This window comes from Streptomyces sp. NPDC047043, assembly GCF_040644055.1.
Taxonomy (GTDB): domain Bacteria; phylum Actinomycetota; class Actinomycetes; order Streptomycetales; family Streptomycetaceae; genus Streptomyces.
In genome coordinates this window covers 114,704-169,727 of sequence record NZ_JBEYVO010000029.1, presented here as the reverse complement: position 1 = coordinate 169,727, position 55,024 = coordinate 114,704, and the positions used below count along the sequence as shown (strand labels likewise).

The 55,024-nt window shown below is 71.7% G+C and carries 57 protein-coding genes and 3 pseudogenes (2 of these 60 cut by a window edge); 36 read left to right on the top strand and 24 right to left on the bottom strand.

What is annotated here, in order from left to right; translation table 11 throughout:
• A protein-coding gene (locus ABZ880_RS38325) for a DUF2470 domain-containing protein (RefSeq protein WP_361273067.1) crosses the window boundary here: on the top strand, positions 1–44 show its 3' end. The gene continues 682 nt to the left of window position 1, outside the view; the window shows 44 of its 726 coding nt (coding positions 683–726); the start codon falls outside the window, past its left edge; it ends in the stop codon at positions 42–44.
• Here the strand turns inward: ABZ880_RS38325 and ABZ880_RS38320 are convergent.
• From ABZ880_RS38320 to ABZ880_RS38310, 3 genes are all read right to left on the bottom strand, one after another.
• Entirely contained in the window at positions 12–1,256 is a 1,245-nt protein-coding gene (locus ABZ880_RS38320; RefSeq protein WP_361273065.1) for a lactonase family protein, read from the bottom strand. The two genes, ABZ880_RS38325 and ABZ880_RS38320, sit on opposite strands and share 33 nt — an antisense overlap.
• Positions 1,257–1,405: 149 nt before the next feature.
• Entirely contained in the window at positions 1,406–2,458 is a 1,053-nt protein-coding gene (locus tag ABZ880_RS38315) for a hypothetical protein (protein WP_361273062.1), read from the bottom strand.
• 52 nt (positions 2,459–2,510) lie between these two features.
• Entirely contained in the window at positions 2,511–3,782 is a 1,272-nt protein-coding gene (locus tag ABZ880_RS38310) for an FUSC family protein (protein WP_361273059.1), read from the bottom strand.
• 115 nt (positions 3,783–3,897) lie between these two features.
• Between ABZ880_RS38310 and ABZ880_RS38305 the strand changes: the two genes are divergently transcribed.
• On the top strand, positions 3,898–4,488 hold the full coding sequence (locus ABZ880_RS38305; protein ID WP_361273057.1) for a TIGR03086 family metal-binding protein: 591 nt from the start codon (positions 3,898–3,900) through the stop codon (positions 4,486–4,488).
• Here the strand turns inward: ABZ880_RS38305 and ABZ880_RS38300 are convergent.
• Positions 4,478–5,068 carry an ABATE domain-containing protein gene (locus ABZ880_RS38300; protein ID WP_361273054.1) on the bottom strand — a complete coding sequence of 197 codons (591 nt, stop codon included), beginning with the start codon at positions 5,066–5,068 and terminating at the stop codon, positions 4,478–4,480. The genes ABZ880_RS38305 and ABZ880_RS38300 overlap by 11 nt on opposite strands.
• A gap of 138 nt (positions 5,069–5,206) precedes the next feature.
• Between ABZ880_RS38300 and ABZ880_RS38295 the strand changes: the two genes are divergently transcribed.
• From ABZ880_RS38295 to ABZ880_RS38285, 3 genes and pseudogenes are all read left to right on the top strand, one after another.
• Positions 5,207–6,205: a zinc-binding alcohol dehydrogenase family protein gene (locus tag ABZ880_RS38295; protein WP_361273051.1), complete on the top strand. Its 999-nt coding sequence runs from the start codon at positions 5,207–5,209 to the stop codon at positions 6,203–6,205.
• A 36-nt stretch (positions 6,206–6,241) separates the two neighbouring features.
• Positions 6,242–6,646: pseudogene (locus ABZ880_RS38290) on the top strand (DUF3626 domain-containing protein); the annotation flags it as partial.
• A gap of 185 nt (positions 6,647–6,831) precedes the next feature.
• Positions 6,832–7,335 (top strand): annotated as a pseudogene (locus tag ABZ880_RS38285) (DUF3626 domain-containing protein); the annotation flags it as partial.
• Here ABZ880_RS38285 and ABZ880_RS38280 read toward each other — a convergent pair.
• The 5 genes from ABZ880_RS38280 to ABZ880_RS38260 all read right to left on the bottom strand — a co-directional run bounded on the left by ABZ880_RS38280 (position 7,287) and on the right by ABZ880_RS38260 (position 12,773).
• Positions 7,287–7,820: a diguanylate cyclase gene (locus tag ABZ880_RS38280; protein WP_361273126.1), complete on the bottom strand. Its 534-nt coding sequence runs from the start codon at positions 7,818–7,820 to the stop codon at positions 7,287–7,289. The pseudogene ABZ880_RS38285 and the gene ABZ880_RS38280 overlap by 49 nt on opposite strands.
• 120 nt (positions 7,821–7,940) lie before the next feature.
• Complete coding sequence (locus ABZ880_RS38275; protein ID WP_361273048.1) at positions 7,941–9,584, bottom strand: glycoside hydrolase family 13 protein; 1,644 nt, start codon at positions 9,582–9,584, stop codon at positions 7,941–7,943.
• A 50-nt stretch (positions 9,585–9,634) separates the two neighbouring features.
• A complete protein-coding gene (locus ABZ880_RS38270) occupies positions 9,635–10,477 on the bottom strand; it encodes a carbohydrate ABC transporter permease (RefSeq protein WP_361273045.1) in 843 nt (280 codons plus the stop codon).
• The gene (locus ABZ880_RS38265) at positions 10,474–11,472 is read right to left on the bottom strand and encodes a sugar ABC transporter permease (RefSeq protein WP_361273042.1); all 999 of its coding nucleotides are present in this window, start codon (positions 11,470–11,472) and stop codon (positions 10,474–10,476) included. Before ABZ880_RS38265 ends, ABZ880_RS38270 begins: the two co-directional genes overlap by 4 nt.
• Before the next feature lie 11 nt (positions 11,473–11,483).
• On the bottom strand, positions 11,484–12,773 hold the full coding sequence (locus ABZ880_RS38260) for an ABC transporter substrate-binding protein (RefSeq protein ID WP_361273039.1): 1,290 nt from the start codon (positions 12,771–12,773) through the stop codon (positions 11,484–11,486).
• 210 nt (positions 12,774–12,983) lie between these two features.
• Between ABZ880_RS38260 and ABZ880_RS38255 the strand changes: the two genes are divergently transcribed.
• The 8 genes and pseudogenes from ABZ880_RS38255 to nrfD all read left to right on the top strand — a co-directional run bounded on the left by ABZ880_RS38255 (position 12,984) and on the right by nrfD (position 22,229).
• Complete coding sequence (locus ABZ880_RS38255; RefSeq protein ID WP_361273036.1) at positions 12,984–14,036, top strand: LacI family DNA-binding transcriptional regulator; 1,053 nt, start codon at positions 12,984–12,986, stop codon at positions 14,034–14,036.
• A 125-nt stretch (positions 14,037–14,161) separates the two neighbouring features.
• Positions 14,162–14,365, top strand: a pseudogene (locus ABZ880_RS38250) (hypothetical protein); the annotation flags it as partial.
• Between the two features lie 24 nt (positions 14,366–14,389).
• Positions 14,390–15,361, top strand: coding sequence for an aminoglycoside phosphotransferase family protein (locus tag ABZ880_RS38245; protein ID WP_361273033.1), 972 nt, complete (start codon positions 14,390–14,392; stop codon positions 15,359–15,361).
• A 123-nt stretch (positions 15,362–15,484) separates the two neighbouring features.
• Positions 15,485–16,771 (top strand): ROK family protein, encoded by a 1,287-nt coding sequence (locus ABZ880_RS38240; RefSeq protein ID WP_361273030.1) that lies wholly within the window; start codon positions 15,485–15,487, stop codon positions 16,769–16,771.
• Between the two features lie 153 nt (positions 16,772–16,924).
• Positions 16,925–17,158 (top strand): hypothetical protein, encoded by a 234-nt coding sequence (locus ABZ880_RS38235; protein WP_361273027.1) that lies wholly within the window; start codon positions 16,925–16,927, stop codon positions 17,156–17,158.
• Between the two features lie 18 nt (positions 17,159–17,176).
• Complete coding sequence (gene fdh, locus ABZ880_RS38230) at positions 17,177–20,422, top strand: formate dehydrogenase (protein WP_361273023.1); 3,246 nt, start codon at positions 17,177–17,179, stop codon at positions 20,420–20,422.
• A complete protein-coding gene (locus ABZ880_RS38225; protein ID WP_361273021.1) occupies positions 20,419–21,276 on the top strand; it encodes a 4Fe-4S dicluster domain-containing protein in 858 nt (285 codons plus the stop codon). The genes fdh and ABZ880_RS38225 overlap by 4 nt, the downstream gene beginning before the upstream one ends.
• Positions 21,273–22,229, top strand: a complete 957-nt coding sequence (nrfD, locus tag ABZ880_RS38220) for an NrfD/PsrC family molybdoenzyme membrane anchor subunit (RefSeq protein ID WP_361273018.1) — start codon at positions 21,273–21,275, stop codon at positions 22,227–22,229. The genes ABZ880_RS38225 and nrfD overlap by 4 nt, the downstream gene beginning before the upstream one ends.
• Positions 22,230–22,235: 6 nt before the next feature.
• Here nrfD and ABZ880_RS38215 read toward each other — a convergent pair whose 3' ends face one another.
• Positions 22,236–23,264: an SDR family oxidoreductase gene (locus ABZ880_RS38215; RefSeq protein ID WP_361273015.1), complete on the bottom strand. Its 1,029-nt coding sequence runs from the start codon at positions 23,262–23,264 to the stop codon at positions 22,236–22,238.
• Positions 23,265–23,436: 172 nt separating this feature from the next.
• Between ABZ880_RS38215 and ABZ880_RS38210 the strand changes: the two genes are divergently transcribed.
• Positions 23,437–24,273, top strand: coding sequence for an alpha/beta hydrolase (locus ABZ880_RS38210; protein WP_361273012.1), 837 nt, complete (start codon positions 23,437–23,439; stop codon positions 24,271–24,273).
• Positions 24,274–24,315: 42 nt separating this feature from the next.
• Positions 24,316–24,972: a M15 family metallopeptidase gene (locus ABZ880_RS38205; protein ID WP_361273009.1), complete on the top strand. Its 657-nt coding sequence runs from the start codon at positions 24,316–24,318 to the stop codon at positions 24,970–24,972.
• A gap of 4 nt (positions 24,973–24,976) precedes the next feature.
• Here ABZ880_RS38205 and ABZ880_RS38200 read toward each other — a convergent pair whose 3' ends face one another.
• The 3 genes from ABZ880_RS38200 to ABZ880_RS38190 all read right to left on the bottom strand — a co-directional run bounded on the left by ABZ880_RS38200 (position 24,977) and on the right by ABZ880_RS38190 (position 27,989).
• Positions 24,977–25,942, bottom strand: a complete 966-nt coding sequence (locus ABZ880_RS38200) for an SDR family NAD(P)-dependent oxidoreductase (RefSeq protein ID WP_361273006.1) — start codon at positions 25,940–25,942, stop codon at positions 24,977–24,979.
• 304 nt (positions 25,943–26,246) lie between these two features.
• A complete protein-coding gene (locus ABZ880_RS38195; RefSeq protein ID WP_361273004.1) occupies positions 26,247–26,909 on the bottom strand; it encodes an HAD family hydrolase in 663 nt (220 codons plus the stop codon).
• A 39-nt stretch (positions 26,910–26,948) separates the two neighbouring features.
• Positions 26,949–27,989: a PHP domain-containing protein gene (locus tag ABZ880_RS38190; RefSeq protein WP_361273001.1), complete on the bottom strand. Its 1,041-nt coding sequence runs from the start codon at positions 27,987–27,989 to the stop codon at positions 26,949–26,951.
• A 69-nt stretch (positions 27,990–28,058) separates the two neighbouring features.
• Here ABZ880_RS38190 and ABZ880_RS38185 point away from each other — a divergent pair, with 69 nt between their 5' ends.
• Positions 28,059–28,295, top strand: coding sequence for a hypothetical protein (locus tag ABZ880_RS38185; protein WP_361272999.1), 237 nt, complete (start codon positions 28,059–28,061; stop codon positions 28,293–28,295).
• Between the two features lie 12 nt (positions 28,296–28,307).
• Here ABZ880_RS38185 and ABZ880_RS38180 read toward each other — a convergent pair whose 3' ends face one another.
• Together ABZ880_RS38180 and ABZ880_RS38175 are read right to left on the bottom strand one after the other, a co-directional pair.
• On the bottom strand, positions 28,308–29,537 hold the full coding sequence (locus ABZ880_RS38180; protein ID WP_361272997.1) for a family 16 glycosylhydrolase: 1,230 nt from the start codon (positions 29,535–29,537) through the stop codon (positions 28,308–28,310).
• Positions 29,538–29,689: 152 nt separating this feature from the next.
• Complete coding sequence (locus tag ABZ880_RS38175; protein ID WP_361272994.1) at positions 29,690–30,307, bottom strand: VanZ family protein; 618 nt, start codon at positions 30,305–30,307, stop codon at positions 29,690–29,692.
• Positions 30,308–30,553: 246 nt separating this feature from the next.
• Between ABZ880_RS38175 and ABZ880_RS38170 the strand changes: the two genes are divergently transcribed.
• Genes ABZ880_RS38170 through ABZ880_RS38145 form a run of 6 tightly spaced genes read left to right on the top strand, consistent with a single transcriptional unit; the run spans position 30,554 to position 34,294 of the window.
• A complete protein-coding gene (locus ABZ880_RS38170; RefSeq protein ID WP_361272992.1) occupies positions 30,554–30,736 on the top strand; it encodes a hypothetical protein in 183 nt (60 codons plus the stop codon).
• A complete protein-coding gene (locus ABZ880_RS38165) occupies positions 30,733–31,185 on the top strand; it encodes an MrpF/PhaF family protein (protein ID WP_361272989.1) in 453 nt (150 codons plus the stop codon). The genes ABZ880_RS38170 and ABZ880_RS38165 overlap by 4 nt, the downstream gene beginning before the upstream one ends.
• Positions 31,178–31,438: a DUF4040 domain-containing protein gene (locus ABZ880_RS38160; RefSeq protein WP_361272986.1), complete on the top strand. Its 261-nt coding sequence runs from the start codon at positions 31,178–31,180 to the stop codon at positions 31,436–31,438. The genes ABZ880_RS38165 and ABZ880_RS38160 overlap by 8 nt, the downstream gene beginning before the upstream one ends.
• Positions 31,435–32,175, top strand: a complete 741-nt coding sequence (locus tag ABZ880_RS38155; protein ID WP_361272983.1) for an MnhB domain-containing protein — start codon at positions 31,435–31,437, stop codon at positions 32,173–32,175. The genes ABZ880_RS38160 and ABZ880_RS38155 overlap by 4 nt, the downstream gene beginning before the upstream one ends.
• Positions 32,176–32,183: 8 nt before the next feature.
• On the top strand, positions 32,184–32,531 hold the full coding sequence (locus tag ABZ880_RS38150; RefSeq protein WP_361273123.1) for a sodium:proton antiporter: 348 nt from the start codon (positions 32,184–32,186) through the stop codon (positions 32,529–32,531).
• Positions 32,531–34,294: a complex I subunit 5 family protein gene (locus ABZ880_RS38145; protein WP_361272980.1), complete on the top strand. Its 1,764-nt coding sequence runs from the start codon at positions 32,531–32,533 to the stop codon at positions 34,292–34,294. The genes ABZ880_RS38150 and ABZ880_RS38145 overlap by 1 nt, the downstream gene beginning before the upstream one ends.
• Here the strand turns inward: ABZ880_RS38145 and ABZ880_RS38140 are convergent, their stop codons facing one another.
• Positions 34,295–34,957 carry a DUF4230 domain-containing protein gene (locus ABZ880_RS38140; RefSeq protein WP_361272978.1) on the bottom strand — a complete coding sequence of 221 codons (663 nt, stop codon included), beginning with the start codon at positions 34,955–34,957 and terminating at the stop codon, positions 34,295–34,297.
• Between the two features lie 144 nt (positions 34,958–35,101).
• On the opposite strand from ABZ880_RS38140, the gene ABZ880_RS38135 reads away from it, so the two are divergent.
• Entirely contained in the window at positions 35,102–36,292 is a 1,191-nt protein-coding gene (locus tag ABZ880_RS38135; RefSeq protein ID WP_361272976.1) for a cytochrome P450, read from the top strand.
• 12 nt (positions 36,293–36,304) lie between these two features.
• On the top strand, positions 36,305–36,547 hold the full coding sequence (locus ABZ880_RS38130; RefSeq protein ID WP_361272973.1) for a hypothetical protein: 243 nt from the start codon (positions 36,305–36,307) through the stop codon (positions 36,545–36,547).
• Here the strand turns inward: ABZ880_RS38130 and otr(A) are convergent.
• Positions 36,544–38,406 (bottom strand): tetracycline resistance ribosomal protection protein Otr(A), encoded by a 1,863-nt coding sequence (gene otr(A) / locus ABZ880_RS38125; RefSeq protein ID WP_361272971.1) that lies wholly within the window; start codon positions 38,404–38,406, stop codon positions 36,544–36,546. The two genes, ABZ880_RS38130 and otr(A), sit on opposite strands and share 4 nt — an antisense overlap.
• A gap of 198 nt (positions 38,407–38,604) precedes the next feature.
• On the opposite strand from otr(A), the gene ABZ880_RS38120 reads away from it, so the two are divergent.
• Together ABZ880_RS38120 and tuf are read left to right on the top strand one after the other, a co-directional pair.
• Entirely contained in the window at positions 38,605–39,558 is a 954-nt protein-coding gene (locus ABZ880_RS38120; protein WP_361272968.1) for a ribose-phosphate diphosphokinase, read from the top strand.
• A 55-nt stretch (positions 39,559–39,613) separates the two neighbouring features.
• Positions 39,614–40,807 carry an elongation factor Tu gene (gene tuf / locus ABZ880_RS38115; protein WP_361272966.1) on the top strand — a complete coding sequence of 398 codons (1,194 nt, stop codon included), beginning with the start codon at positions 39,614–39,616 and terminating at the stop codon, positions 40,805–40,807.
• A 6-nt stretch (positions 40,808–40,813) separates the two neighbouring features.
• Here the strand turns inward: tuf and ABZ880_RS38110 are convergent, their stop codons facing one another.
• The gene (locus ABZ880_RS38110) at positions 40,814–41,194 is read right to left on the bottom strand and encodes an anti-sigma factor antagonist (RefSeq protein WP_361272964.1); all 381 of its coding nucleotides are present in this window, start codon (positions 41,192–41,194) and stop codon (positions 40,814–40,816) included.
• A 245-nt stretch (positions 41,195–41,439) separates the two neighbouring features.
• Complete coding sequence (locus tag ABZ880_RS38105) at positions 41,440–41,877, bottom strand: MarR family transcriptional regulator (protein WP_361272961.1); 438 nt, start codon at positions 41,875–41,877, stop codon at positions 41,440–41,442.
• A 103-nt stretch (positions 41,878–41,980) separates the two neighbouring features.
• On the opposite strand from ABZ880_RS38105, the gene ABZ880_RS38100 reads away from it, so the two are divergent.
• Together ABZ880_RS38100 and ABZ880_RS38095 are read left to right on the top strand one after the other, a co-directional pair.
• Entirely contained in the window at positions 41,981–43,435 is a 1,455-nt protein-coding gene (locus tag ABZ880_RS38100) for an aldehyde dehydrogenase family protein (protein WP_361272959.1), read from the top strand.
• Between the two features lie 40 nt (positions 43,436–43,475).
• Entirely contained in the window at positions 43,476–44,582 is a 1,107-nt protein-coding gene (locus ABZ880_RS38095) for an NAD(P)-dependent alcohol dehydrogenase (protein ID WP_361272957.1), read from the top strand.
• A 6-nt stretch (positions 44,583–44,588) separates the two neighbouring features.
• Here the strand turns inward: ABZ880_RS38095 and ABZ880_RS38090 are convergent, their stop codons facing one another.
• Positions 44,589–45,539 carry an NADP-dependent oxidoreductase gene (locus ABZ880_RS38090; RefSeq protein WP_361272955.1) on the bottom strand — a complete coding sequence of 317 codons (951 nt, stop codon included), beginning with the start codon at positions 45,537–45,539 and terminating at the stop codon, positions 44,589–44,591.
• Positions 45,540–45,610: 71 nt separating this feature from the next.
• Here ABZ880_RS38090 and ABZ880_RS38085 point away from each other — a divergent pair, with 71 nt between their 5' ends.
• A complete protein-coding gene (locus ABZ880_RS38085; protein ID WP_361272952.1) occupies positions 45,611–46,591 on the top strand; it encodes a helix-turn-helix domain-containing protein in 981 nt (326 codons plus the stop codon).
• Between the two features lie 68 nt (positions 46,592–46,659).
• Positions 46,660–47,514 (top strand): hypothetical protein, encoded by an 855-nt coding sequence (locus tag ABZ880_RS38080; RefSeq protein WP_361272950.1) that lies wholly within the window; start codon positions 46,660–46,662, stop codon positions 47,512–47,514.
• 7 nt (positions 47,515–47,521) lie between these two features.
• On the opposite strand, the gene ABZ880_RS38075 is transcribed toward ABZ880_RS38080, so the two are convergent.
• Together ABZ880_RS38075 and ABZ880_RS38070 are read right to left on the bottom strand one after the other, a co-directional pair.
• Entirely contained in the window at positions 47,522–48,085 is a 564-nt protein-coding gene (locus tag ABZ880_RS38075) for a TetR/AcrR family transcriptional regulator (protein WP_361272947.1), read from the bottom strand.
• Positions 48,082–48,444: a DUF1304 domain-containing protein gene (locus ABZ880_RS38070; RefSeq protein WP_361272944.1), complete on the bottom strand. Its 363-nt coding sequence runs from the start codon at positions 48,442–48,444 to the stop codon at positions 48,082–48,084. Before ABZ880_RS38070 ends, ABZ880_RS38075 begins: the two co-directional genes overlap by 4 nt.
• A gap of 105 nt (positions 48,445–48,549) precedes the next feature.
• On the opposite strand from ABZ880_RS38070, the gene ABZ880_RS38065 reads away from it, so the two are divergent.
• Positions 48,550–49,026: a GNAT family N-acetyltransferase gene (locus tag ABZ880_RS38065; RefSeq protein WP_361272942.1), complete on the top strand. Its 477-nt coding sequence runs from the start codon at positions 48,550–48,552 to the stop codon at positions 49,024–49,026.
• Here ABZ880_RS38065 and ABZ880_RS38060 read toward each other — a convergent pair.
• Complete coding sequence (locus tag ABZ880_RS38060; protein ID WP_361272939.1) at positions 49,004–50,230, bottom strand: helix-turn-helix domain-containing protein; 1,227 nt, start codon at positions 50,228–50,230, stop codon at positions 49,004–49,006. The two genes, ABZ880_RS38065 and ABZ880_RS38060, sit on opposite strands and share 23 nt — an antisense overlap.
• A 318-nt stretch (positions 50,231–50,548) precedes the next feature.
• On the opposite strand from ABZ880_RS38060, the gene ABZ880_RS38055 reads away from it, so the two are divergent.
• From ABZ880_RS38055 to ABZ880_RS38035, 5 genes are read left to right on the top strand one after another with little or no spacing between them, the layout of a single operon-like run.
• Positions 50,549–52,282, top strand: coding sequence for an ATP-binding protein (locus ABZ880_RS38055; RefSeq protein ID WP_361272937.1), 1,734 nt, complete (start codon positions 50,549–50,551; stop codon positions 52,280–52,282).
• Between the two features lie 5 nt (positions 52,283–52,287).
• Positions 52,288–52,698, top strand: a complete 411-nt coding sequence (locus ABZ880_RS38050; protein WP_030043913.1) for a roadblock/LC7 domain-containing protein — start codon at positions 52,288–52,290, stop codon at positions 52,696–52,698.
• Positions 52,695–53,066, top strand: coding sequence for a DUF742 domain-containing protein (locus ABZ880_RS38045; protein ID WP_361272934.1), 372 nt, complete (start codon positions 52,695–52,697; stop codon positions 53,064–53,066). The genes ABZ880_RS38050 and ABZ880_RS38045 overlap by 4 nt, the downstream gene beginning before the upstream one ends.
• A complete protein-coding gene (locus ABZ880_RS38040; RefSeq protein WP_361272932.1) occupies positions 53,047–53,652 on the top strand; it encodes an ATP/GTP-binding protein in 606 nt (201 codons plus the stop codon). Before ABZ880_RS38045 ends, ABZ880_RS38040 begins: the two co-directional genes overlap by 20 nt.
• A complete protein-coding gene (locus ABZ880_RS38035) occupies positions 53,649–54,899 on the top strand; it encodes a cytochrome P450 (protein WP_361272930.1) in 1,251 nt (416 codons plus the stop codon). The genes ABZ880_RS38040 and ABZ880_RS38035 overlap by 4 nt, the downstream gene beginning before the upstream one ends.
• An 85-nt stretch (positions 54,900–54,984) precedes the next feature.
• On the opposite strand, the gene ABZ880_RS38030 is transcribed toward ABZ880_RS38035, so the two are convergent.
• Positions 54,985–55,024 carry the 3' end of a hypothetical protein gene (locus tag ABZ880_RS38030; RefSeq protein ID WP_361272928.1) on the bottom strand. 1,574 nt of this gene lie beyond the right edge of the window, so 40 of the gene's 1,614 nt are visible here — the last part of the coding sequence; the start codon falls outside the window, past its right edge; it ends in the stop codon at positions 54,985–54,987.

The following is a 55,024-nucleotide window of genomic DNA, read 5'->3' as shown; positions in this document are numbered from 1 at the left end:
GCCCGCGCGCCCTACAGCGGCAGCGCACAGACGGCGACCGGTGAGGCGAACGGCTTGCCCGCGAGCCGCAGTTCACCGTTCTTGTCGTTCACGTGGAAGACGCTGACGGTGCCGGACTTCTGGTTCGCCGCGAACAGCAGCGTCCCGTCCGGCGAGAAGGCGATCTGCCGCGGGAAGTCGCCGGACACCGGCACCGTGTCCAGCAGCCGCAGCCGGGCGCCGTCCGCTTCGACGGCGTAGCGAGCCAGGGTGTTGTCGCCGCGGTTGGCGAGATAGGCGTACCCGCCGCCCGCAGCCACCAGGATCTGCGCCGGGTAGTTGGTGCCGGAGCCGGATCCCGTGGACTGCGGTTCGCCGATCGTCAGACGGCCCGTGGCCGGCGCGTACGTGCAGACCGCGACCGTGTCGTCGACCTCGTTGGCCAGATAGGCGTGCCGGCCGCCGGGGTGGAAGGTGAGATGGCGCGGACCGGCGCCCGGCCGGGTCTGCGCCCGCGACACCTCGGTGAGAGTGCCGCGGCGCTCGTCGAGGCGGTACGTGTAGACGGTGTCCGTACCCAGGTCGACGGCGAGCACATGGCCGCCGTCGGGACTCGTCACGAACTGGTGGGCGTGCGGGCCCTCCTGGCCCGGACCGGCCGCCGGGGACGAGTGTTTGACCAGGTCGGTGCGCTCGCCCAGCGCGCCCGAGTCGCCGATCGGGTGCACGGCCACACTGCCCGACCCGTAGTTGGCGCTCAGCAGCCAGCGGCCGGTCGGATGCACGGCGAGATGGCAGGGGCCCGCCCCGCCGGTGCTGCGGCTGCCCAGGATCTTGCGGTCGGAGCGGCGTACGGCGGTCACGGCGCCGTCGTCCTGCTCGTTCACGGCGTACAGCGTGCCGCCGTCCGGGTGCAGCGCGAGGTAGGACGGGTTGGCGATGCCGGTGAGGGTTCCGGTGCCGGTGATGGCGCCGGTCTCGGGGTCGTAGGTGGCGAGGCCGATGCCCGTGCCGCCGCCCTCGACCGTGGTGTACGTGCCCAGGTAGAGCGGGCGGGGGCCGGACGGCTGGCTCGACGGCTGTGCGGAAGGCTTCGCGGACGGCTCGGGAGCGGCCGCGGCCGTCTCGGGCGTCGTAGGGGTGTGACCGGACGAGGGCGACGAGGACCTGGGTGGCGCGGGCGCCGGCAGTGCCGTCGCCGCGGCCGTCCCCGCGAGCGCGCCGACGAAACGGCGCCTGCTCCAGGCGCCGCCCGACGCTCCTGCCCCACTTCCCATGTCCGCACCTCAGGTGATCGTCCGTCCCGCTCGTGACAAACCACCTTGACGCGGACCACCCGGTCCGTGCAACAACGGCACCGGCCGTTGCGCATGCTGCAATGGCCGGTGACTGTCGTCAGTCGTCCACCGGTCGCCTTACCGGCCGTCTACCACTCGCCGTCCTCGACCGGCTTGCCAGGCGCGTCCTTCAGCGGCATCACCTGGTGCGGGGAGGGGTCCGTCCAGGGCTCGTGGTCGTCACCGAGCCAGTCGCCCACCGGCTTCACGCCCTCCAGCGTGTCCGTCGGAGCGAGGTCCTGCGCGTCCTGGTCGTAGTAGTCGTACCAGGGCAGACCCGCCCGGGTGTACGCCGCGCGGTCCACCGGCGACGGCGGGGGAGCCTCGCCGGTGATGCGGTGCCACTCCGGAGGCGTGACCAGGTGCACGAACACGCGCCCGGCGGGCTCCTTCGCCCAGTCCTCGAGCTGCCGGTCGTCGCGGTAGACCTCCTGCCGCATCGAACCGCCGACGCCGAGCCCCATGGCCGCCGCCGCCCGCGGCCGGCTCGCCGGAGCCGCGGCCGGTGCCGGCATCGCGCCCGGCGGGGGCGCCGCCATCGGCATCGCCGCGCCGTAACCCCCGGCCGAGAGCGTCGTGCGACTGCGCTCCACCCGGCGCCGCTCCTCCTCGCGCCACTCGGCCAGCCGGCCGGCGTTGAGCGGGAAGGACTGCAGCTGTACGCCGCCCCACGTCTCCTCGCCCGTGACCTGGGCCTCGACGGTCGCGCCGAGGCCCAGTGGCACCGCCACGAACTGGCGGACCGTGCCCTTGCCGGAGTTGATGCCGTCCAGCCACGGCTGGCGGGGCAGCACGACGTAGTTCTGCGGTTTGCGGGTCAGCCGGTCGCTCCACGGCTTGCCCGACACCGCGCACACCTTGCCGACCCCGACCTGCAGGGCGGCCGGTTCCGTGGTCCCCGAGAAGCTCAGCCACATCGCCTCGCGCAGATACACCGGCAGCATCACACCGCCCCGCGCCCGCCACTGCTCGGGCACCGTGTCCGGGAAGTCCGCCACCCGGCGGACCGGGAACTCGCCCAGGCCCGGCGGCAGCGGATGCGTGCCCGTCTCGGGCAGCCGCAGGGTGCGCACGAACCGCACCGCCACACCGCCCGGCAGCCGCAAGGTGTTCCCGTCGATCCGCACGGTCGTGTCCGTCATCCGCCCGCCCCCTAGGTCCCGGCCACCGGAAACGTGCGCCCCGGCGACTACGTCACCTAGAACGTCGCTCGGCCCCGCCATGGTTCCTGCGCAGCACCTCCGGAACCCGCAGCCGCTCGGAGTCGCGCAGGCTCTCGCGCAGCCGGGTCAGCCGCGGCATGCGCTCGCGCTGCTCCTGGGAGGTGCGGTCCAGCTCCTCCAGCAGCCGGCGCGAGCGGTGCTCGGTGTCCATCTCGTCGAGGATGCGGTTGACCTCGGTCAGCACGGCGCCGTACAGCTGCCAGGTGCGGGCGTCGCGCTGGACCTCCTCAAGGAGCAGCTGGGCCAGCTTGTCGCGGCTGGCCGAGGCCTGGCGCAGCTCGGCGGCCAGCCGGGACTCCGCGGACTCGGCGCTGACACTCACATGGGTGGTGACCAGCACCGCGAAGCTGACCACCGCGTCGGCGATCTCCGACAGCAGCCGCTCCACAGCGGCACCCGTCTCGGGCGTGAACAGCGGCTCGGGATCGCGTTCCTTGGCGAGGTCGGTGAAGGTGCGCGCGAGCACCCGCATCACGACCGTGCAGATCTCCAGCGTGTCCAGCCCCGTACGCAGTACCACCCGGTGCAGCAGCCCTTCACGCACGCGTGGGTTGAGCCGCAGGCTGTCCTCCGCCTGCCGCAGGGCGGCGTCCACCTCGACGATGTCGTGGTCGAGACGGCGCGCCTCGTGCAGCCGCTGCTCCGCGCGCTCGACCGGGGTGCGGCCCGCGGCCTCCTCGCCGATGCGCAGCATCAGCTGCCGCAGCCGGCGGGCCAGCCCGTCGATGGACTCGCCGGCCTCCTCCACCCACACGGGCGGCGCGAGCAGCAGATTGCAGCCGAGCCCGACGACCGCGCCGATCAGCGTCTCCACCACCCGCGCCCAGGCCGTGTCGGAGACGGTCGTGACGCCGAGCACCAGCATTGCGCTGATCGCCACCTCGGGCACGTACTCCTCGACCCGCACCAGCCGTCCGACCACCAGCGAGGCCACGATCAGCAGGGCCAGACTCCACCAGGTCAGACCCACCAGCAGGCTGAAGGCGACGGCGACCAGGACGCCCGCCACCACCGAGTTGACCCGGCGGATGCCGTTGGTGAGTGTGGCGTACAGGGTGACCTGGACGACCAGCAGCGCGGTCAGCGGGGCGGTGAGCGGCGCCGGCTCGGGGCTGAGGCGCAGTGCGACGACGTACGCGACCGTCGCCGCGACGGCCGACCGCAGCGTCTGTACGACGACGGGGTCCCGGCGCCGCTTCACGAACCGGACGGCCGACGCCGTCCACGCACGTACATCTCGCACCTCGGGTCGTTCCCCTTCCTCAGACACATTCGACGCTCATTGCGGACCGTAACTGTCCGCAAGCAGACCTACATTGTTGGCAACGGCCGACGGACGGCAAGAGGGGAGAACGGTGATGGCGGACACCCGGGACTTCGAGGTTCTCACACGAGCTCACGCCTATCTCGCGGAGGCGGTCGCCGGGGTTCCCGAGCCGGCGTGGGGAGCGCCGACGCCGTGCGCCGAATGGACGGTCCGGCAGGTCCTCAACCACGCCCGGATCGACCAGCAGGGCTACGGCCTCGCGATCACCGGCGGCCGCCCGGACTCCGACCCCTTCCACCCCGCCGACGCCCTCGACGGAGACCCGGCGGCCGAGCTCGACAAGGTGCTCCGGGCGGTGGCGGACGCATACGCCGGGCTACCCGCCGACGCCGAGCAGGTGCCCACACCGCTCGGTCCGCTGCCCCCGTCGCTCGCCGCGGCGGCGGCCGCCATGGACGCGGCCGTGCACGCCTGGGACATCGCGGCCGCGACGGGCCAGGACCGGCCGCTGAGCGTCGAACTGGCCGAGGGCATCTGGCCGGTGGCGGAGCGTCTCGTCGACCACCTCCGCGACGCGTACCAGGTGTTCGCTCCCGCACGGAAGGTCGGGCAGGACTACGACAGGGCCGAGGCGCTGCTCGCCTTCCTCGGCCGCGACCCGCACTGGACCGTCACCGAGTAGTGGCGGCCCGGCTCCGGGACCGGTACCCGGCGACCTTCGCGAGGTTGCCGCACCGCTCCATGGAGCACCAACGACGGCGGCGGGCCTGGGAGTCGTCCAGGAACAGCAGCGAACAGCCCGGGTTCTCACACTCCTTGACCCGCGCCAGCAAGGGACTGCTCACCAGGAGTACGGCGTCCCGGGCCACCGTCGCCAGGGCCGCCCGGGCGGGCTGCCGAGCCGTCCAGCGCACGGGACCCAGCTGGGGCGCGAGGTCGGGCCGGGCGGCCGCCTCGTTGATCAACTCCATGTCGGCCGGCTCCGGTTCCCGCCCGGCCATCGACGCGCGTACGAGGCGGTAGAGGGCCTCGCGCAGGACGCGGGCGTCCGCCAGCTCCCGGGCGGTGACCCGCACCGGCTCGCCGTCCGCGGCCAGCTCCGCCTCCGTGAACCAGCGGGCCAGCGCGGCCGCGTCCGGGATCCGCTCGGCCGGAGTGTCGGTGTGCCGCCGGCCGAGCGTCGCGACGAAGTTCAGGCACGGGCGGCCGCCGATGAACGGGAACGCGAGCGCCGGGTCGGCGGGGGCGGGGATGCCGGTCATGCGACGAGCGTACACCGGTTCATGAGGTGTCGTATGTGTGCCCCACCCTCTTGACACCGGTTGAAGTGGTGTTCGATGGTGACACCACTTCAACCGGTGTCAGCCGTCTGGGCGGCTGCGACAGGAAGCAGGTGCGGTATGCGTGCGGTACGGATCGACGAGTTCGGCGGCCCCGAGGTGCTGGTGCCGGTCGAGGCGCCCGACCCCGTGGCGGGGCCCGGCCAGGTGCTGGTGCGGGTCGCGGCGGCGGGCGTGAACCGTGCCGACGCGCTGATCAGGTCCGGCGTCTACCACCGTGCCGGACGGCCGCCGCTGATCCCGGGAGTGGAGGCGGCGGGCGTCGTCGCGGCCGTGGGGGAGGGGGTGACCGGTCTCGAGGTCGGGCAGCGGGTCATGGCCCTGGACGGGGTGAACGCCCCTGGCTTCTACGCCGAGTTGGCGGTCGTACCGGCCGCTCAGGTCACCGTCCTGCCGCACGGCGTGGGCCTGACCGAGGCGGCCACGCTGCCCGTCGCCTGGCTCTCCGCCTGGTACTGCCTGCGGCACCTCGCCCGCGTCACCAAGGAGGACACGGTGGTGGTGAAGGCGGCCGCGAGCGGAGTCGGCAGCGCGGCTGTGCAGATCGCCGCCGAGGCGGGTGCGCGGGTCATCGCCCTCGCCGGATCGGCCGAAAAGGCTGCCTGGGCAGGGGAGTTCGGGGCCCAGGCCGTCATCGACACCTCCGTCCATCCCGATGACGCGGAGGTCGACGAGGTCCTGCGGCTGACCGACGGGCGCGGCGCCGAGGTCGTCCTCGACACCGTCGGCGGCCGGGCGTTCGGCCGGAGTCTGCGCGAGGTCGGCCACGGCGGCCGGGTCGTAGCCCTCGCCAACGTCGCCCTGGAGCCGAGCACCGTCGACACCCGCGACTTCTACCCGAAGAACGTCGCGATCCTCGGCTTCCAGCTCACCAACCTCCAGATCCACGGCTACGACCCCCGCCCGGACCTGCGCGAGCTGGCCGAGCGGGTCGCCGCCGGGGCATACCGGGTGCCGGTCGAGACCGTAGTACCCCTCGAACAGGCCCGTACAGCCCACGAGTTGCTGGAGCGACGCAGCAACCGTGGCAAGATCGTCCTGGCGGTGGCCGATCTCTGAGTGATCTCATGGGGAGGCGCCGTGAGGTGCCTGGGGATGCCCGTGCAAGGAGAAGGGAAGCGAGTGGAGTTCGGAGACGTCGGCGCGGCGCGGGCGCGGCAGGCGCTGCGCCATGTCGCCTCCCGCTCGACGGGACCGGCTGTCAACCCCGAGCTGCGGATCACGCTGAACTTCCACCCCGACCGGCTCGTCGGCGGACTGCCCATCCTCCAGGCGCTGGCCCAGGACGGCGCCTACCACTCGCAGTTCGTCACCGGCACCGGCAACGGCGGGCTCACCGCGCACCCCGGCGGCGACCGGTGGCGCTGGGAGAGCCGGATCTTCGGCGGTGCCTACGACGACGCGGACCCGCACGAGCGGCCCGTGTACGGCGCGTTGAACTTCCGGCGCCAAGTGGTCGGCGCCGCACCGCGGTTCGGCTCCTCGCACTTCCGGCTCACCGCCGACGCCCTAAGCGGCCTCGGGGCAGTTCAGGCACGCCTCCACGCCGTTCGGCACGCACTCTCGCCGCACCGGCCAAAGGCCCAAGTAGCTCCGCTACGAGGACCTTCGTCCGGCACACCGAGAGCACGCACCGAACGACGCGGGAACGCACCCGCACTGCCCCGAGGCCGCTTACCCGCACCACCTTCTGCTACCCCGACAGCGCGGCCGAGCCGACCGACTTCGGGGTCGCCGCCGGCATGTCGCTGATCGCGCTCGCCGAGGCCGACGAGCAGGACGCCCTCAACGACTACATCGAGGCCCAGGTCCACGGCGGCGTCCTGCTCGCCGCGCACATGGAGGCGCTCGTCCTGGACGAGAGCTACCGCGGCACGCCCGTCGAGGCGGGCGCCCGTCTGTTGCCCTGCCCCGTCGAGTGGCACCCCGGCTACCGGCTCGGCGTGGCGCAGCTGCGGGAGCACGCGGACTACCGCGGGCCGCAGTACGCGGAGTTGGGCGCCCGGATCGCCCAGGACGGCCATGTCGACCCGCGGATCATCGGCGACGCCGCGCGCACCGGCCGCCACGAACTGCAGCACCTGAAGATGGTCTGGCACACCCTCGCCCGCTTCGGCGCACCCGAGGGCGCGGGCACGGCCTATGCGCCGGGCGGCCACACCCCGGGAGTGAGCACGCCGAGCGCGTAGGCGCGCGCCACCAGTTCGGTGCGGTTCGAGGCGTCCCAGCGTGCCGACAGCCGTCGTAGGTGATAGGTGACGCCGTCCGTGCTGAGGCCGGTCTCCTTCGCGGCCCTGGCGGTGGTGGCGCCCCCGGCCGGCAGGGCCAGGATGCGGGCCTCGACGGGGGCGACGCGGGCGGGCTGCCGGGCGGTCGGCTCGCGTGCGCCCAGCACCCGCAGCAACACCAGCAGCGCGGGCGTCTCCTCCACCGTGTCGCTGACCGGATCTGCGGTCAGCTCCCCGAACCGCTCGCCCCCGCCCGGCGCCTCCCAGCGCACCGACACCTGATACCGCGACCGGTGCCGCAGCCGAGGTGCCTGCGCGATCCGATCCACCTGCATGGCCTCCTGCGGCCGGAACAGCTCCAGCACGTCACGGCGGCGCAGCCGCCCCGGAGTCGTACCGCACTCGGCCGCCATCGCGGGGTTGGCCAGCACCAACACCTCCCGCATGCTCTTCACTTCCAGTTGCCTCGCACTGCGTGCACTACACAATCATGCGCGCGGGCGGAGGTGAAAGTGCAGGTGGGGAGGCCCGGCGGCAGCTCCTGCGGACCTCCCCGCGGTCGGCGGCTACACCGCGAGCCAGGCCGCCTGGTCCGGTGCCAGCAGCCCCTCCTGCAGCGTCCCGCCGGCCAGCAGCACCGAGGTGTGCTCGGGCAGCCGGTAGGACTCCGCCGAGAGGTTCACCACGCAGACGAACCCCGGGTCGCGGCTGAAGGCCAGCACCCCCGCGGGCGCGTCGAGCCAGGTCAGGCTGCCGTCGCCGAGGGCCGGGTGTGCGCGGCGCAGGCGCAGGGCGGCGCGGTACAGCTCCAGCATCGAGGTCTCGTCGCCGGTCTGCCCGGCCACGCCGAGGTCCGCCCAGCGGGCCGGCTGCGGCAGCCAGGGCTCGGCCGTCGTGCCCTCCGGGCTGAAGCCGTACGGCGCGCTCCGTCCCGACCAGGGGATCGGCACCCGGCAGCCGTCGCGCCCGCGGTCGGTGTGCCCGGAGCGTTCCCAGACCGGGTCCTGCAGCACCGCCTCGGGCAGGTCCTCGACCTCCGGCAGCCCCAGCTCCTCGCCCTGGTAGATGTAGGCACCGCCGGGCAGGGCGAGCATCAGCAGGGCGGCGGCGCGGGCCCGCCGCGTGCCCAGCTCGAGGTCCAGGGGACCTTCGGGGCGGTAGGGCTCGTTGGCCGTCCATCGCCTGACCACCTTGCGGCCGTAGCGGCTGGGGTGGCGCACGACGTCGTGGTTGGACAGCACCCAGGTGGCCGGGGCGCCCACCGCGCCGAGCATGGCGAGGGAGTCGTCGATGACGGCGCGCAGGTCCTTGGCGTCCCAACTGGACATCAGGAAGTCGAAGTTGAACGCCGTGTGCAGACCGTCCCGGCGGACGTAGGCGGCAAGCCGCTCCGGGGTGTCCGCCCACGCCTCCGCGACGAACGAGCGGTCACCGGGGAACTCGTCGGCCACCCGGCGCCACGCACGGTAGATGTCGTGCACCTCGTCCCGGTCCCAGTGCGGATGGTCGAGGTGCCGGCGCGGCCCCTCGGCCGCCGCTTCCGGACGGGGCGGCAGGTCGGGCAGTTCGGGGTGCTTGATCAGCCCGTGCGCCACGTCGATGCGGAAACCGTCCACACCGCGGCCGAACCAGAACCGCAGGATCGACTCGAACTCCGCCCGTACTTCCGGGTGTTCCCAGTTGAGGTCCGGCTGCTCCGGGGCGAACAGGTGCAGATACCACTCCCCGTCGGGCAGCCGGGTCCAGGCCGGGCCGCCGAAGGCGGACACCCAGTCGTTGGGCGGTTCGGCGCCTTCGGGCCCGCGGCCGGCCCGGAAGACGTAGCGCTCCCGCTCGGGGCTGCCCGGTCCGGCGGCCAACGCGGCCCGGAACCAGGCGTGTTGGTCGGAGGTGTGGTTGGGCACGATGTCGGGGATCACCCGGATCCCGTACCCGTGCGCCTCCTCGATGAGCTGCTCGGCCTCGGCGACCGTGCCGAACAGCGGATCGATCTGTCGGAAGTCGGCGACGTCGTAACCGTGGTCGGCCATCGGCGACTTGTACCAGGGGTTGATCCAGATCGCGTCCACGCCCAGCGACTTCAGATACGGCAGCCGGGAGCGGATTCCGGCGATGTCGCCGACGCCGTCGCCGTTCCCGTCGGCGAAACTGCGGATGTAGACCTGGTAGATGACGGCGTCGCGCCACCAAGGGGCGGTGCTGGTGGTCATGTCGGTGCGTACTCCTCGAGATCGGTTCAGTGGGGGGGGCAAGGACAGGGCTACTTCGCCGCGCCGGCCGTGAGGCCGGCCACGATCCGGCGCTGGAACAGCAGCACCACGACGACGAGCGGGACGGTGACCAGGACTCCGGCGGCCATCTGACTGCCGAACGGCGTCTCGAACTGGGTCGCCCCGGCGAACTTCGAGATCGCGACGGGCGCGGTCTGGATCTCGGGCTTGTTGGTCATCGACAACGCGATGAGGAACTCGTTCCAGGCCGCGATGAACGTGATGATGGCGGTGGTGAAGATGCCCGGCGCGGCCAGCGGGACGATGACCTTGCGGAACGCCTGGCCGCGGGTGCAGCCGTCGATCATGGCCGCGTGCTCCAGCTCGTCCGGCATCTGCCGGAAGAACGCCGTCAGGTTCCACACCGCGAGCGGCAGCGTGAACGACATGCTGGGCACGATCATCGCCTGATAGGTGTTGATCCAGCCGAAGCCGACGAACATCTTCAGCAGCGGAACCACGATCGACACCACCGGGAACATCGACGTCGCGATGATCAGTGTCAGCACGAACCGCTTGAAGCGGAACTCCAGGCGCGCCATCGCGTACGCCGTGAACGTCGCCAGCAGCAGCGCGCAGACGGTGGTGATCCCGGCCACCACAAGGCTGTTGAGCAGCGCCCGGCCGAACTCCTGGGACGGGTCCAGCACGGCCCGGTAGTTCTCGAGGGAGATCCGGGCAGGCAACAGGGAGTTGTCGAAGATGTCCGAGGTACGGCGCAGGCTGGAGACCAGCATCCAGTAGAAGGGCGCCAGACAGTAGGCGACGACCGCGGCGACCCCGAGCCAGAGAAGCGCTTTGCGCACGGCCGGATGCAGGGTGGTGGGGGTCATGCGGTCACTTCCTTACGACGACGCGGCACAAGGTCCGTACCCAGCAGGCGGACGAACGCCAGCGCGATGAGGAAGACGTAGACGAAGAGGATCACCGCGTAGGCGGCGGCCGGCCCGAACCGCACGTTCGCGGCCTGGTCCTGGGCCAGCATGGACAGCGTCTCCACGGATGTCTTCTGCGCGCCGATCAGGATGTACGGCAGGTCGAACATGCGCAGCGCGTCGAGGGTGCGGAACAGCACGGCCACCAGCAGCGCGGGTTTGACGAGCGGCAGCGTGATGCTCCAGAACTGGCGCAATACGCCCGCCCCGTCCATCCGGGCCGCCTCGTACACCTCCTTGGAGATCACCTGCAGGCCGGCCAGCACGAGCAGTCCGATGAAGGGAGCCGTCTTCCACACGTCGGCGATGATGACCGCGGCCTTGGCATGGAAGCCCTCGGTGGTCCACAGGATCTGACGGCCGATCAGGGCGTTGGCCACGCCGTCACTGTTGAAGATCCAGCGCCACAGCAGGGCGGTGACGGCGGTGGGAATGGCCCACGGCACGAGGATGGACGCGCGGACGACCGCCCGGCCGCGCAGCGCCCGGTGCATGATCAGCGCCATCGCGATGCCGAGCAGAGTCTCCAGGGTGACCGTGGTGACGGTGAGGAAGGTCGTGTTCCAGAAGGCGTTCCAGAAGCGGTCGCCCGCCGCTCCGTAGATCGCGGTGTAGTTGTCGGCGCCGACGAACGGGTCGTGGTCGCGGACGAAGCCGGTCGTCGGGTCGAGGCCCGGGGTGCCGTAGAACGAGTCCTTCAGCGCCACGATCGTCGGGTAGAGGACGACGATCGCCAGGACCAGCAGCGTCGGCGAGACCAGGAGGGCGGCCATCCTGCCCTCGCCGGAGGTGGCCTTGCGGCGGCGGCCCGGGAGGGTCCGACCGGTGGCGTTTCGGCGCGGCTTCGCTGCCGGCCGGTCGAGGCGGTCGGGCGGGTTGTGGGTGGTCACCATGTCGTGTCTCCTCACTTCCCGGCCGACTGCTGCCGCAGGTCCCGCTGGAGGTTGCGCAGTGCGCTCGCGCTGCTCTCGGCCCCGGTCACGGCGGCGAACGCCTCGCGCTGGATGGCGGCGGTGACATCGCCGTAGCCGAAGACACGCGGCCGCGGGACGGCGTGCAGGATCGACTGCTTGAGGACGGGCAGGTACGGATACTTCTTCACCAGGCGGGGATCTGCGTACAGCGTCTTGTAGGTGGGTGCGGCCGGGGCGTAGGCCAGTGCGAACCGCTGGGTCTCCTGGCTGGTGAAGAACCGGATGAAATCCAGCGCCGTGGCCTTGTTCCTCGCCGAGGCGGACAGGGCGAGGTTGTGGCCGCCCAGGCTGGAGGCGCCGGGGCCGTCGAGGCCGGGCAGCGGTGCGACGGCGAACTTCCCGGCGACCTCACTGGCGCCGTCCTTGTTGTTGACCAGCGGATACATGTACGGCCACTGCCGCTCGAAGACCAGCTTGCCGGACTGGAAGGCACGCCGGGCGTCCTCCTCCTGGTAGGTGGCGGCCTCCTTCGGGATGGTGCCGTCCCGGAAGGAGCGGACCAGGAAGTCCAGACCCTTCCTGGCCTGCGGGGTGTCGAGGTGCGGGCGCCCCTTCGCGTCGGTGACGACCCCGCCCGCGGAGTTCACCGCCTCGGCGAAGTTCACGGTCAGGCCCTCGTACTTCTGGAACTGGCCCGCGTAACAGGACACGCCCCTGGCCGCGGGCAGCTTCCGCACCTTGGCGCAGTCGGCCTTCAACTCGGCCCAGGTGACGGGCGGTTGGTGGATGCCGGCCTGCTCGAGCAGATCGGTGCGGTAGTACAGCATGCCGCCGTCCGAGCTGGCCGGGACGGAGTAGAGGCCGCCCCGGTAGGTTCCGGTCGCGACGATCGGCTTGAGCATCTCGTCCAGCGGGAAGCGGTCCTCGGGCAGCCGGTCCACCCAGCGATGCGCCGCGAACTCCGAGGTCCACACCACGTCGAGGGACAGCACCGTGAAGGCGTCCGACCTCGTCGCCGCGTTCTGGATCATCTGCTGCCGCTGCGCGTCGGGATCGGTGGGCAGCTGGACGAAGGTGACCTTCTCCCTCGGGTGCGCCTTGTTCCAGCGGTCGAGCACCGCCGCCACCGTGCCGGTGTTGTCGGCACCGGCGACGTAGGTGATGGGGCCCCGTCCCGTGCTCGACACCGAGCCGCCATTGGCGCCGCACGCGGTGAGGGCGGCCAGCCCCGCGCACAGTGCACCGGAGCGTTGCAGCGCTCTGGTCGTCCTGTTCTTCAAAGCTTCTCCCGGGCAGCGATTGCAAGGATGATTTTGCAGCTCAGAGCATGTGATGACTACTTTCTGAGGCCTTGTGCGCTCTCTGCGAGACAACGCTTGCAAGCTAGGAGGGGCATGGCGGGCACGTCAATGCGTTACGCGCAAGTAATTCGATGACAGCGCTGTCACCGAGGGCGGCGGATTCGTGCACGCTTGTGCTAACGTCCGCCCATGCCTGCAGCTCAACGGCACCCCACGATGGCCGATGTCGCCGAACGGGCCGGGGTCTCCGTGTCCACCGTCTCCCGCACGCTGCGCCGGCTGTCGAGCGTGTCGCCGGACGTCCGCGCCCGGGTCGAGAAGGCCGCGCGCGAGCTGAACTTCGCGGTCTCGCGGCAGGCCTCGAGCCTGGTGACCGGCAGGACCGGCGTCGTCGCCGTGCTGGTGCCCACGCTCAACTCGTGGTTCATGGGCTCGGCTCTGTCCAGCCTGGGCCCGCTGCTGCGCGCGGCGGACATGGAGCTGACCGTCTACGTGATACCCGACCTGGCCGAACGCGCCTCGTTCTTCGAGCAGTTGCCGGCCCGGCGCAACGCCGACGCGCTGCTGGTCCACTGCTTCGACCTCACCGAGGAGGAGGGCGCACGACTGGACGACCTCGGGATGCCCGTCCTCTATGTCAGCCAGCACGCCGAGGGGCGCCCGAGTGTGTACGTCGACGACGCGGCCGGCGCCCGGCACGGCACCCGGCACCTGCTGAACCTGGGACACCGCCGCATCGCCTTCATGCAGAGCCCGGGCGCCAGCGGCTTCTCCTTCAGCTCGCACGAGCGACTGCTCGGCTACCAGCAGGCGCTCACCGAGGCGGGCATCGCCCTGGACGACTCCCTCGTGGTGGCCGCTCCGGCCGCGGACAAGCGCGCCGTCGCCGAGGCTCTCGGGCAACTGCTCAGCCTCCGCGAGCCGCCCACCGCGGTCTTCGCCGAGCAGGACGAGCTCGCTGCCGGCCTCATCTGGACCCTGCGCAGGGCCAGGATCGAGGTGCCCGAGCAGATGTCCGTCCTCGGCTTCGACGACCAGCCCCTGGCCGAGTGGTTCGACCTGACCACGGTGGCCCAGTCGCCCTCCGAGATGGGCCGGCTGGCCGGCGAACTGGTCCTGCAGCTGATCAACGACCCCGAGGCGGACGGCAAGCGCCACATCGTCCTGCCGACGCATGTGATCCCGAGGGGCACCACCGCCCGGCCGACCGGTCCCGCCACGGAGACCGAGAACCCGTCCTGAGGGCTTCCGCAAGTCCCCGGGGGCGTTCTTGACTACACGATCATGTAGTCCCGTGGCGCGGACGACCGGATCGGCTCGACCGACCTTGATCGCAGTACTCCCGTACCGCGAAAGGCAGTTGACGCGACGAGGTCTGGGAGCTGCTCGGCGCCGGGGCCCGGGTGGACGTCTGCGGTGACGGTTCACGAAGGGCAGCGGGTGTGCGGGACGCGTTCCGTACCCTGTACCGGGACCGCACGCGGGACGCGGACGGCACCGCGGCCGAGGAATGGCTGGACGGACTGATCGCAAACGGGCGTTACGTCGAGGACGTGTACGCGGCCGGCTGACCACAGGGGGAGGGAGGGCGCACGGTGGTGGATTCCTGGGACAGGGCCGGAGGCATCCTGGAGAGATCGGCGATCCCTCCCGGTCGGCTCGCCGATCTGCGCCCCCTGTCCGGCGGCACCTACAACACGGTAGAGGAGCTCCGGCTCACCGACGGCACCCGCTATGTGCTGAAGATCGCCCCGGACGCCCCCGGGCTGAGCCACGAGATACAACTCCTCATCTCCGAGGCCGAGTTCTACCGACGCGCCGCCGAGGCCGAGGAGCCCGCCCCGCGCGTCGTGGCCCTCGGCGGCGACAGCGGCCTAGGCCATCTGCTGATGACGGCCTGCCCCGGCGAACCCTGGGACGATTCCCTCACCGAGACCGAGCAGGCGCTCCTGCGAACGGAGTTGGGCCGCCAGACCGCGCGCCTTCACCGGGTCACCGGTCCGGGTTACGGCTATCCGTCCGGCGCGCTCGGCCCCCTCGCCGACGACTGGCGCACCGCGTTCACCGGCCTGCTCGACGCCGTCCTCGACGACGCCCGCCACTACCGGGCCCGGCTGCCGCACCCGGCGGACGAGGTGGCCCGTACCGTCCGCACCGCCTGCGCCGCACTCGACGAGGTCACCGCGCCGGCCCTCGTCCACTTCGACCTGTGGTCCGGCAACATCCTGCTGGACCGCTCGACGGGCGAGCCGCGCATCGGCGGGCTCATCGACGGGGAGCGCATGTTCTGGGGCGACCCGCTCGCCGACTTCGTCTCCCTGGCGCTGCTCGGGGACATCAGGAAGGACGAGGCGTTCCTGGCGGGCTACCGGGAGGCCGGCGGACGGGCCGACTTCGACACCCCGGCCCTGCTCCGGCTCGCCCTCTACCGCACCTACCTCTACCTGATCATGCTCACGGAGGTCGTCCCGAGGGCACTGGACGAGGGGGATCAGCAGTGGAGACAGGACGTGGTCGCCCCCGAACTCGTGGCCGCCCTGGACGACATCGAGGAGCCGGCTTCCTAGCGTGCCGAAGCGGCCCGGCAGGCTCCTCTTAGCTCACAGCATGAACTAAGGGTTGGAGGAAAGTCGCGCCGATCCCGTCCGCAGCGGTATCTTGCAGGTCGGACAGGGTTCGAAGGGAGTCACATGGCGGGGCGGAACGGGCGCACGGTGCGCGACCTCAGGCGGGCCAACCGCGCAGTCGTGCTGCAGCGGCTCTACTTCGACGGCCCCCTCAGCCGCTTCGAGCTCGGCCCGGTGACCGGGCTCAGCTCCGGCTCGATCAGCAACGTCGTCGCGGACCTGGTCGCCGACGGCCTGGTCGAGGAGGCCGGCAGCGTCGACTCCGACGGCGGCCGCCCCCGCACCCTGCTGCGCGTGGCACCCGGCGCCGGCCACATGATCGGCGTCGACGTCGGCGAGACCCGGGTACGCGTCGAGCTGTTCGACCTCACCCTCACGGAACTCGCCCGCGCCGAGCGGCCCTTGGAGCAGCAGCGCTACGAGGTCGAGGTCATCGTCGGCCACATCCGCGACGGGGTCGCAGAGGTGCTCGCCGACGCGGGTATCGCCCCCGAACAGCTCCTCGGTGTCGGCATCGGAGTCCCCGGCATCGTGGAACACACCACGGACCGCGGCGCCGTCGTGCACGGGCAGACGATCGGCTGGGACGCGGTCCCGCTGGAGGCCCTGCTCCGCTCGACGTCCCAACTCCCGGACGGCGTGCGGTACTTCATCGACAACGGTGCCAAGACCCTCGGCCAGGCCGAGATGTGGTTCGGCGCGGGGCGCGGTGCACGCAACGCCATCGTCGTCCTGTTCGGCTCCGGTGTCGGCGCGTGTCTCGTGACGCCCGAGGTGGAGCACGGGCGGGCCGTGGAGTGGGGGCATCTGACCGTACGGGTCAGGGGGCGCCGCTGCCGGTGCGGTGCGCTCGGGTGCCTGGAGGCGTACGCGGGCGCGGAGTCTTTGCTGGACCGGTGGCGGGAGGCCGGCGGACGGCCGGCCGAGGGCGCGGACGAGGAGACGGCGCTGGCCGCGATGCTGGCCGCCGCGTATCCCTCCGGGGGCCCGGAGGCCGATCCGGTGGCCTTGGGGGTCCTGGAGGAGACCGCCGAGTACCTGGGTGCCGGGCTGTCCGACCTGATCAACCTGTTCCAGCCCGAGAGGATTCTCGTCGGCGGGTGGGCGGGGCTTCAGCTCGGTGCGCGGTTCCTGCCGGCCGTGCGACGGCATGCGGCGTCGTATGCGCTGCGTCATCCGGCCGAGAAGGTGACCATCGAGCTCGGGCGGCTCGGGCCCGATGCGGTCACTGTTGGTGCGGCGATCTTGCCGCTGGCTGATTTCTTTGCTCGTGGCGGGCGGCGACTGGAGCCGGTCGCCGAGGGGCCGGTGCCCGTGTGGCGGGCGGCGCTGGAGGAGCGCGGTCACTGAGTGCCGCGATGGGCTGTTCGGCGGCTGCGGCTTTGTTGTGGCTGGTCGCGCGGTTCCCCGCGCCCCTTCGAGGGCGTTGCACAGCCCCCAGGTTTCGTCGGTTACCGGCGGAGGTACTCGCGTGTCGCTCGTACGACACGAAGGGAGTGCGCCGTGGCCGCAGAACGTCATGAGGGCCAGGACGGCGAGCCCGTGCCGAGGGATCTGCCGGATCAGCAGGTGCGCGAGGACGAGGATCCGCTGGACATTCCGCTGCCCGATGAGGACGTGGACGAGTCCGGCAGCGAAGTTCCCGACACCGACGAGGCCGGTACCGGCCGCCAGGACGGGCCCCGCTCGGCCACCGTCCACCCGGAGCATCCCGATCCGGACGAGTCCTCCGCCTGACCGCGACAGGGAGCCACCATGGGTATCGGCGACCGGGTCCGCGCCTGGCCCGTCTACCGCCAGCTCACCGGCACCGACCGGACGGGCCGGGGCAGTGCCGCGAAATCGTCGTGCACCGAGAGCCTGCGCCCGCGCACCGACAGTGCCCACCGCGTGGTGCAGTCCGTCTGTCCGTACTGTGCGGTCGGCTGCGGCCAGCAGGTGTACGTACGTGACGAGAAAGTCGTCCAGATCGAGGGCGACCCCGCCTCCCCGGTCAGCCGCGGGCGGCTGTGCCCCAAGGGCGCGGCGACGCTCCAGCTGACCACCGGACCGGCCCGCGAACACAAGGTCCTCCACCGCCGCCCGCACGGCACCGACTGGGAGTCACTCGACCTCGACACGGCCATGGACATGGTCGCCGACCGGGTCCTCCGCACCCGGCGCGAGACCTGGGAGTGGGAGCGCGACGGGATGCGCACCGCCCGCACCATGGGCATCGCCAGTCTCGGCGGGGCCACCCTCGACAACGAGGAGAACTACCTCATCAAGAAGCTGCTGACCGGCCTCGGCGTGGTGCAGGTGGAGAACCAGGCCCGGGTGTGTCACTCGTCCACGGTCGCCGGTCTCGGCACCTCCTTAGGCCGGGGCGGCGCGACCACGTTCATGCAGGATCTGCAGTACTCCGACTGCATCGTCATCGAGGGGTCCAACTTCGCCGAGTGCCATCCGGTCGGCTTCCAGTGGGTGATGGAGGCCAAGAAGCGGGGCGCCCGCATCATCCATGTCGACCCGCGCTTCAACCGCACCAGCGCCCTCGCCGACCTGTACGTGCCGATCCGGGCGGGCACCGACATCGCCTTCCTCGGCGGGATCATCAACCACGTCCTCAGCGAGGGGAAGGACTTCCGCGAGTACGTCCTCAACTACACCAACGCCGCCACCCTGGTGAGCGAGGACTTCCGCGACACCGAGGACCTCGACGGCGTCTTCTCCGGTCTTGATGAGGACAAGGCCCACTACGACCCGGCCAGTTGGCAGTACGAGGGCGTGAGCGTGCAGCAACCCGCGGGCGAGGCGGACGAGTTGTACGAGGAGCGCACCCGGAAGTCCGCCGGCGCCGAGGCCCACGGCTCGGGCGGCGCCCGCACCGGACACCGCGCGCCCACCGACGAGACACTCCAACACCCGCGCTGCGTCTACCAGATCCTCAAACGGCACTACGCCCGTTACACCCCCGAGATGGTCGAGGATGTCTGCGGCATCCCGCGCGAGACCTTCCGGCAGGTCTGCGACGCCCTGACCGCCAACTCCGGCCCCGAGCGCACCAGTGCCTTCTGCTACGCCGTCGGCTGGACCCAGCACACCACCGGCGCCCAGTACATCCGCGCCGCGAGCGTCCTCCAACTCCTGCTCGGCAACATCGGCCGCACCGGCGGCGGCATCCAGGCCCTGCGCGGCCACGCCTCCATCCAGGGCTCCAGCGACATCCCCACGCTGTTCAACCTGCTGCCCGGCTATATCCCCATGCCGCACGCCCACCCCGACATGAACCTCGACAACTTCGTCGAGACGACCCGCACGGTGAAGGGCTTCTGGTCCAACATGCGGGCCTACGCCGTCAGCCTGCTCAAGGCCTACTACGGCGACGCCGCCACCGTCGACAACGACTTCTGCTTCGACCACATCCCGCGCCTGACCGGCTCGCACTCCACCTACGACACGGTGCTGGCCCAGCTCGACGGCGACTGCAAGGGCTACTTCCTGCTCGGTGAGAACCCGACCGTCGGCTCCGCCAACACCCGTCTGCAGCGCCTCGGGATGGCCGAGCTGGACTGGCTCGTCGTACGGGACTTCTCCCTCATCGAGTCGGCGACCTGGTGGAAGGACGGCCCCGAGATCGAGACCGGCGAGCTGCGCACCGAGGACATCGGCACCGAGGTGTTCTTCTTCCCGGCCGCCGCGCACACCGAGAAGTCCGGCTCCTTCACCAGCACCAACCGCTGGGTGCAGTGGCACTACCAGGCCGTCGAACCCGAGGGCGACGCCCGCAGCGACCTGTGGTTCATGTACCACCTGGGCCGCCGCATCCGGGAGAAGCTCGCCGGCTCCACCGACCCCATGGACCGGCCGATCCTCGACCTGGCCTGGGACTACCCGGTCAGCGGTGAGCTGGACGAACCCGTCGCCGACGCCGTGCTCGCCGAGATCAGCGGCCACGGTCCCGACGGCGGCCCCCTGACCGCGTACACCGAGCTCAAGGACGACGGCTCGACCCGCTGCGGCTGCTGGATCTACTGCGGCGTCTACGCCGACGGCGTCAACCAGGCCGCTCGCAAGAAGCCCGAGTGGGAGCAGGACTGGGTGGCCGCCGAGTGGGCCTGGGCCTGGCCCGCCAACCGCCGCATCCTCTACAACCGCGCCTCCGCAGCCCCCGACGGCACCCCCTGGAGCGAACGCAAGAAGTACGTCTGGTGGGACGCGGAGGAGGGCAGGTGGACCGGCCGCGACGTCCCGGACTTCGTGCCCGACCGTGCCCCGGACTTCGTACCTGACGAGGACGCGGTGGGCCCCGACGCGCTCCGCGGCGACGACCCGTTCATCATGCAGGCCGACGGCAAGGGCTGGCTCTACACCCCCGCCGGGCTGGAGGACGGACCGTTGCCCACCCACTACGAGCCCCAGGACTCCCCGTTCCCCAACGCCCTCCACCCGTCCACCCCGCGCAACCCGGTGCGCCAGCTGCTGCCCCGCGAGGGCAACCGCTACCACCCCAGCGGCGACGAGAAGGGCGCCGACGTCTTCCCCTACGTCGTCACCACGCACCGCCTGACCGAGCACTTCACCGCGGGCGGCATGTCCCGCTGGTCGGCCCATCTCTCCGAACTGCAACCGGAGTTCTTCTGCGAGGTCTCGCCCGCGCTGGCCCGCGAACGCGGCCTGGCGAACGGCGGCTGGGCCACCATCGTCACCGCCCGCAACGCCGTCGAGGCGCGCGTGCTGGTGACCGACCGCATCCGCCCGCTGCGGGTGCAGGGCCGCATCGTCCACCAGATCGGCCTGCCCTTCCACTGGGGCCCCAACGGCGTCGCGAGGGGCGACGCGGCCAACGAGCTGATGGCCATCGCCCTCGACCCCAACGCCCACATCCAGGAGGACAAGGCGCTCACCGCCGACATCCGTCCCGGCCGCCGCCCGCGGGGACCGGACCTGCCGCGGCTGGTCGCCGAGTACCGCAGGCGGGCCGGCATCACCGCGGCCACCGGAACGGAGGCACGCAAGTGAGCGAAGAACGCGTCGGGTTCTTCACCGACACCTCCGTCTGCATCGGCTGCAAGGCCTGCGAGGTCGCCTGCAAGGAGTGGAACGCCATCCCCGAGGACGGCCTCTCCCTGACCGGCATGTCCTACGACAACACCCAGGAGCTCGGCGCCTCGACATGGCGGCACGTCGCCTTCATCGAGCAGCCGCGCCCCGACGGACGTACCCAACTCCCGCTGATCGGGGGCGAGTCGACCGCCCAGGACACGGCGGTCGACGGCGACGGCGAACTGCGCTGGCTGATGTCCTCCGACGTGTGCAAGCACTGCACCCACGCCGCCTGCCTCGACGTCTGCCCCACCGGTTCGCTCTTCCGCACCGAGTTCGGCACGGTCGTCGTCCAGGAGGACATCTGCAACGGCTGCGGCTACTGCGTACCCGCCTGCCCGTACGGCGTCATCGAGCAACGCCCGCACGACGGACGGGCGTTCAAGTGCACGCTGTGCTACGACCGCCTCGGCGCAGGACAGGAACCGGCCTGCGCCAAGGCCTGCCCGACGGAGTCCATCCAGTTCGGCCCGCTCGACGAACTGCGCGAACGGGCCGCCCTGCGCGTCGACCAGCTGCATGAGGCCGGCGTGACCGACGCCCGGCTCTACGGCCACGACCCGGACGACGGCGTGGGCGGCGACGGCGCCTTCTTCCTGCTGCTCGACGAGCCCGAGGTGTACGGGCTGCCACCGGAGCCGGTGGTCACCACCCGGGACCTGCCGGCCATGTGGAAACACGCGGGCGCGGCGGCCCTGTCCCTGCTGGGCGGCCTCGCCGCCTGCTTCGCGGTCGCGGGCAAGGCAAGGACGGGAGGAGGACGACGATGAACCTGACCGAGCGCGCCGGGCGCAGGCGACGCAGGCGCGGTGAGCAACCGGTCGTCCCGCCGGCCGAGTTCGAGTCGTACTACGGCCGCCCGGTCATCAAGGCGCCCTCCTGGGCCGCCCCCGACATCGCCGGGTACTTCTTCCTCGGCGGGCTCGCGGGAGCGGGGTCGGTGCTCGCGGCGGGCGCGCACCTGACCGGTCGTACGACGACCGCCACGGCACTGAAGGTGTCCTCGCTGGCCGCTGTTTCCCTGTCGGCCGCCGCCCTGGTCCACGACCTCGGCAAACCCAGCCGGTTCGCGAACATGCTGCGAGTGTTCAAACCGACCTCGCCCATGAGCATGGGATCCTGGCTGCTCGGCGCCTACGGCCCCGCCGCGGGTGCGGCCGCCGCGAGCGCCGTGACCGGCCGGCTGCCGCGGCTCGGGGGAGCGGCGACCGGCGCCGCCGCGCTGCTGGGCCCGGCGGTCGCCACGTACACCGGCGTGCTGGCCGCCGACACCGCCGTACCGGCCTGGCACGGCGCCCACCGCGAACTGCCGTACCTGTTCGCCGCGTCCGCGACGGCGGCGGCGTCCGGCATGGCCCTCGTCGTCGGGCCCACGGACGAGAACGCCCCGGCCCGCTGTGCCGCCGGGCTTGCGGCACTGGCTGACACGGCGGTGACGAAGGCTGCGGAACGGCGCCTGGGCATGGTCGCCGAGACCTGGCAGGAAGGCCGGGCCGGAGCGCTGCTGCGGGCGGCCCGCGCACTCACCGTCGGCGGCGCGGTCGCCGGCGCGCTCCTCGGCAACCGGCGCGGCGCCGCCGTCGCCTCCGGGCTCGCCCTGCTCGCGGGCTCGGCCTGCACCCGCTTCGGCGTGTTCGCGGCGGGCATCGCCTCGGCGGAGGACCCCAGGTACACGGTGGTGCCGCAGCGCGAACGGCTCGACCAGCCGGACGCGCCGGAATAGCCACCCTCAGCCCACCTTGCGCCCCCGCATGGGCTCGGTCCGCGCCCCCGCGCCGTGCTGCAGGCCCTGCAGGAACTCCTCCAGCACCTCTGTCGACGGGTGCTCCGGGTGCCAGCCCAGCTCGGTACGCGCGCGCGTGCAGTCCATCAGCGGCAGCCGCAGGACCGCGTCGAACAGATGCGGCGAGGCGGGCAGCAGATGCAGCCCCCACGCGGCGGCGATCGCCGAGCGGGCCGCGACCCGGGGGAGCCGCACCGAGCGGGTGCCCAGCATCTGGCCGAGCAGCTCCGCGTCGACCGGGGGGTCGGCCGCCAGGTTGAAGGCGCCGCGGATCTCGGAGCCGAGCGCGAGCACGTACGCCCTGGCCGCGTCGTCGGTGTGCAGCGCCTGTACCCGCAGACCGTGGACGTCGGGCAGGAAAGGCAGCAGTTCCGGACGGGCCAGCTGGCCCGGCAGGAAGCGGCCGCCGAAGATCCGGCGCTGCTCGCTGGCCGACTCGCGCTTGAAGAGGAAGGCGGGCCGCATCCGGACCACCCGCACCTCGGGATGGTCGCGCTCGAACGTGTCCAGGGCACGCTCAAGATAGGCCTTCTCCCGGCAGTACGCGGCATCCGGCCAGCCGTGCGTCGGCCACGACTCGTCCACCGCGTAATCCTTCGGCCCCGGAGAGTAGGCACCCACCGACGACGCATGCACCAGCGCCGGCACACCGGCCGCCGCGACGGCCTCGAACACCCGGATGCTCCCGAGCACGTTCGTGCGCCAGGTCGCCGCCGGGTCATGCGTCGGCTGGAACGCCCACGCCAGATGGACGACCGCGTCGGCGTCCACGAACTCCTTGGCCAGGTCCGCCTGTTGGGACGCCACGTCGACGGCGGCCCACTCCGTCCGGTCCGGGGACCAGTCGGGAATCCGCCGGGCCAGGCCCAGCACGGACCCGACCCGCGCATCCTCCGAGAGGAGGCGCACCACACTGGTGCCGACATTCCCGGTGGCACCCGTGACCACGATCCTGCTGCCCACTGCGCTGCTCACCGTCGACTCCTTCCGGGAGGGGAGGGGACTGACCGAGTACCCGGTCGACGGGCACACACGCGGCCGTCCTGCCGCCCACCACCGCATGACCTCGGAGGTAATCGACGCCCCGTACCGGCCCCCGGAACCATGAAGGACGTACCCAACCCACCGGATCGCAGGAGGACGTCCCATGCCGTACTTCGCCAGCCCCGCCGACGGTGCGCAGCTGCACTACGTCGACTACGGACCGGCCGACGGACCCGTGGCCGTCTTCGTCAACAGCGCCTACCTCGGCACCGAGATGTGGGAATACCAGATGCTGCCGCCGGCGGCGGAGGGTCACCGCTGCGTCGGCCTGGACCGGCGCGGGCACGGGCGCTCCGACGACGTGTGGAACGGCTACGGCCTCGACACCCTCGCCGACGACCTGTACGGCCTGCTCGACCACCTGGACCTGCGTGCGGTGACCCTGATCGGCCACTCGCTGGGCAGCGCGGAGATCGTGCGCTGCCTGACCCGGCACGGCACCGGCCGCGTGGCCCGCGTCGCGCTCGTGTCCGGCATCGCCCCGGGCGTGGCCCGTACGGCCGAGAACCCGGAGGGCTGGGACCCCGCGGCGATGCGGGCCGGCAACGCCGCCTTCCGGCGCGACCGGCCGGCGTTCTTCAGCGACCCCGACGCGTTGCGCGACTTCTTCGCCCTGCACCGACCGGGCAACGACGTCTCGCCCGCCTATGTCCGCTACCTCAGCGACCGCTGCCTGGTGTCCACCGCACGTGCCTCCAGCGCCGTCCAGGAGACGGTTGTCACCCTGGACGTCTCCGCCGAACTGGCCAAGCTCGAACTGCCGTTGCTCGTCGTGCACGGCACGCACGACGTCTCGGCACCCCTGGAGACGACCGGCCGCCGCGCCGCCGCACTCGCGCCCGACGCCACGCTCAAGGTCTACGAGAACGCGGGCCACGGCCTGTTCGTCACCCACGCCGACCAACTCACCACGGATCTGCGGGAGTTCATGACGAGCTGAGCCCGCCCGCCCCGGTGCGGGCGCCCGGGAGATGATCTAGGCATGAGTGAGATCATCCTGATGTCCGACGCCCGGGTCGCTGCCGTACCCGTGGCGGAGAACGGTGAACCCCTCGTCGACGTACGAGAGTTGCTCCTGGTCGACGGCCGCAAGCACAAGGACTCGCACGGTGCCGAGGTCCATCTGCGCCGGGGCATCCTCGACCGCCTCCTCGCCGCGCAGGCCCTGCTGCCCGAGGGCCTGCGCCTGCTGTTCGTGGAGGGATACCGGCCGCCGGCCCTCCAGCGCCGCTACTTCGAGCGGTACGCCGACGAACTGCGCGCCGCACACCCCGACTGGCCGGCGGACCGCATCCGCACCGCCGCCAGCCGCTATGTGTCCCCGCCCGAGATCGCCCCGCACAGCGCGGGCGCGGCCGTCGATCTGACCCTCACCGACGCCGACGGCCGCGAACTCGACCTGGGCACGGCCATGAACGCCAGCCCCGAGCAGAGCGACGGCGCCTGCTACACGGACGCCGCGAACATCACGGAGGAGGCCCGCGTCAACCGCGCCCTGCTCGGCAGCGCGCTCACGGCCGCCGGGCTAGTCAACTACCCGACCGAGTGGTGGCATTGGTCGTACGGCGACCGCTACTGGGCCCTGGCGACGGGCGCACCCGCCGCCCTGTACGGGCCCAGGGAGCTGCACAACTCCTGAGCGGCTAGGCGGCGAAGGCGTTCACGCCCGTCAGCTCCGCCGACAACTCCCACAGACGCGCGGCCTGTTCGGGGTCGACCGCCCAGTCCTTGACGCCGCTGATCTCGCCTTCCACGGCCTGCTCGGCGATGTCGCAGTCCTCCAGGTAGACACCGCCGAGGCCGTCCAGCTGCGGGGAGGTCGCGGCCCACACCTGGGTGGCCGCGCCCTGCGGCGGGGTCTTGAAGCCCTCGGGGTTGAGGATGTTGCCGTCCTCGTCGATCCAGCCGCGCTCGATCATCTCCTCCTTGGGGATGTGCCGTTGGAGCGGGGTGAGGATGCCGCCGGGGTGCAGCGAGAAGGCGCGGACGCCCGCCTCGCGGCCGAGCCTGTCGAGGTGGACGGCGAACAGGACGTTCGCGGTCTTGGCCTGTCCGTAGGCCTGCCACTTGTCGTAGCCCTGCGTCCACTGGACGTCGTCCCAGCGCATGCCCGAGAAGTGGTGGGCGCGCGAGGAGACGGAGACGACGCGGGCGCCGCCGGGTGCGATCGCCGGCCACAGACGGTTGACCAGGGCGAAGTGACCGAGGTGGTTCGTGGCGAACTGGGCCTCCCAGCCCGGGCCGACCCGGGTCTCCGGGCATGCCATGATCCCGGCGTTGTCGATCATGAAGTCGATGTTCCGCCCGGAGGCGAGGAACCGCTCGGCGAAGCCGCGCACGCTCTCCAGGTCGCCGAGGTCCAGCTCGTCCACCTCGACGCCGCCGATCCCGGCCAGCGCCTCCTGGGCGGTGGCCCGGCGGCGGGCCGGGACGACGACCCGGGCGCCCGCCTTGGTCAGTGCGCGGGTGGTCTCGAGGCCGAGCCCCGAGTAGCCGCCGGTGACGACGGCGAGCCTGCCGGTCAGGTCGATGCCGTGCAGGACGTCGTCGGCGGTGCTCGTGGCGCCGTAACCGGAGCCGATCTTGTGCTGTGCAGTGCCAGTGCTCATACCGGGAACGCTACGAATTGGAGTGCTCTCGAAGTCAAGCGCAGACATGCGCAGGCGGGTGCAGACGGCAAAGAGCCCCGACCGGACGGGGGATCACGGTCGGGGCTCGTCAAGTGTGGGCACGGATGGCGGTCGCCTCTCGGCGAAAGGCTCCACAGGGCTTCAGCCGAACGATCTTCCCTGTGGGCGAATGGTGAGGCCCGGGGACACTGTCCCATCCGCACCCACGCGTTGTTCAACGGGCAACCACTTGTCGGTGTTCCTGTTCCCGCCCCGTTTCGAGGTGATGTGCATCACCCCTGCGTCACCCTTGCCCGAGGGGGCTCTGCTCCAGGGTCGCCAGCAGATGGGCCGGGTTGTCGTACACGGCCTCCGCGCCCGCCTCCTCGAGGTCCGCGCGCGGAATCCCGCCGCACAGCACGCCCACGCAGCGCACCCCCGCCCGGCTGCCCGCCCGCATGTCCCACACCGTGTCGCCGACGAACACCGCCCGGTCCGCGGGCACCCCGGCCAGCTCCAGGGCGTGCTCGACGGGCTCGGGCGCAGGTTTGCCCTCCTTGACGTCGTCGGCGCTCGCGGTCGCCGCGATCGCGTCCTCGGCGGAGATGGCCCGGCGCAGCGCGGAGAGCTCCGGACCGCTCGCGGAGGTCGCGAGGACCACCGTCCAGCCGTCGTGGTCCAGGCGCCGCAGCAGCCGGCCGGCGTCCTCGAGCGCGGGCAGCCGGTCGAAGTACTGGCCGTACAACGCCTTGTGCGCGGCGCTGAGTTCGGCGTCCCGGTCCTTGTCGCGCGCATCGCCCAGCAGGTGGGCGACGAGATCGTCGGAGCCGAGCCCGACGGCCCGGTGGACGGCGTGCATGGGCACCGTGTGGCCCGCCTGGCGGAAGGCCTCCCACCAGGTCACCACGTGCAGGTGGTTGGTGTCGACGAGGGTTCCGTCGACGTCGAACACGGCCGCCCGTTCCATGCGCGCTCCCTTGCTCTCGTCCGCCGCACGAGTACCACGTCAGGGTCCGGCCACTCCCGCCGGCGTCCGCCGTTCCCGGGCCCAGGCCAGCAGGTCGTCCAGGGGCCAGGTGGTCACCACGCGCTCGGCGGGCACCCCGCACTCCTCGGCCCGGGCGCAGCCGTGGATCTGCCAGTCCAGCTGGCCCGGCGCGTGCGCGTCCGTATCGATCGAGAACAGGACGCCCGCGTCCACGGCCTCGCGCAGCAGCCGCCGCGGCGGGTCCAGCCGCTCGGGCCGGCTGTTGATCTCCAGGGCCGTGCCCGTCTCGGCGCACGCGGCGAACACCTCGGCGGCGTCGAACTCCGACTCGGGCCGCCCCCGCCCGGTCACCAGCCGCCCGGTGCAGTGCCCGAGCACATCGGAATGCGGATCGCGCACGGCGGCCACCATCCGGCGGGTCATCGAGCGGGCGTCCATGCGCAGCTTGGAGTGCACCGACACCACCACGACATCGAGCCGCTCGAGCAGCTCCGGCTCCTGGTCGAGCGAGCCGTCGTCGAGGATGTCGCACTCGATGCCGGTGAGCAGCCGGAACGGCGCCCAGGTCGCGTTGAGCTCCGCGACCACCTCCAGCTGCTCCCGCAGCCGCTCGGGCGACAGCCCGCGCGCGACGGTCAGCCGCGGCGAGTGGTCGGTCAGCACCGCCCACTCGTGGCCGAGCGCGGCCGCGGCCCGGCCCATCTCGTCGATCGGGCTGCCGCCGTCGGACCAGTCGGAGTGCAGATGGCAGTCCCCGCGCAGCAGCGCCCGCAGCCCCTCGCCGCCCCGGACCTGCGGCGCTTCGGCCGCCTCGCCCTCCAGCTTCTCCAGATACCCGGGCACCCGACCCGCGAGCGCCTCCCGCACCACCTGCGCCGTCTTCGGTCCGACGCCCTTGAGCGCCTCCAGCGACCCGTCGGCCGCCCGCTCGCGCAGCTCCTGCTCGGGCAGCGCCGCCAGGACGCGGGAGGCCGTACGGAAGGCGCGCACGCGGTACGTCGGCGCCAGGGACCGCTCCAGCAGGAAGGCGATCCGGTCCAGCGCCTCGAGGGGATCCATGGCGACCTCCTCCTCCACATCACCGGGTGACCGGGACCAACGGGGCGAATGCGTCCTACGCTCTATTGCATGACCGAAATCGCGAGCCCGCACATCTCCAATCCGCGGATCATGGTGCTCGGCGTCCAGCCGTGCATCCCGCCCTTCCGGATCGTGGAGATCGACGGAGAAGTGGTCGGTGAGGCGAAGTCCGTCACCGACGTCCTCGAGGCCGCCGCCGCGTTCGGCATCACGGTCCACGACCTGGACGATCCCGACGTGGTGCGCTGGGTGGGCGGAGACAAGTTCACCTGGACCCGGCACTGAGGCCGACTGAGTTCAGCCGACCGTCCACTTCTGGTTGGCACCGCCCGTGCAGGTCCAGATCTGCAGCCGCGTGCCGTTGGCCGAGCTGTTGCCGGTCGCGTCGAGGCACTTGTCGGCCTGCGGGTTGACGATGTCGTGCGCCGCGGTGACCGTCCACTTCTGGTTCGGGCCGCCGGTGCAGTCCCACAGCTGGGCGGTCGAGCCGTCCGCGGTGCCGTTGCCGGTCACGTCCAGGCATTTGCCGAGCGCGAGCAGTGAGCCGTCGGAGCCGACGGTCCACTGCTGGGCGGCGGTGCCGTTGCAGTCGTAGAGCTGTACGGGGGTGCCGTTGGCGGGGTTAGCCCCCGCCACGTCGACGCACTTGCCGGCCAGTCCCCTGATCGCCGCCCCGGTCGCCGTGTCGCCGGCGGTGACCGACACCGAGTCCACCACCAGCTGCTGCGGGAAGACCGTGGAGCCGTCCGGGTCGCCGGGCCAGTAGCCGCCCACCGCCAGGTTCAGGATCAGGAAGAACGGCTTGTTGAACACCCAGGTCTTCCCGCCCAGGTCGGCGGGCGTGCGGCGCTGGTAGACGTTGCCGTCCACGGACCAGGTGATCGAGTCGGGCGCCCAGTCGACGGCGAAGGTGTGGAAGGCGTCCGCGAAGGCCTGGCCGTTCGGGAGGGAGTAGGCCGCACCTATGCCGCCCGAGCCCGAGTAGCCCGGCCCGTGGATGGTGCCGTGCACGGTCGACGGCTCGAAACCGACGTTCTCCATGACGTCGATCTCGCCCGAGTCCGGCCAGTTGACCGGCGTGCCCAGCATCCAGAACGCGGGCCACATGCCCTGCCCGCGCGGGATCTTCATCCGCGCCTCGACGTGCCCGTACTGGGCGTTGAACTTCCCCGAGGTGTTCAGCCGCGCCGAGGTGTACTGGCACGTGCCGTACCAGCACTGGTAGTTGGCCGGATTCTCCCGCCGCGCGGTGATCACCAGATGGCCCTGGCCGTCCAGCGCCGCGTTCTTGTTGCCCGAGGTGTAGTACTGCCGCTCGTGGTTGTTGACGTTGTCGCCGGTCTCGACCTGCCACTTCGAGGAGTCGACCGCGGCCCCGGCAGGCCCGTCGAAGTTGTCGGAGAACGCCACCGCGGCGGCGCTCGCCCGGGGCGGATCCGCCTGGGCCGCACCGGTCGCGGCGGACGCGACCAGCACGGCGGACAGGGCGGCGAACAGACATCTGCGCAGCAGTCGTGGGGAGGCCACGGCACTTCCTTCCGTACGGCGGCCGGGCGCAGGGGCGCGTCGGCCGGGGTGGGGGGTGAAGGCGTCGCCTCTTGATTTAAGAAGTGAGATAAGGGGCCGTCAATACTTTGGTACGGACCAGCAGTTGAAGCCGGTTCGGACCGTCGGCCCGGCTAGGCGTCCTTCGGCTTCTTCGCCGCCCGCCGCGGCAGCCGCTCGCGCGCGTGCACCGCCCGGCCCAGCCGCCGCCCCAGCAGGACGTAACCGACCAGCGCGCCCGTCGTGTTGAGGATGACGTCGTCGATGTCGAAGGCGCGCCCGGTGACCAGCGCCCCCTGGGCGAACTCCACCATCAGCATGACGACGGCGGTCAGCAGCAGCACCCGCAGCAGTCCGCGGGCCCGCGGGGCGACCACCGGGACGAGGATCCCGAACGGGACGCCCAGCAGCAGGTTCCCGCCGATCTGCTTGACGGCGTCCCGCAGTGCGGGCTGGTCCAGATAGGCCCGCAGGGTGGTGCCCGGATGCAGATTGGTGTGGGCCATCGCCGCCGACGCGGGGGAGGGCTCCAGCGTCAGCCGCGCCAGCACCACGGCGAACGCCACCATGAACCCGAAGGCGCACAGCATCGCCAGCAGCCGGATCGGGAAGGCCAGGACATGCCGCTCGCGAGGGGCCGGCTTGCCCTCGGGCTTCTTCGCGCTCCTGGATTTCTTCGGCTTCTGGGACGTGCCGGACTTGGTGGTACGCAGGCGCAACGCTGAACGTGGTCGTAAGGCTGCACGGGCCATCGGTCCTCCAGTCTTCAACTTCCCTGCGTTGCAAGGCGGTTACCCGCTGTCCGGCCGACCATGCTGCCCCGCTCCCGGCCCGGGCCGGCGACCCGCGCGGTTTCCCTTCCTGCTGCAGGGGCACTCCGGGCTCAGGCCAGCGCGCGCCGCCACCCGCGGCGCCCGTCGCGATGTTTGGATGCCCCGGAAGGACGTAACGGACATCTCGCTACGACAGCCTGCGAGCCGAGCCCGAGGAGGTGGCGCATGACCACGCGTACGACGCTCCTCGCCGCGGCCGAGGTGCTGGCCTGGTGGGCCGGGCTCGCCGTGCTGTGGCTCGTCCTCATCAGCACGGTCGACACGCTGGAACTCGCGGTCGGCGCGGGGGCCGCCGCCGTGGGCGCCCTCGCGGCACGGGCCGCTCGACGGGCGGTGACCGGAGCGTGAACGGCTGGATTCTCGCCGCGACGGTCGGCCTCGCCGGCGGCCTGGGCGCGGCCCTGTGGGGCGTGGCCACCGGGCCGCTGCGGCGCCGGGTCGTCGCCCAGAACCTCTCCACCGCCCTCGCCTGCCCGGGCATGCTGCTGCTCTCCCAGGGCTACCAGCGCCCCTCGTACGTGGATCTCGGCCTCGTCCTCGCCCTGCTCGGACCGGTCGGCACACTCGTCTTCGCCCGGCTGCTCGCCGACGAACTCGCCGAGGACCCGCCGCGCGCCTGGGGGATGACCTGGACGGTCGCCGGGCTCGGCGCGGCGGCGGTGATCGCGCTGTGCGTGGCCACCGGACCGAGCCGGGCCATGGTCAAACTGCTGGTGATCGGAGCGCTGCTGATCAGCGGGAACGTCGTCGCCTCGCGCGCCCTGTCGGGCGGATTCCGGGGGGTCCGCCGTGGCTGACGCGGTGATCGTCGTCGCGCTGGTGCTGGTCGCCGCGTCCGCGACCGTGGCGGTGGCGGTCCGCGACCCCATGCGCCAGGCTCTCGTCCTGTCGGTCCTCGGCGTCGTCCTCGCCGTGCTGTTCACCGTCCTCCAGGCACCCGACGTGGCCCTGTCCCAGCTGGCCGTGGGCTCCGCGCTGACCCCGCTGCTGCTGATGCTCACCGTCCGCAAGGTCAAGCGCCGCGGACAGACCAAGGAGCGCGAGCGGTGAGCCGGCGCGCCCGGCTGTGGCTCCTGCTGGCCGGTGGCGCGGGCCTCGCCGTCCTGTTCGTCGCCGCCTGCCTCGAACTCCCGTCCTTCGGCGGCGACCGCCACCCCTACGGCGACCGGGCCGTCCGCGCCTCCCTGGCCCGGCGCACCGCCAACACCATCTCCTCCGTCAACTTCGACCAGCGCGCCTTCGACACCCTCGGCGAGATGACCATCCTGTTCGCCGCCGTCCTCGGCTGCGTGGTGCTGCTGCGCCAGACCCGCGACGAACACCGCGCCCGCCCCGAACCCGCCGAAGTCGCCCTGCCCGTACGCCGCTACGCCCTGATCGTCCTGCCCGTCGCCCTGCTCAGCGGCCTGTACGTCGTCGCCCACGGGCAGCTCAGCCCCGGTGGCGGCTTCCAGGGCGGCGTCGTCGCCGCGACCGCCCTGCACCTGCTCTACCTGGGCGCCGACTACCACGCCCTGGAACGCATCCGCCCGGTCGGCCTGTTCGAGGTCGGGGACGCGCTGGCCGCCTCCGCCTACCTCGTCACCGGCCTCGCGGGCCTGATCGGAGCCGGCGCCTTCCTCGCCAACACCCTGCTGCCCTACGGCACGTTCAACACGCTGTCCTCCGGCGGCACCGTCCCCCTGCTGAACGCGGCCATCGGCATGGAGGTCGCCTGCGCGGTCGTCGTGCTGCTCGCCCGCTTCCTGGACCAGGCCGTGGAGATCGAGGAGGAGAGCGGGACGTGAGAGCCGTGATGGACATGCTGCCGTACCTGGTGGCCGCGTGGGTGTTCCTGGTCGGCTGCTACGGCCTGGCCACCAGCCGCAACCTGATCCACGCCGTCGGCTGTCTGTCCGTCTGCCAGGCCGGCACCTACGTCCTGCTGCTGGCCGTCGGCTACCGCGACGACGCCACCGCGCCGGTGTTCTCCGACATCAAGCCCGGCTCCCGGCCGGTCGTCGACCCGGTCGTGCAGGCCCTGACCCTCACCGACGTCGTCGTCGGCGCCACCGTCACCGCGATGCTGCTCGCGCTCGTCGTGCAGATCTCCAAGCGCCACGGCACCGTCGACCCCGACGAGCTCTCCGAACTGCGCGGCTGATGAACGACCTGCTGCCCCTCCTCGTCGCCGTACCCCTGCTCGGCGCCGCCCTCCTGGTCGCCGCCGGCCGCCGGATGCCGCGGATCGTCGCCGAGTCCGCGGCCTGCGCCGTCTCCGCCGCAACCGCCGGGCTCGCGATCGTGCTGCTGCTCAACTCCTCGCCGCCCATGACCGAATGGGTCGGCGGCTGGACGCCCGTCAACGGCAAGAGCGTCGGCATCGTCCTGGTCGGCGACGGACCCGGCCTCGGCATGGCCGCCCTCGCCTCCCTGCTGACCCTCGCGGCGCTGGTGTACTCCTGGCACTACTTCGACGAACCGCCGCGCCGCCACGCGGGCTCCTTCCCGGCGCTGCTGCTGCTCTTCCAAGGCGGCATGTGCGGGTTCGCGATCGCGGGCGACCTGTTCAACATGTTCGTCTGGTTCGAGCTGATGAGCGTCGTCGCGTACGCCCTGACCGGCACCCGCGTCGAGGAGGCAAAGGCCGTGCAGGGCGCGCTGACCTTCGCCGTCGTCACCTCGCTGGGCGCCTACGCCATGCTCATGGGCATCGGCATGCTGTACGCCCGCACCGGCCAGCTGGCCATGACCCAGATCGGCCGGGGGCTGGACGCACACGGCGCACCCGACGCGCTGACCCTCGCGGGCTTCGTCCTGGTCCTGACCGGCCTGCTGGTCAAGTCCGCCGCCGTGCCCTTCCACTTCTGGCTCCCGGACGCGCACGCCGTCGCCCCCACCCCCGTGTGCATGCTGCTGTCCGGGGTCATGGTCGAGATGGGCGCGTACGGCGTCTGGCGCGTGTACGGCACCGTGTTCGCCGGGCCCGGCGGCGTACCGGCCCACGACCTGGAGCGGGCGCTGGTGGTGCTCGGCGTGCTGACGGCCGCGATCGGCGCGGTCATGTGCTGGTACCAGCGGCACATCAAACGCCTGCTCGCATACTCGACGGTCGCCCACACCGGGCTGTTCCTCATCGGCATCGGTGTCCTGAAGCCCGAGTCCGACGACGGGGTCGCGCTGTACCTCCTCGGTCACGCCGGCGTGAAGGCCGCCCTGTTCGCCTGCACCGGCATCCTCCTCGACCGCTACGGCAGCGTCGACGAACACGCCCTGCACGGCCGCGCCCGACGGCTGCGCGGCGTCGCCGTGATGTACGTCGCCGGCGGCCTCGCCCTCGCCGGGCTGCCGCCCTTCGGCACCGCGCTCGGCAAATCGGTCACCGAGGAGGCCGTCGGCGGCCCGCTCACCGTGCTGTACGTCGCGGCGAGTGCGGTGACCGCGGCGGCGGTGCTGCGGGTCGCCGCCCGGGTCTTCCTCGGCCTCGGTCCCGAGCCGCAGGACCTGGGCGAGTACGAGACGACCGGCTCCGGCGAGCAGCCCGAGACCGGGCAGCGGCTCAGCCGCGTCCCGGACACCATGACCGCGGTGCCCGCCGTGCTGCTCGCCGGGGCGCTGGCCGTGGGGGTGGCTCCGGGCTTCGCCGACGTCGTGGCGCACTCCGTCAACGAGTCCGGGTCCGCGGGCGTGGTCACCTCCGTGCACTGGACCCCGGTCGGCGTGCTGCTGGGCCTCCTGTCGACGCTGCTCGCCGTCGGCCTCGCGGCCGTCGCCGTCACCCGCCCGAAGCTGCTCGCCGCCCCGGACCGGGCGCTGCCGCTGCGGCGCCTGCAGTCCGGGCACGTCGGGGACTACGTGGCCTGGGTGGTGGTCGGCGCCGCGCTGCTCGGCGCGCTGACCCTGCCGGGAGTGCCAGGGGGTGTCTGATCAGCCGCCGTAGCTGACATGCACCTCCTTGAAGCCGAGGGACCGCAGCAGGCCGTCGAGCATGTCGGTGGTGTTGGTCTCGGCGCGCTTGGTCAGCCCGCTGTCCTTGGCGGCCTCGCCGATGTGCCTGACCGCGAGCTTCTGCACGGCCTGCTCGCTGTTGGGGTTGTCCGAGAAGAGGTCGCCGAGGCGATCGAGGAGACCGCGCTGCTTGGAGACCGCGTAGGAGCGGTCGGGGTCGAGCGCCGGCTTGCCGAGCGCCGCGTGCGGCAGCCGGAGCGTCGCGGACGTGCGGTCGTCGTTGACCGTCACGTCGTCCTTGCCGACCTTGCCGAGGTCGACATACGCGTCGACGGTGCCCGCACCGATGTACAGCGTGCGGGAGCCGCGGATCGCGTCGGGCAGGTACTTGGTGTCCTTTTCCAGGTCGACGACGACCTGGAAGTTGCCGGAGGCGGCGTCGTAACGGCTCATGTCCTGGATGGACTGGAGCAGTGCGGGTCCCGAGCGGTCGTGCGTTTCGGTGCCGAACAGATCCTTGAGGCCAGGGAGCACACTCAGCCGGATCCCGGCGAAGAACACCACGAGCACCAGCACGACGGCGCTCACCGCCTTCGCCCAGCCGGGCATGCGCCTGGACACGCGCCTGATGGGAGTCGTCATGGCGACGGCCCTCCTTCCTACTGTTCCGAATGCCCCCCAAACCCCTTGGCAGACCGCCGCGTTGGCCGATTGGCGCCCCTGACGGAAGCAGGGAGGGCGCACTAGCGTGGAGAACCGTCCGTACCGGCGCGCCTGGAGTCCCGGATGAGTACAGACAGCACGCCCCGGCCCCTGTGCCCCATGCACCGCATCGACGTCCCCGAGTCCGGGCCGCCCCGCCCGGGCACCCTCGCCACCGGCACCCCGGTGTGGCTCGTGACGCGGTACGCCGACGTACGGCAGGTGCTCATGGACCCCCGGTTCAACAGGAGTTCCCTGCACGCCCCCGACGCCCCGCCACTGCTCCTCGTACCGAACCTGCTCGACGACCCGAACGGCCTCCTCAACCAGGACGGCGAGGCCCACCAGCGGCTGCGCGGCACCGTGCAGCGGGCGTTCACGCCCCGCGCGATCGCCCGCTGGCGCCCCTGGGTGGCCTCGGTCGTCGAGACACTCCTCGACGACTTCGCGGCGCGCGAGCAACCCGCGGACATCATCGAGGGCTTCACCCGCCCGCTGCCCGTCTCCGTCATCTCCCGGCTCATGGGCCTCGACCACGTGGACCGCGAACGCATCCGCCACTGGGCCGACCACGCGCTCTCGGGCGGCGCGCACACCCGGGAACAAGTCGTCGCGGCCATGCTCGAGTTCGGGGCCTTCGCCGCCGATCTGATCGCCCAGCGGCGCAAGTCGCCCGGCGACGACCTGGTCAGCGGCCTGGTGGCGGCAGGCGACGGCCTGGGCGTCGAGGAACGGCAGCTGGTGACCCTGGTGTGCGGGCTGGTGGTCGCCGGGCACGAGACCACCATGACGGCCCTCGGGAACATCGTCGTCTACCTCCTCACCGACCGGCAGGACGCCTGGCCCGGCCTCGCCGAGGACGAGGAGGCGGCGGCCGTCGCGGCCGAACAGCTGCTGCGCGCCGTCCCGCTCAGCGAGGGCCGCGTGCTGCCCGGCCTGATCCGCCGCGCCGTCGAGGACACCGAGGTCGGCGGCGTGACCATCCCGGCGGGCGGCGTGGTCGCCGTCCAGACCAACTCCGCGAGCCGCGATGCCGACGTGTTCCCGCCCGGCCCGCCCGAGCTCTTCACCCCGCTGACCTCACCCAGCGTGATCTTCGGCGCCGGCCCCCACCACTGCCTCGGCGCCTGGCTCGCCCGCCTGGAACTCGCCCTCGCCCTCCACCGCCTCACCGCCCGCTTCCCGGACCTGCGCGCCGAGTTCACACCCGAGACGATCGAGTGGCGGGAGGGCCAGATGACACGGAGTCCACGGAGGCTGCCGGTGTCCTGGTGAGCGAAGGGGCCGGTGATCCGCCCGCAGCGCAGGCACTACTTCGTCAACCGCTACGGCCGCCTCCTCGCCCTCGACCGCGGAAGCGGCGCGGTGCGGTGGACCACGGACAAGCTGGACGATCCGGGGAACGCGGCCGAGGAAACGATCCCGAGCCTGCTCCTCGTCAAGGACGCGATCGTGGCCGCGGCGGGCGACAAGGCCTTCTCCGCGCGCCCGGACCGCGACGACGCCCACCAGGCCGCGTCCGCGAGCTAGTGCGGCTTGAGTTCACGGTCGCCCGACAGCCGTGACCACCACACGCCTTCCCCGTGCGTGAGCCCCGGCAGCCGCAGCTCGATCTCGCGCACTCGCCGCGCCGGTAGCTCGCCGGTGATCAGCCATGTCGTCGAGCCGCCCGTCGTGCCCGTGAACTCGGCGCCGCACGAGGCGAGTTGGGCCGTCACCGGGGCGAGGGCGTCGAGTGGGATCTCCGTTTCGAAGGCGTGGTACGGCTCGTACAGCAGGGTCCGCGCCTGCTGCAGCGCCGCCCGCAGCACGATCGGGGTGAGCCCCCGGAAGTCGGCGGCGGTGCTGATCGGGGCGCAGTAGCCGGACCGGATCAGCGTGACCCGGTAGTCCGTCACGGGCGCACCGGACAGTCCGCCGAGCATGCTCGTGTGCACGGTGTCCTCGATCGCCTGGTGGAAGGCGCGGGGGAGGGCGCCGAGTTCGGTCTCGTAGGTGAACACACCGCCCGAGCCGCGCGGGCCCGGTTCGACGCGCAGTCCGATCGTCGCCCAGTAGCGGGTGCCCAGGTGCCACGGCATTTCCTGGGACGCCTCCCCGGTGCCCCGGGGACGCTCCAGGAACCGCACCCGGCCCGGCTCGAACTCGGCCTCGATGCCGAAGTCCTGCGTGAGCGTCGCCGCGAGCACCTCCATCTGGACCTCGCCGTACAGGAGCAGCGCGGTCGCGCCGTCGGCCGCCGGCCGGGCGTGGATCAGCGGGTCCTGATCGGCGAGCGAGAGCAGGGCCGTGCGCAGGGGCGCCGCCTGCTCGGGGCGGCGGGCCCGGACCAGCGTCTGCAGCGTCGGCGGCGCGAACTGCTGGGTGCGGTCGGCGAGTTGGCCGAGGCGGTCGCCGACGCGGACACCGCCGACGCCGGTGAGCGCCGCGATGTTCCCGGCGGTGAGCGGCCCTTCGCGGCCGATCACCTCGAGGCGGTTCGCGCGTCCGGCGACCTGGGTGGTGCGGCCGTCGGCCTCGCGCCGCAGGAACGTCAGCCGTTGACGGGCCGTCACTTCACCGTCGTACAACCGTAGATACGCAGTCCGCTCGCCGCCGGGTCCGGGACGTACGGCGAACACCGTGCCGCGCAGGCCCGGGCCCTCGGCCGCCGGGGCCGGCGGGATCAGCCCGACCACGCTCTCGACGAGCTCGGCGACGCCCTGTCCGCCGAGGGCCGAGCCGAAGAGGACGGGGTGGAACGAGCCGTCGGCGGTGCGCGCCGCCAGGGCCTTGCGCAGATCGTCCGGCGTGGGCCGGGGGCCGTCCACGACCGCCGCGAGGATCTCCGGGTCGACCTCCGCGAGGGCCTCGGCCAGTCGCGGATCCCCGGGCGGGCGGGGCGTCACGCGGGCGGCGGCGGTGCCGATGTCCGTCACGTCCGTGAGCGGTGCGACGTACGGCGTCAGTCGGCGCCGGATGTCGGCGAGCAGACCGTCGGAGCGGGCCCCCGCACGGTCGACCTTGTTGACGAAGACCAGCGTGGGCAGCCGAAGCCGGCGCAGGGTCCGCATCAGCACCCTCGTCTGCGCCTGCACGCCCTCCACGGCGGACAGCAGCAGCACCGCGCCGTCGAGGACCTCCAGGGCGCGCTCCACCTCGGCGATGAAGTCGGAGTGGCCGGGGGTGTCGATGAGGTTGATCTGGGTGTCGCCGACGGTGAACGCGGCGACCGCGGAGCGGATGGTGATACCGCGCTGCCGCTCGATCTCGCCGTCGTCCGTACGGGTGTCGCCGCCGTCGACGCTGCCGAGCCGGTCGATCGCTCCGTGGTCGAACAGCAGCCGCTCGGTGAGGCTGGTCTTACCGGCGTCGACGTGGGCCAGAATGCCGATGTTCAGGGTGTGCATGCGGGGTCGAGTCCTCGAAAACCGTGGGCCAGTAAGGGCGCTGGGTGATTTCGAGGAGTCGGCGCATGCGAGTGGTCCTGACGGAAGGGAGCACGGACACGGCCATGATGGCGTGCGGGCACCGGCGCACCGCAACCGAATTTTCGCGGCCCGTAGCATGAGGCCGACCCCCGGTCGTGATCATGCGAGGAGCGGATCGTGCGAGACATCTCCGTGTTCAGCGGCAGTGCCCACCCCGACCTGGCCGCCGAGGTCTGCGCCCATCTCGGCGTACCGCTCAGCCCCACCCGGGTCAGCCGGTTCGCCAACGACTGCCTCGAGGTACAGCTCCAGGCCAACTGCCGGGAACGGGACGTCTTCCTGATCCAGCCGCTGGTCCGGCCGGTCCAGGAGCACCTGGTCGAGCTGCTGCTGATGTGCGACGCGGCACGCGGGGCCTCCGCGGCGCGGATCTCCGTCGTGATGCCGCACTACTCCTACGCCCGCTCCGACAAGAAGGACGCGCCCCGCATCTCCCTCGGCGGGCGGCTGGTCGCGGACCTGCTGGTGGCTGCGGGCGCGAGCCGGGTGCTGGCCATGACACTGCACTCGCCGCAGGTGCACGGCTTCTTCTCGGTGCCGGTCGACCACCTGCACGCATTGCGCGAACTGGCCGCGCACTTCCGCCGGCACGACCTCTCCCGCACCACCGTCGTCTCCCCGGACCTGGGCAACGCCAAGGAGGCGGCCGCGTTCGCCCGGATGATCGGCGCCCAGGTCGCCGCCGGCGCCAAGCAGCGCTTCGCGGACGACAAGGTCGCCATCAGCTCGGTCATCGGCGAGGTCGCGGACCGGGACGTGATCATCCTGGACGACGAGATCGCCAAGGGCAGCACCGTCCTCGAACTCCTGCAGCGGCTGCGGGAGTTGGGGCCCCGCTCGATCCGGGTCGCCTGCACCCACGGCCTGTTCGCGGACGGCGCGCTCAAGCGGATCGGCGAGCAGCCGGACGTACTGGAGATCGTGTGCACCAACACCGTGCCGGTCCCGGAGGAGGAGCGCACCGAGAAGCTGCGGATCCTCACCGTCGCCCCGGCGCTCGCCGAGGCCGTACGCCGCATTCACAACGGTGAGTCCGTCAGTGCCCTGTTCGACGCGCCGCGAAGCGAATAGACATGACGTAGCGGAGCAACGCTCGGCATCACCGGGATGCTCAGGAGGGGTTGCAGTGGCGAAGGCGAAGTTCGAGCGGACCAAGCCGCACGTGAACATCGGGACCATCGGTCACATCGACCACGGCAAGACGACGCTCACGGCGGCCATCACGAAGGTGCTGCACGACAGGTTTCCCGACCTGAACCCGTACACGCCCTTCGACCAGATCGACAAGGCGCCCGAGGAGCGGCAGCGCGGCATCACGATCTCGATCGCCCACGTCGAGTACCAGACCGAGCACCGGCACTACGCGCACGTCGACTGCCCCGGGCACGCGGACTACATCAAGAACATGATCACGGGCGCGGCCCAGATGGACGGCGCGATCCTGGTCGTCGCGGCCACGGACGGACCCATGCCGCAGACCAAGGAGCATGTGCTGCTGGCCCGGCAGGTGGGCGTGCCGTACATCGTCGTCGCCCTCAACAAGACGGACATGGTGGACGACGAGGAGATCCTGGAGCTCGTCGAGCTGGAAGTGCGCGAGCTGCTGACCGAGTACGAGTTCCCCGGCGACGACGTCCCGGTCGTCAAGGTCTCCGCACTCAAGGCCCTGGAGGGCGACCCGCAGTGGGCCCAGTCGGTCCTCGACCTCCTCGAAGCGGTCGACACGGCCGTGCCGGAGCCGCAGCGCGACGTGGACAAGCCGTTCCTCATGCCGATCGAGGACGTCTTCACCATCACCGGCCGCGGCACCGTCGTCACCGGCCGGATCGAGCGCGGGGTGCTGCACGTCAACCACGAGGTCGAGATCATCGGCATCCACGAGCAGAAGACCAGGACGACCGTCACCGGCATCGAGATGTTCCGCAAGCTGCTCGACGAGGGCCGCGCCGGCGAGAACGTCGGGCTGCTGCTGCGCGGCATCAAGCGCGAGGACGTGGAGCGCGGGCAGGTCGTCATCAAGCCCGGCACGGTCACCCCGCACACCGAGTTCGAGGGCCAGGCGTACATCCTGTCCAAGGACGAGGGCGGCCGGCACACCCCGTTCTTCGAGAACTACCGCCCGCAGTTCTACTTCCGCACCACCGACGTCACCGGCGTGGTGACGCTGCCCAAGGGCACCGAGATGGTCATGCCGGGCGACAACACCAGCATGCACGTCGTGCTGATCCAGCCCATCGCCATGGAGGAGGGCCTGAAGTTCGCCATCCGCGAGGGCGGCCGGACGGTCGGCGCGGGACAGGTGACGAAGATCATCAAGTAGTGGCGCTCAGAACGACCCGGACGTGGCCTCGGGCTGGCCCAGGGCCGCGTCCAGCGTCGGATGCGCGGGCAGCAGCCGGGACAGCCCGGTGACCCGCATGATGCGCAGGGTCAGCGGGTGTGTGCACACCAGGCGCAGCTCCCCGTCCTGCTCCAGCACCCGGCTGCGGGCCCGGTACAGCAGGCGCAGCCCGGAGCAGTCGAAGAACTCGACGTGCCTGAGGTCGATCACCAGCCGGGCGTCGGGACGCGCCGTCACCCGGTCCAGATACGGGGTGATCTCCACAGCCGCGGCGATGTCGATCTCGCCCCGGAACTCCAGCACCGTGTGGCCCCTGTCCTGGCGGACGCGCAGGTGCCGGGTCAGCGGCGCGGGTTCCTGCTGCACGACGACATCCCCCTCCAACCTGCTCCGTCCGCTGCGGTGTTGCAGGTCACCGGGGGCCGGGGTGACGTCGTTCTGCGAGCGTACGAGCGCAGGCCTGTCCCCCGGGTACCGAGTGAGCGCAAAACCGTTCCCCGCCCTGCAAGTTACCCTCGATGGAGTGAATTTGAGCATGTTCGATTGACATATGTCTTTGAATTCCGACAGAGCTCTCTGAGGAGTTCTCCCGGTGCGGGGGCGCGGCGGGACTAGGACAGGGCGTGCCAGGCCTTGGAGAGTGCCTGGCGGAACTGCTCGGTCTGGTGCGCCGTGAGGTCGCTGACCATCCGCTCCTCCAGCTCGCGCACGGGCCCCGCGTGCTGCTCGAGGAGCTCGCGGCCGGCGTCGGTGAGCAGGATCAGCAGCTCCCGCCGGCTGTTCGGGTTGCGCTCCCGGCGCACGAGGCCGCGGTTCTCCAGGGACCGTACGAGGTCCGCGATGGACTGGGCGGTGACGAACGAGTCGCGGGCCAGCTGGGCGGCCGACAGTCCGTCGTGGCGCTCCAGCACGGTGAGCGCGGTGTACTGCAGGGCGGTGATCCCGGACGGCTTGACCAGCTCGTCCAGGTGGGATCGCACCACCAGCTCCACCTGCTTCACCATGTAGAGCAGGGACGGAGATGTCTTGGTCGCCTGGGAGTCGAGCATGAATCCAGCGTAGAGCATTGACAGGAAACCTGTCTGTAATGAAACTGCGAACCAACAGGAATCCTGTTTGTTGAAATCTTGGCGATGAGGCTGAGGAGTGGCGATGACCACCTTCGAGTTGGACCCCGGACAGCTGTTCATCGGGGGGCAGTGGCGCGAGGCCGCCGACGGAGCGCGCACCGAGGTGGTCGACCCGTCCCGGGGCGCGGTCGTCACCACCGTCGCGGAGGCGGGCGCCGCCGACGTGGACGCGGCCGTGCGGGCCGCCCGGGAGGCCTTCGACGGCGGCGCCTGGTCAGGGCTGAGCGGCCGCGAGCGCGGTCGGATCCTGCACCGGGTGGCCGAGCTGATCCGCGAGAACGCCGACGAGCTCGCCCGCCTCGAGAGCCTGGACGTCGGCAAGCCGATCTCGCTGTGCCACGCCGTCGACGTGACGAACGCGGCCAACGACTACGAGCACTTCGCGGCCCTCGCCTACTCCCTGGACGGCGCGATCCGCGACACCCCCATGAACGCGCTGGCCTACACCAAGCGCGAACCGATCGGTGTGGTCGCCGCGATCACCCCGTTCAACTTCCCGCTGATCCTGGCCGGTTCGAAGATCGGCCCCGCGCTCGCGGCCGGAAACACCGTGGTGCACAAGCCGGCCGACGAGACCCCGCTCAGCGCTCTCTACATGGCCAGGCTGCTCAAGGAGGCGGGTGTCCCGGACGGCGTCGTCAACGTCGTCACCGGCACCGGCCCGGTCGCCGGCGAGGCGCTGCTGCGCCACCGCGGGGTCGACAAGGTCGCCTTCACCGGATCCACCGCGATCGGCCGCCATGTGGCGAGCACCGCCGGCGAGGCCCTCAAGCCGGTCACCATGGAGCTCGGCGGCAACGCCGCCCACATCGTCTTCGAGGACGCCGACCTGGAGAAGGCCGTCGGCGCGATCATCAAGGCGTTCGTCTTCAACACCGGCCAGTTCTGCATGGGCGGCCCGCGCCTGCTGGTCGCCCGCCCGGTCCACAGCACCCTGCTCGGCATCCTCTCCGAGGCCGTCCCCGGCGTCCCGGTCGGCGACCCGCGCAACCCCGAGACCGTCGTCGGCCCGATGGCGGGGGAGAAGCACCTGAAGAAGGTCGAGGAATACGTCGACATCGCCCGCAAGGAGGGCGGCCGCATCGTCTGCGGCGGCGAGCGGCTCGACCTCGACGGCGGCTACTACTACAAGCCCACCGTGATCGCCGACCTGTCGAACGACTCCCGGGTCGTCCAGGAGGAGATCTTCGGCCCCGTCCTCACCGTGCAGCCCTTCGACACCGAGGACGAGGCCGTCGAGCTCGCCAACTCCACGCCGTACGGCCTGGCTTCGGGCATCCAGACGCAGAACCTGGCCCGCGCGCACCGCATCGCCGACCGCCTCCAGGCGGGCATCGTCTGGATCAACGACTGGGCCATGCTCGACCCCGCCGTGCCCTTCGGCGGTGTCAAGGACTCCGGCTTCGGCCGTGAGTACGGCCCCGAGGCCCTCACCGCCTACACCAAGGTCAAGTCCGTCGTCGTCTCGCTCGACTGAACCCGGCTCAACGCGCCCCAGAACCCAGGGAGTTCGTACGATGTCCATCACCACCCGCGCCGCGGTCGTCGAGTCCGGCGGAGCGCCCTTCACCCTCGCCGACGTCGAGCTCGACGAGCCGGGGCCGCACGAGGCGGTCGTCCGCATGGTGGCCACCGGCCTGTGCCACACGGACCTCGGCGTCGCGAGCGGCGGTCTGCCCTTCCCGCTGCCCGGAGTCCTCGGCCACGAGGGCGCCGGTGTCGTCGAGGCCGTCGGCCCGGCCGTCACCGGCGTCGCGCCCGGCGACCACGTCGTGCTGTCCTTCACCTCCTGCGGCGAGTGCCGCAACTGCCACGGCGGCCACCCGGCGTACTGTGCGACCTGGCTGCCGCTGAACCTGATCGGCGGCCGCCGCGCCGACGGCACCAGCAGCATCAGCCGGGACGGCGAGCCCCTCGGTGGCCACTTCTTCGGTCAGTCGTCCTTCGCCGAGCGGGCGTTGGTGGACGAGCGCAGCCTCGTCAAGGTCGACGCGGACGTACCGCTGGAGTCCATCGCGCCGCTGGGCTGCGGTGTGCAGACCGGAGTGGGCGCGGTCTGGAACGTGCTGAAGCCGGTGACGGGCAGCACGATCGTCGTCCTCGGCGCCGGCGCGGTCGGTCTGTCCGCCGTGATGGCCGCCGCCCTCACCCCCGCCACCCGGATCGTGGCCGTCGACAAGGTCGGTGAACGCCTGTCCCTGGCCAAGGAGTTGGGCGCCACCCACACCGTCAACGTGGGCGAGGCCGACCTTGCCGAGTCGCTCGCCGAGATCACCGGCGACCAGGGCGCCGACGGCATCGTCGAGACCACCGGCAGCGTCGCCGTACTGCGCCAGGGCGTCGACGCGCTCGCCGCCCGCGGCACCCTGGTCGTCGTGGGCGCCCCGCCGTTCGGCACCGAAGTCGCCCTGGACGTCAACGGGTTGCTCGGCGGCAAGCAGGTCGTCGGCCTCACCCTCGGCGACGCCGAGACGCAGACCTTCATCCCGGCGCTCGTCCGGCTGGTGAAGGAGGGGCGGCTCCCGCTGCACCGCCTGATCAGCACCTATCCGTTCGCGGACATCGATCAGGCGGTGCGGGACATGGGCGCGGGCAAGGCGATCAAGCCCGTGCTGACCTTCTGACCTGGATCAGCCCATCAGCAGGACCAGCTTCCCCGTGGTCCGGCCGGTGTCGCCGAGTGCGTGTGCCTCGGCGGCATCGGCCAGCGGGAAGGTGCCGGCGATCGTGGCGCTCAGCTTCCCCGCCTCCACCAGCGCCGCGATCGCCTCCAGCCCGGAGTGGGAGGCGTCCACGAGCATCCGCAGCGACCGGACACCGAGCCGCTCGGCCTCCTCGTGGAACTCGTCCGAACCGACCGGCAGGATCGACACGACGAGCCCGCCCGGCCGCAGCACGCGCAGCGAGCGCGTCGAGGTCTCGCCGCCGAGCGTGTCCAGGACCACGTCCACGTCCTTCACCGCCTCGGCGAAGTCCGTCTCCCGGTAGTCGATCGCCTCGTCCACGCCGATCCCGCGCAGGAAGTCGTGCTTGCCCGCGCTCGCCGTGCCGATCACATACGCGCCGCGCGCCTTGGCGATCTGCACGGCCACATGCCCGACCCCGCCGGCCGCCGCGTGGATCAGCACCCGCTGCCCCGGCTGCAGGTCGGCGTACTCCACCAGCGCCTGCCAGGCGGTCAGGGAGACCAGCGGCAGCGCGCCCGCCTGCGTGTGGTCGATCGAGGCCGGCTTGTGCGCGAACCAGCGCGCCGGGGCGCTGACGTACTCGGCGTGCGAGCCGTGGCCGAACGGGTACGACAGCATCCCGAAGACCTCGTCGCCGGGCTCGAAGCGGGCCACGCCGATGCCGACCGCCTCGACGACGCCGGAGACGTCCCAGCCCAGGACGAAGGGCGGCTTGCCCAGGAAGCCGCCGGTCGCGCGGTGCTTCCAGTCGGTCGGGTTGAGGCCGGCGGCGCGCACCCGGACCAGTACCTCGTTCGTTCGCGGCTCGGGCCGCTCCAGCTCCACGACCTTGAGGACCTCGGGACCGCCGAGGACGTCCTGGCTGATGGCTCGCATCGTGTTCACATCGCTCATGGTCACCCAGCCTGCCGGGGACCGCCCGGCAGGAAAATGGCATGATTGCCAAGCTTCGATAGGATCGTGCCATGAGCTGTGCTGAAGGACATGCGGAAGCCGAAGGACGTGTGGAACGGGTCGTGGTGCTGGCCCTGGACGGCGTCTACCCGTTCGAGCTGGGCATCCCCAGCCGGATCTTCGGCGCCGCCGACGGCCGGTACGAGGTGCTGACCTGCACGGTCGACGGCCAACCGGTGCGCACCAACGCGGACTTCACGATCGGGGTCGAGCACGGTCCGGAGATTCTGGCCACGGCCGACACCGTGGTGGTCGCCTCCATGGCCGTCCCGCACATCCCCACCGAGCTCCCGCCGGAGGTCGCCGCCGCGCTCGCGCGGATCCGTCCGGACGCGCGGATCGTCTCCATCTGCACCGCCGCCTTCGTCCTCGCCGCGGCGGGCCTGCTGGACGGCCGCAGGGCCACCACGCACTGGCAGGTGGCCGACTTCTTTCGGCGCCGCTACCCACACGTGGACCTGGACCCGGACGTCCTCTTCGTCCACGACGGCCGCATCCTCACCTCCGCCGGCGCCGCCTCCGGCGTCGACGTCTGCCTGCACATCGTGCGCACCGACCACGGCAGCGAGCTGGCCAACTCGGTCGCCCGCCGCTGCGTCGTGCCGCCGTTCCGGGACGGCGGCCAGGCCCAGTACATCGAGCAGCCCATCCCGCAGAGCGGGGCCGCGAGCACCGCCGCCACCCGCGCCTGGGCCCTGGAGCGCCTCGACGAGCCGCTCGCCCTGTCCGACCTCGCCGCCCACGCCCGCATGAGCCTGCGCACCTTCGCCCGCCGCTTCAACGAAGAGGTCGGACTCAGCCCCGGCCGCTGGATCGTCCAGCAACGCGTCGCCCGCGCCCGGCACCTGCTGGAGTCCAGCGACCTGTCCGTCGACCAGATCGCCGGCCACGTCGGCTTCGCGACGGGCGCCTCGCTCCGCCAGCACCTGCACGCCGCGATCGGGGTGTCGCCACAGGCCTATCGGCGTACGTTCCAGACGGCGGCCCGGTAGCCGCGAACGTTCCGCACCGCCCTCGCGTCGAAGGACCGTAGGACGGCGGGCGGAACAAGGGGTGGGGGATGCGCGGAAGACTTGCGGCGACGACAGTGCTGGTCGCATCGGCGGCCGTGGCGTGCGGCAGTGAGCAGGCTCAGGACCTCGTCGTCGCCGGGACGCCGCCGGTCGCGCCCTACAGCGGGCCGCTGCACGTGCCCGCCAGGAACCTCGACGAGGACAGCGCCCGCGCCACCCGGATCGAGTCGGGCGCGGCGGGCCGGGCGCTGGAGTGCGACGGGGAGATCTACTCCGGCGGCGGCAGCGAGCCGTGGAGCGAGGGCGACGGCGGCGCGACACCCGAGGAGGGACTGGAGACGTACTTCGAGATCGAGCAGCCCGACGTCCCGCGCCACGGCTACCGCGTGGAGCGCGAGGAGAAGGACCGCGTGCTGTACTCCTTCGACGTCGGCGGCAGGACCAAGGTCGCCGTCATCGTGGCCAAGGACCGGAAGAACCGGCCCGGTTGGGGTCCGGAGACCAGTGCGTCCTGCGACCCGTCCGAACTTCCGGCGAGCTTCACCGACAAGCAGTGGTACGAGATCTGGACCGACCGGCACGGCAAGCGGGTGCCGATCACCAAGCTGAACAGCAGCGTCGGCCCTCAGCACTGTGACTGGCAGAAGGCGCACTTCCTGTCGCTGGGGGAGGGCAGGAACGGCAGGCTGTACGCCCGCGACCCGGACCGGGTGCTTCCGCAGGACATGCTCACCTCCCCGTACGACAGCCATGTCCGCATGCCCGCCGGCGCCCACGACACCGGATACCGCTTCCAGGACTGGCAGTTGTGGCTGACCGACGACCCGTCCACGGTCTACGTCCGCACGCCCGACGGCGTCGAGGCCTGGCCGCGGGTGCAGGACGGCTTCGGCTGCGCGTGAGGCGCCGTCACCGGCTCGCGTGCAGCGCGACCAGCAACTGCCAGACCTCGTCGGCGATTTGACCGGCGTCGCCGTCCAGGAGCCCGTGCAGCCAGTCGGCCAGCACCCCGGCGAAGGTCGCGGCCACCGCCGAGGCGACCAGCGGTGCGTCCGCCGCGCCCGCCCGTTCGCGCTCACGCAGGCTGTAGGCCCGCAGGTCCCGGTGCAGCACCCGGCCGAGTGGGCCGCCACCGCCCGGGGTCAGCAGTTCGCGGTACAGCCCGGCGTGCGGGGCCAGCGAGGCGAAGAACCCGGCGAGCGCGGGCGGCGCGTGCACCGGATCGGGCCGCCCTGTCCAGGAGTGCAGCGCCTCCACGGCCTCCCGTACGACGTCCGCGCAGGCGTCGACCGCCAGCGCCTCCAGGTCGGCGTAGTGCACGTAGAAGGTGGCCCGGCCGACCCCGGCCCGGCGCACCAGCGCGGCCACGCCGACCTCCGCCAGCGGCCGCTCGGCGCACTCCGCGAGCAGGGCCTCGCGCAGCCGCGCCTTGGTACGCGCGGCCCGCGGGTCCTGAGGCGCGGGGCGGGTCACTGCGCGATCAGGACGGCGGCCAGGGCGAGCGCGCCGGGCAGTGCCTGCGCGAACAGGATGCGGCGGTTGGCCGTCGCGGCGCCGTAGACACCCGCGACCACGACGCAGCACAGGAAGAAGACCTGGACGCGGAAGCCGGTCGGATCCGCCGCGATCAGACCCCAGACCAGACCGGCCGCGAGAAAGCCGTTGTACAGGCCCTGGTTGGCCGCCATCGGCGCGGTCGCCCGCGCCATCTCCCGGTCGAACCCGTGCAGCGCCCGCCCGGGCTTCTTCTGCCACAGGAACATCTCCATCACCAGGATGTAGGCGTGCAGCGCGGCCACCAGACCGACCAGCACGTTCGCGACCGTCTCCATTGCAGGACTCCGTACTCTGAGAAAAAGTTCTTGGACAGGTGTCCACTATAGCTGGACAGGCGTCCAGGAAATCCCACTGTCAGTGCCCGCCGATAGCCTGCGCGCATGACTGATCAGCAGGTGATCGTGCGACGTGCCCGCGCCGAGGACCTACCGGGTCTCGTCGCCTCCAGCGCCGGGTTGTTCGCCGAGGACGGCGGCACGCGGGACAGCAGCGTGAACGTTCACTGGCCGCGCGAGCACGGCGCGCAGTCGTTCGCCGCCGCACTCGAGGACCCGACGCGACTGGTCCTCGCGGTGGAGCACGACGGACGGGTCGTCGGACACCTGATGGGATCCGTCACCGGGCCCACGGCGAAGCGGACGGTCACCTCCGCGACCCTGGTCAGCATCCACGTCCGCCCCGAGCACCGGAGGGCGCGTGCCGGAGACAGGCTGGTGGAGGAGTTCCTGGACTGGGCCCGGCGGCAGGGAGCCCGGCATGCCGAGGTGACCGCCTACGCGGCGAACACGGACGCCATCCGGTTCTACGAGCGGGGCGGCTTCGCAGCCATCACGGTCACTTTGCGGCAGCCCCTGTAGCGCCCCTGCGCAGCTCGAGCGCGCGCAGCGCCAGCTGCATCTCGAACTGGGCCGCCGGATCGTGCAGTTGGGCGCCGAACAGGTCGTCCAGCTGGCGCATGCGATAGCGCACCGTCTGAGGGTGCACGGCCAGGCGCACGGCGACCTCGCTCGCGTTGCGGCCGCACTGCAGCCAGCTCAGCAGGGTCTCCGCCAGGCGCTCGCGCTGCGGTGGCCGCACCTGCTCCAGCGGGCCCAGCCGGTGCGCGGCCATGGCGTCGACCAGGGCGTCGTCGCGCAGCAGGAGCAGGGTGGCCAAGTGCTCCTGGCAGCGCACCATTTCGGTGTCCGCGAGGACGCCCCGGCGCACCAGGTCCAGCGCCTCGGACGCCCAGCGCAGCGAGCGCGCACCCTCCTGCAGCGCCACGGTCGGGCCCATCGCGGCCCGCAGCCCGTGCAACGCCCCGGCCACGGCGCGCGCCCGGCCCGGACCCTCGGGATCCGGCACGACCAAAACGGCCGGCTGGACGTCGAAGCGGGCGAGGAACTCCGGCGCCACGATCGGCTGCGCGCCCGCCTGCCGGCAGTGGTCGACCGCGACCACCGCCAGCGCGCGCGGCACCGGCCAGCGTGCGCTGTGCGCGAGTTCCGCGATGGCCTCGGCCGAGGCGGGCGGGTCCGCGGTGAGCAGGTCGATCAGCCGCGTACGCCGCTGCTGCAGCTCACCGGCCGCGTGCAGCCGCGCCTCCGTGTAGCCCGCGGTCGTGGCGGCCGCCATCTCGTCCAGGTGCAGGAACAGCGCCTCGCCGAAGGCCGCCAGCACATTGCGCGGCAGCAGGTCCGCGTCGACCAGCGCGTTCACCCGCCGCCACGTCACCCGCGCGCCCAGCCGCAGCGCCGACTGGAACGAGTCGAGGCTGCGCCCCTCCTCCGCCTCCCCGCGCCCGATGCGCTGATACGTCGCCTTCACCGGCTCCCAGTCCGTGTCCGGCTTGGCCATCCGCTCCAGAAACCCCTGCAGCGCATGGTCCACGCCTCGGTGCACGCCCTGCATGTACGTGTCGTCGGCGGGGCGCGCGTACTCGGGGATCTCGGTCCTGATCGCCCGTACGACCTCCTCGGTGATGTCCGCGAAGAACGGTCTGAGGTGGTGGTGCAGGCCCGTCGGCAACGCGTTGAACGGACCGCCCGGGTCGTCGTCCAATAAAGCGGCTCTCTTCGGCACGGCGGCGACGATACCCGTCGGTAATCCGCCAGGGCTTATCAAGGGCGGACAGGCCTGGGCGAGTCGATTGTCCACTGCTGACAAGACCCAGGTCCGTAAAGACATTTGTCGATGTGTAGGCCGTTGGCTGAGAGTGACGGAACCCTCACTTCCGCCATGCGTTCGCGGTTGATCCTTTCGGGTTCAAACCCGATAAGCTCCCGTTCGGCACTGCGAGTTGACCCGGTCGCGATCGGTCATCTCGTGGTGCGTCATGCATCAGTGCGCTCCCCCTTGCACACCCCCATTGTTCGAACGTGTTGCTTGTTAAGGATGCAGATGGAACTCGCCACTCCGCCGCCGGCGGCGCGGGCCCCTGTCGCCTGGTACAGCTGGTGGCTGATGCCGCTGGCTTTAGGAGGCGGGACGGTTGCCGCCACGTTCATGAGCTCCGAGCGAATAACCGCCGGAGTCGCGGGTGTCGCGGCCACCGCCGCAAGCGCCGTGTGCGTACGGCTGCTGATCCGCACCCGCACCCAGCTGAGCCGCTCCGAGGGCTCCTTCCGCACCACGCAGGCCGAGCACTCCCAGCAGTGGCAGCAGCATGTCGCCGGCCTGGAGCGGAAGTTCACCGCGGAGCGCGCCTCCCTGGAGGCACAGCTCACCGAGCAGACCGGCGCGTACGAGGCGCAGCTGACCGAGCAGGGTTCCACGTACGAGGCCCAACTGGGCGAGCAGGCACGCGCCTTCGAGGAGCGCCTCGCCGCCCAGGCGAAGTCGTACGAGACCCAGCTCGCCGACCAGGCCGAGGTCTGGCAGGAGCAACTCGCCCACCAGCAGGCCGCGGTCGCCCGGCTGGCGAACGAGCAGCTGCCCGACGCACTGAAGCAGCTGCGCGCCGGTGACGCCATCGACGACCTGCTGCCCGAGGCCAACCAGTGCGCCAAGGTCAGCGCCGACCTGCAGGCCGACCTGCGCAAGGTGCTGCGCACCGCGCTGATCGGCGTGGAGGAGGAGTTCAACCGCTCGACCTCCGCCGAACAGGCCGTCATCAGCATCGGCAACCGCATCCACGTGCTGACCGGCAAGCTCCGTGGCCGCCTGCACGAGATGCAGGGCGAGCACGGCAGGCTGCCGGCCGTGGCCCGCGGTCTGATGGAGCTCGACCAGGAGCTCGGTCCCGCCGACTCGCTCGCCGCGAGCATCGGCGTGCTCGGCGGCTCGGACCGGCCGGGCCGGCAGTGGCAGGAGCCGCAGCGGCTGCTCAGTGTGGTGCGCGGCGGCGTCGGCCGGATCAAGGACTTCCACCGCATCGAGATCCGCCATCTGCCCGAACTCGGCGTCGACGGCGGCCTGGTGGACCACCTCACGCTGATCTTCGCGCAGCTGCTGGACAACGCGGCCCGCTACTCGCCGCCGAGCGAGCCCGTGCTCGTCTCCGGCAAGGAGGTGCCCAACGGCGTCGGCATCGAGATCCAGGACTCCGGCAAGGGCCTGAGCGAGGAGAAGAAGCGCGAGGCCGAGGAGGCCCTGACCGGCACCGCGGTCGGACCGGGGATCGGCGGTATCTCCGAGGACGCCAACATCGGACTGCGCGTCGTCGGCATCCTCGCCCGTCGCTACGGCATCCGCGTCACCTTCGCGGACTCGCCCTGGCTCGGTACCTCTGTGGTGATCGTGGTTCCGCACAAGTACTTCAGCCCGCTGCCCGCCACCGCCCCGGCCACCGCCGCGACTCCGGCGGCCCAGCCGGCCGCGGCCGCCCCGGTGCGCACGGCGGCCGCCGCCGAATCGGTGGCCGAGCCCGGAGAGGTCGTGGACACCACGCCCGGCGGACTGCCCCGGCGCCGCAGCAAGCGGAACGAGGCGGAGCCCGCGGTGCGGCACCAGTCGGCCGAGCGGTCGGAGCGTACGGAGGAGACGCCCGTCTCCGCCGTGCCGCCGGACGCCTCGTTCGCCGGCCTGGCCGCCTTCGCCACCGCCGGCCGCGAGTTCGGCGAGGAGTCCACCACGGAGGATGCAGCGCCTGCCGACCGCGAGTCCACCGAGCACCGCACTGAAGAGAGCGACTAGTCCACATGACGCAACAGGGAACCGACGTGAGCTGGGCGCTCCGCGATCTGGTGGAGTCCATCCCGGAGATCCGCTTCGCCCTCGTGGCCTCCAGTGACGGCAAGGCCATCACCTCCTTTGGTGCCGAAGACCCCGACGACGTGGACCGGTTCGCGGCCGTGGTGGCCGGACTGCAGGCGCTGGCCCAGCCGGTCGCCGAGCAGTTCCCCAAGTACGCGGGGCAGCTGCGGCTGGCGATGATCGAGGTCGACGGCGGCCATCTCTTCGTCGTACGGGCCGGTGTGGAGACGTATCTCGGCGTCCTCGCCCGCGAGGGCCTCGACCAGGGGCTGCTCGGACACCAGATGAGGGATCTGGCCCGCAGGATGGGTGAGCTCCTCGGCACCACTCCGCGGCTGGAGGAGCACTCTGGATGAGTGCTCCCCGCCGGCCCACGGACCCGTCCGGTCTCGAGCGCTACTACGTCCTCACCGGGGGGCGCAGCGGACCGGGCGGTTCGGCGTCGAGTCTCGACGTGGCTACCCTCATCGTCTCTCTGTCCGCCCCGGTGCCGGGCATGCAGCACGAGCACGAGGACATCCTCCGGCGCTGCCGCGATCCGCTGTCGGTGGCCGAACTCGGCGCCCACCTCGGACTGCCCTTCAACATTCTCGCGGTGCTGCTGGCGGATCTGCTCGAGGCAGGCCGCGTCGAAGCCCGTGACCCCATCCCGGCGCACGGCGCCGGCCGCGGGCCCGACCTCGCGCTCCTTGAGGAGGTACTCAGTGGACTTGAACGGCTTTGACCATCCCGGCCGGCCCGGCGGGGACGGCCCCCGCTCGGTGAAGGTGATGATCGCCGGCGGCTTCGGCACCGGGAAGACCACCATGGTCCGCTCGGTCAGCGACATCAAGCCGCTGACCACCGAGGAGACGCTCACCCAGGCCAGTGCCGACGTCGACCACCTCGTCGGCGTCGCCGACAAGACGGAGACCACCGTCAGCCTGGACTTCGGCAAGATCAGCCTCAACGACAGCCTGATGCTGTACCTGTTCGGCACGCCCGGGCAGGAGCGGTTCTGGTTCCTGTGGAACGGCCTGTTCAAGGGCGCGCTCGGCGCGGTGGTCCTCGTCGACACCCGACGCCTGGCCTCCAGCTTCCGGGCGATCGAGGAGATGGAGCGGCAGAACGTCCCGTTCGTCGTCGCCCTGAACGTCTTCCCCGACTCGAAGAACTATCCGGTCGAGGAGATCCGGGACGCCCTGGACATCCCCGAGCACATCCCGGTCGTGGCCTGCGACGCCCGCGACCGGGCCTCCAGCCGTGACGTGCTCGTCGCGCTGATACGTCACCTGAAGGATCGCTCCCCCGTCGCACTGGAGCCCCGATGAACGACCAGACTTTAAACGGTCCCGACGCGCCTCGCGGGTGCCCCGTCGCGCACGGCGGGGCAGAACTCACACGGCTGTACGGCCCGGACGCGGCCACCGACCCGCAGGGCATCTACGAGCGGCTGCGCAAGGAGCACGGCTCGGTCGCACCGGTGCTGCTGGAGGGTGACGTTCCCGCCTGGCTGGTGCTCGGCTACCGCGACAACCGGCGGGTGCTGGACAACCCTCGTCAGTTCAGCCGGGACGCCCGCATCTGGCGGGACTGGCGGGAGGGCCGGATAGCGGAGTCCCATCCGCTGATTCCGATGGTGGGCTGGCGGCCCGACTGCGTCTCCCAGGACGGAGAGCCGCACCGCAGGCTGCGCGGCGCGGTGACCGACGGCCTGCTGGCCGCCTCGAGCCGCGGCATCCGGCGGCACGCCACGTACTTCGCCAACAAACAGATCGACGTGTTCGCCGGGGCCGGGCGCGCCGACCTGGTGGCCGACTACGCGGAGCACCTGCCGATGCTCGTGCTCAGCCGGATCCTGGGCCTTCCCAAGGCGGACGGGCTACGCCTGGTCGAGTCGTGCGCCCAGATCTTCAAGGGCGGCGAGGACGCCCTCGTACACAACGACCGCATCATGCAGATCCTGGGCGAACTCGCGCAGCGCAAGCGGTCCGAACCCGGCGCGGACTTCACCACCGCCCTGCTGGAGCACCCCGCGGCGCTGTCCGAGGAGGAGGTCGTCAGCCATCTGCGCCTGGTGCTGATCGCCGCCCACACCACGACCAGCAATCTGCTGGCCCGGGTGCTGCAGCTGCTCCTGACCGACACGGCGCGGCTGTCCGGGCTGATCAGCGGTCAGCTGACGGTGTCTGCCGTGGTGGAGGAGGTCATGTGGAACACCCCGCCGCTGGCTGTCCTGCCCGCACGGTTCGCCACCAGCGAGCTGGAGCTCGGCGGGCACGACATAGAGGAGGGCGACCTGCTCCTCCTCGGCCTCGCCCCGGGCAACGTCGACCCGGAGATACGGCCCGACGACGGCGTGGCGGTCCAGGGCAACCAGGCGCACCTGGCCTTCAGTTCCGGTCCGCACGAGTGCCCCGGGCAGAGCATCGGCCAGTCCATCATCGAGGTCGGCGTGGACGTCCTGCTGCACCGGCTGGCGGGCCTGCGCCTGGCGGTACCGCCGGAGGATCTCGGCTCGACCGCCTCCACGTGGGAGTCCCGGCTGGACAGTCTGCCGGTCGAGTTCGCCGTCTAGGCCACGCCAGGAACCGCTGCCCGGCCGGGTTTCCGGCCGGGCAGCGCCGTGTGCGGGTTCAGCGGCCGCAGCGAGACCAGGGGCGTCAGCCGTCGAGCCAGTCGCCTTCGACGCCTGTGGGACGG

Coding starts and splice junctions, on each gene's coding strand:
- ABZ880_RS38320 (WP_361273065.1), bottom strand. CDS start 1,256: ATGGGAAGTGGGGCAGGAGCGTCGGGCGGCGCCTGGAGCAGGCGCCGT.
- ABZ880_RS38315 (WP_361273062.1), bottom strand. CDS start 2,458: ATGACGGACACGACCGTGCGGATCGACGGGAACACCTTGCGGCTGCCG.
- ABZ880_RS38305 (WP_361273057.1), top strand. CDS start 3,898: ATGGCGGACACCCGGGACTTCGAGGTTCTCACACGAGCTCACGCCTAT.
- ABZ880_RS38300 (WP_361273054.1), bottom strand. CDS start 5,068: ATGACCGGCATCCCCGCCCCCGCCGACCCGGCGCTCGCGTTCCCGTTC.
- ABZ880_RS38295 (WP_361273051.1), top strand. CDS start 5,207: ATGCGTGCGGTACGGATCGACGAGTTCGGCGGCCCCGAGGTGCTGGTG.
- ABZ880_RS38280 (WP_361273126.1), bottom strand. CDS start 7,820: ATGCGGGAGGTGTTGGTGCTGGCCAACCCCGCGATGGCGGCCGAGTGC.
- ABZ880_RS38275 (WP_361273048.1), bottom strand. CDS start 9,584: ATGACCACCAGCACCGCCCCTTGGTGGCGCGACGCCGTCATCTACCAG.
- ABZ880_RS38270 (WP_361273045.1), bottom strand. CDS start 10,477: ATGACCCCCACCACCCTGCATCCGGCCGTGCGCAAAGCGCTTCTCTGG.
- ABZ880_RS38265 (WP_361273042.1), bottom strand. CDS start 11,472: ATGGTGACCACCCACAACCCGCCCGACCGCCTCGACCGGCCGGCAGCG.
- ABZ880_RS38255 (WP_361273036.1), top strand. CDS start 12,984: ATGCCTGCAGCTCAACGGCACCCCACGATGGCCGATGTCGCCGAACGG.
- ABZ880_RS38240 (WP_361273030.1), top strand. CDS start 15,485: ATGGCGGGGCGGAACGGGCGCACGGTGCGCGACCTCAGGCGGGCCAAC.
- fdh (WP_361273023.1), top strand. CDS start 17,177: ATGGGTATCGGCGACCGGGTCCGCGCCTGGCCCGTCTACCGCCAGCTC.
- nrfD (WP_361273018.1), top strand. CDS start 21,273: ATGAACCTGACCGAGCGCGCCGGGCGCAGGCGACGCAGGCGCGGTGAG.
- ABZ880_RS38210 (WP_361273012.1), top strand. CDS start 23,437: ATGCCGTACTTCGCCAGCCCCGCCGACGGTGCGCAGCTGCACTACGTC.
- ABZ880_RS38205 (WP_361273009.1), top strand. CDS start 24,316: ATGAGTGAGATCATCCTGATGTCCGACGCCCGGGTCGCTGCCGTACCC.
- ABZ880_RS38200 (WP_361273006.1), bottom strand. CDS start 25,942: ATGAGCACTGGCACTGCACAGCACAAGATCGGCTCCGGTTACGGCGCC.
- ABZ880_RS38195 (WP_361273004.1), bottom strand. CDS start 26,909: ATGGAACGGGCGGCCGTGTTCGACGTCGACGGAACCCTCGTCGACACC.
- ABZ880_RS38190 (WP_361273001.1), bottom strand. CDS start 27,989: ATGGATCCCCTCGAGGCGCTGGACCGGATCGCCTTCCTGCTGGAGCGG.
- ABZ880_RS38185 (WP_361272999.1), top strand. CDS start 28,059: ATGACCGAAATCGCGAGCCCGCACATCTCCAATCCGCGGATCATGGTG.
- ABZ880_RS38175 (WP_361272994.1), bottom strand. CDS start 30,307: ATGGCCCGTGCAGCCTTACGACCACGTTCAGCGTTGCGCCTGCGTACC.
- ABZ880_RS38170 (WP_361272992.1), top strand. CDS start 30,554: ATGACCACGCGTACGACGCTCCTCGCCGCGGCCGAGGTGCTGGCCTGG.
- ABZ880_RS38150 (WP_361273123.1), top strand. CDS start 32,184: ATGGACATGCTGCCGTACCTGGTGGCCGCGTGGGTGTTCCTGGTCGGC.
- ABZ880_RS38145 (WP_361272980.1), top strand. CDS start 32,531: ATGAACGACCTGCTGCCCCTCCTCGTCGCCGTACCCCTGCTCGGCGCC.
- ABZ880_RS38140 (WP_361272978.1), bottom strand. CDS start 34,957: ATGACGACTCCCATCAGGCGCGTGTCCAGGCGCATGCCCGGCTGGGCG.
- ABZ880_RS38135 (WP_361272976.1), top strand. CDS start 35,102: ATGAGTACAGACAGCACGCCCCGGCCCCTGTGCCCCATGCACCGCATC.
- ABZ880_RS38105 (WP_361272961.1), bottom strand. CDS start 41,877: ATGCTCGACTCCCAGGCGACCAAGACATCTCCGTCCCTGCTCTACATG.
- ABZ880_RS38100 (WP_361272959.1), top strand. CDS start 41,981: ATGACCACCTTCGAGTTGGACCCCGGACAGCTGTTCATCGGGGGGCAG.
- ABZ880_RS38095 (WP_361272957.1), top strand. CDS start 43,476: ATGTCCATCACCACCCGCGCCGCGGTCGTCGAGTCCGGCGGAGCGCCC.
- ABZ880_RS38090 (WP_361272955.1), bottom strand. CDS start 45,539: ATGAGCGATGTGAACACGATGCGAGCCATCAGCCAGGACGTCCTCGGC.
- ABZ880_RS38085 (WP_361272952.1), top strand. CDS start 45,611: ATGAGCTGTGCTGAAGGACATGCGGAAGCCGAAGGACGTGTGGAACGG.
- ABZ880_RS38080 (WP_361272950.1), top strand. CDS start 46,660: ATGCGCGGAAGACTTGCGGCGACGACAGTGCTGGTCGCATCGGCGGCC.
- ABZ880_RS38070 (WP_361272944.1), bottom strand. CDS start 48,444: ATGGAGACGGTCGCGAACGTGCTGGTCGGTCTGGTGGCCGCGCTGCAC.
- ABZ880_RS38065 (WP_361272942.1), top strand. CDS start 48,550: ATGACTGATCAGCAGGTGATCGTGCGACGTGCCCGCGCCGAGGACCTA.
- ABZ880_RS38055 (WP_361272937.1), top strand. CDS start 50,549: ATGGAACTCGCCACTCCGCCGCCGGCGGCGCGGGCCCCTGTCGCCTGG.
- ABZ880_RS38050 (WP_030043913.1), top strand. CDS start 52,288: ATGACGCAACAGGGAACCGACGTGAGCTGGGCGCTCCGCGATCTGGTG.
- ABZ880_RS38045 (WP_361272934.1), top strand. CDS start 52,695: ATGAGTGCTCCCCGCCGGCCCACGGACCCGTCCGGTCTCGAGCGCTAC.
- ABZ880_RS38035 (WP_361272930.1), top strand. CDS start 53,649: ATGAACGACCAGACTTTAAACGGTCCCGACGCGCCTCGCGGGTGCCCC.